This is a genomic window from Neobacillus cucumis (assembly GCF_016908975.1).
GTDB classification, from domain to species: Bacteria; Bacillota; Bacilli; order Bacillales; family Cytobacillaceae; genus Neobacillus; species Neobacillus cucumis.
In genome coordinates this window covers 1-57671 of record NZ_JAFBEX010000023.1, presented here as the reverse complement: position 1 = coordinate 57671, position 57671 = coordinate 1, and the positions used below count along the sequence as shown (strand labels likewise).

At 36.2% G+C, this 57671-nt stretch carries 61 protein-coding genes, 1 tRNA gene and 2 pseudogenes (1 of these 64 running past the window's edge); 45 read left to right on the top strand and 19 right to left on the bottom strand.

Going from position 1 to position 57671, the window contains the following annotated elements; translation table 11 throughout:
* Window positions 1-233: the 5' portion of a VOC family protein gene (locus JOC76_RS23830; protein WP_205181271.1), read on the bottom strand. 121 nt of this gene lie to the left of the window's left edge; the window shows 233 of its 354 coding nt (coding positions 1-233); it begins with the start codon at window positions 231-233; its stop codon lies off the left edge, out of view.
* Window positions 234-460: 227 nt separating this feature from the next.
* Here JOC76_RS23830 and JOC76_RS23825 point away from each other — a divergent pair, with 227 nt between their 5' ends.
* Entirely contained in the window at window positions 461-640 is a 180-nt protein-coding gene (locus JOC76_RS23825; protein ID WP_205181270.1) for a hypothetical protein, read from the top strand.
* A gap of 135 nt (window positions 641-775) precedes the next feature.
* Window positions 776-1480, top strand: a complete 705-nt coding sequence (locus JOC76_RS23820) for a hypothetical protein (RefSeq protein WP_205181269.1) — start codon at window positions 776-778, stop codon at window positions 1478-1480.
* A 10-nt stretch (window positions 1481-1490) separates the two neighbouring features.
* Here the strand turns inward: JOC76_RS23820 and JOC76_RS23815 are convergent, their stop codons facing one another.
* Complete coding sequence (locus tag JOC76_RS23815; RefSeq protein ID WP_205181268.1) at window positions 1491-1928, bottom strand: GNAT family N-acetyltransferase; 438 nt, start codon at window positions 1926-1928, stop codon at window positions 1491-1493.
* A 200-nt stretch (window positions 1929-2128) separates the two neighbouring features.
* On the opposite strand from JOC76_RS23815, the pseudogene JOC76_RS23810 reads away from it, so the two are divergent.
* From JOC76_RS23810 to JOC76_RS23800, 3 genes and pseudogenes are all read left to right on the top strand, one after another.
* Window positions 2129-2550: pseudogene (locus tag JOC76_RS23810) on the top strand (MerR family transcriptional regulator).
* Window positions 2547-3692, top strand: a complete 1146-nt coding sequence (locus tag JOC76_RS23805) for an RNA-guided endonuclease InsQ/TnpB family protein (RefSeq protein WP_372442000.1) — start codon at window positions 2547-2549, stop codon at window positions 3690-3692. The pseudogene JOC76_RS23810 and the gene JOC76_RS23805 overlap by 4 nt, the downstream one beginning before the upstream one ends.
* A gap of 168 nt (window positions 3693-3860) precedes the next feature.
* Window positions 3861-4442 carry a DUF4256 domain-containing protein gene (locus JOC76_RS23800; protein WP_205181267.1) on the top strand — a complete coding sequence of 194 codons (582 nt, stop codon included), beginning with the start codon at window positions 3861-3863 and terminating at the stop codon, window positions 4440-4442.
* A 254-nt stretch (window positions 4443-4696) separates the two neighbouring features.
* Here JOC76_RS23800 and JOC76_RS23795 read toward each other — a convergent pair whose 3' ends face one another.
* Complete coding sequence (locus JOC76_RS23795; protein ID WP_205181266.1) at window positions 4697-4906, bottom strand: hypothetical protein; 210 nt, start codon at window positions 4904-4906, stop codon at window positions 4697-4699.
* A 335-nt stretch (window positions 4907-5241) separates the two neighbouring features.
* Here JOC76_RS23795 and JOC76_RS23790 point away from each other — a divergent pair, with 335 nt between their 5' ends.
* Entirely contained in the window at window positions 5242-5772 is a 531-nt protein-coding gene (locus tag JOC76_RS23790) for a cupin domain-containing protein (RefSeq protein WP_205181297.1), read from the top strand.
* 67 nt (window positions 5773-5839) lie between these two features.
* Here JOC76_RS23790 and JOC76_RS23785 read toward each other — a convergent pair whose 3' ends face one another.
* The 4 genes from JOC76_RS23785 to JOC76_RS23770 all read right to left on the bottom strand — a co-directional run bounded on the left by JOC76_RS23785 (window position 5840) and on the right by JOC76_RS23770 (window position 8259).
* Window positions 5840-6376 (bottom strand): NAD(P)H-dependent oxidoreductase, encoded by a 537-nt coding sequence (locus JOC76_RS23785; RefSeq protein WP_205181265.1) that lies wholly within the window; start codon window positions 6374-6376, stop codon window positions 5840-5842.
* 100 nt (window positions 6377-6476) lie between these two features.
* Entirely contained in the window at window positions 6477-7124 is a 648-nt protein-coding gene (locus JOC76_RS23780) for an SDR family NAD(P)-dependent oxidoreductase (protein ID WP_205181264.1), read from the bottom strand.
* 50 nt (window positions 7125-7174) lie between these two features.
* The gene (locus JOC76_RS23775) at window positions 7175-7609 is read right to left on the bottom strand and encodes a MarR family winged helix-turn-helix transcriptional regulator (RefSeq protein WP_205181263.1); all 435 of its coding nucleotides are present in this window, start codon (window positions 7607-7609) and stop codon (window positions 7175-7177) included.
* A gap of 230 nt (window positions 7610-7839) precedes the next feature.
* Window positions 7840-8259 carry a MerR family transcriptional regulator gene (locus JOC76_RS23770; RefSeq protein ID WP_205181262.1) on the bottom strand — a complete coding sequence of 140 codons (420 nt, stop codon included), beginning with the start codon at window positions 8257-8259 and terminating at the stop codon, window positions 7840-7842.
* Window positions 8260-8556: 297 nt separating this feature from the next.
* Here JOC76_RS23770 and JOC76_RS23765 point away from each other — a divergent pair.
* The 4 genes and pseudogenes from JOC76_RS23765 to JOC76_RS23750 all read left to right on the top strand — a co-directional run.
* Window positions 8557-9102 (top strand): annotated as a pseudogene (locus JOC76_RS23765) (aldo/keto reductase); the annotation flags it as partial.
* Window positions 9099-10109 carry a quinone oxidoreductase family protein gene (locus JOC76_RS23760; protein ID WP_205181260.1) on the top strand — a complete coding sequence of 337 codons (1011 nt, stop codon included), beginning with the start codon at window positions 9099-9101 and terminating at the stop codon, window positions 10107-10109. The pseudogene JOC76_RS23765 and the gene JOC76_RS23760, both read left to right, overlap by 4 nt.
* Before the next feature lie 145 nt (window positions 10110-10254).
* Window positions 10255-11424: an MFS transporter gene (locus JOC76_RS23755; RefSeq protein WP_205181259.1), complete on the top strand. Its 1170-nt coding sequence runs from the start codon at window positions 10255-10257 to the stop codon at window positions 11422-11424.
* A gap of 198 nt (window positions 11425-11622) precedes the next feature.
* Entirely contained in the window at window positions 11623-11994 is a 372-nt protein-coding gene (locus JOC76_RS23750) for a DUF2255 family protein (RefSeq protein WP_205181258.1), read from the top strand.
* A 47-nt stretch (window positions 11995-12041) separates the two neighbouring features.
* Here the strand turns inward: JOC76_RS23750 and JOC76_RS23745 are convergent, their stop codons facing one another.
* Both JOC76_RS23745 and JOC76_RS23740 read right to left on the bottom strand, forming a co-directional pair.
* The gene (locus JOC76_RS23745; RefSeq protein WP_205181257.1) at window positions 12042-12968 is read right to left on the bottom strand and encodes an AraC family transcriptional regulator; all 927 of its coding nucleotides are present in this window, start codon (window positions 12966-12968) and stop codon (window positions 12042-12044) included.
* A gap of 400 nt (window positions 12969-13368) precedes the next feature.
* Complete coding sequence (locus JOC76_RS23740; RefSeq protein WP_372442001.1) at window positions 13369-14406, bottom strand: LLM class flavin-dependent oxidoreductase; 1038 nt, start codon at window positions 14404-14406, stop codon at window positions 13369-13371.
* Window positions 14407-14724: 318 nt separating this feature from the next.
* Here JOC76_RS23740 and ppsA point away from each other — a divergent pair, with 318 nt between their 5' ends.
* The 8 genes from ppsA to JOC76_RS23700 all read left to right on the top strand — a co-directional run bounded on the left by ppsA (window position 14725) and on the right by JOC76_RS23700 (window position 22319).
* Window positions 14725-17325 (top strand): phosphoenolpyruvate synthase, encoded by a 2601-nt coding sequence (ppsA, locus tag JOC76_RS23735; RefSeq protein ID WP_205181255.1) that lies wholly within the window; start codon window positions 14725-14727, stop codon window positions 17323-17325.
* A gap of 234 nt (window positions 17326-17559) precedes the next feature.
* Window positions 17560-17961 (top strand): avidin-fold protein, encoded by a 402-nt coding sequence (locus JOC76_RS23730; RefSeq protein WP_205181254.1) that lies wholly within the window; start codon window positions 17560-17562, stop codon window positions 17959-17961.
* A gap of 18 nt (window positions 17962-17979) precedes the next feature.
* A complete protein-coding gene (locus tag JOC76_RS23725) occupies window positions 17980-18939 on the top strand; it encodes a LacI family DNA-binding transcriptional regulator (protein WP_205181296.1) in 960 nt (319 codons plus the stop codon).
* A gap of 58 nt (window positions 18940-18997) precedes the next feature.
* Window positions 18998-19789, top strand: coding sequence for an endonuclease/exonuclease/phosphatase family protein (locus JOC76_RS23720; RefSeq protein WP_205181253.1), 792 nt, complete (start codon window positions 18998-19000; stop codon window positions 19787-19789).
* A 209-nt stretch (window positions 19790-19998) separates the two neighbouring features.
* Window positions 19999-20304 (top strand): putative quinol monooxygenase, encoded by a 306-nt coding sequence (locus tag JOC76_RS23715; protein ID WP_205181252.1) that lies wholly within the window; start codon window positions 19999-20001, stop codon window positions 20302-20304.
* 374 nt (window positions 20305-20678) lie between these two features.
* A complete protein-coding gene (locus tag JOC76_RS23710) occupies window positions 20679-20987 on the top strand; it encodes a hypothetical protein (protein ID WP_205181251.1) in 309 nt (102 codons plus the stop codon).
* 42 nt (window positions 20988-21029) lie between these two features.
* Complete coding sequence (locus JOC76_RS23705) at window positions 21030-21554, top strand: DinB family protein (protein ID WP_205181250.1); 525 nt, start codon at window positions 21030-21032, stop codon at window positions 21552-21554.
* Between the two features lie 165 nt (window positions 21555-21719).
* Entirely contained in the window at window positions 21720-22319 is a 600-nt protein-coding gene (locus tag JOC76_RS23700; protein WP_205181249.1) for a histidine phosphatase family protein, read from the top strand.
* A gap of 192 nt (window positions 22320-22511) precedes the next feature.
* On the opposite strand, the gene JOC76_RS23695 is transcribed toward JOC76_RS23700, so the two are convergent.
* Window positions 22512-23429 (bottom strand): AraC family transcriptional regulator, encoded by a 918-nt coding sequence (locus JOC76_RS23695; RefSeq protein WP_205181248.1) that lies wholly within the window; start codon window positions 23427-23429, stop codon window positions 22512-22514.
* Window positions 23430-23614: 185 nt separating this feature from the next.
* Between JOC76_RS23695 and JOC76_RS23690 the strand changes: the two genes are divergently transcribed.
* Together JOC76_RS23690 and JOC76_RS23685 are read left to right on the top strand one after the other, a co-directional pair.
* On the top strand, window positions 23615-24466 hold the full coding sequence (locus JOC76_RS23690; protein WP_205181247.1) for an aldo/keto reductase: 852 nt from the start codon (window positions 23615-23617) through the stop codon (window positions 24464-24466).
* A gap of 176 nt (window positions 24467-24642) precedes the next feature.
* Window positions 24643-24822, top strand: a complete 180-nt coding sequence (locus JOC76_RS23685) for an H-type small acid-soluble spore protein (RefSeq protein WP_205181246.1) — start codon at window positions 24643-24645, stop codon at window positions 24820-24822.
* 233 nt (window positions 24823-25055) lie between these two features.
* On the opposite strand, the gene JOC76_RS23680 is transcribed toward JOC76_RS23685, so the two are convergent.
* Both JOC76_RS23680 and JOC76_RS23675 read right to left on the bottom strand, forming a co-directional pair.
* Window positions 25056-25820: a DUF3891 family protein gene (locus tag JOC76_RS23680; protein WP_205181245.1), complete on the bottom strand. Its 765-nt coding sequence runs from the start codon at window positions 25818-25820 to the stop codon at window positions 25056-25058.
* Window positions 25821-25859: 39 nt separating this feature from the next.
* The gene (locus tag JOC76_RS23675) at window positions 25860-26216 is read right to left on the bottom strand and encodes a winged helix-turn-helix transcriptional regulator (RefSeq protein WP_205181244.1); all 357 of its coding nucleotides are present in this window, start codon (window positions 26214-26216) and stop codon (window positions 25860-25862) included.
* A 141-nt stretch (window positions 26217-26357) separates the two neighbouring features.
* Here JOC76_RS23675 and JOC76_RS23670 point away from each other — a divergent pair, with 141 nt between their 5' ends.
* The 10 genes from JOC76_RS23670 (at window position 26358) to prsW (ending at window position 36789) form a co-directional block, all read left to right on the top strand.
* Window positions 26358-26984, top strand: coding sequence for an HAD-IIB family hydrolase (locus tag JOC76_RS23670; protein WP_205181243.1), 627 nt, complete (start codon window positions 26358-26360; stop codon window positions 26982-26984).
* Between the two features lie 5 nt (window positions 26985-26989).
* On the top strand, window positions 26990-27130 hold the full coding sequence (locus JOC76_RS30600) for an HAD hydrolase family protein (protein WP_205181242.1): 141 nt from the start codon (window positions 26990-26992) through the stop codon (window positions 27128-27130).
* Window positions 27131-27243: 113 nt separating this feature from the next.
* Window positions 27244-28212 carry a zinc-binding alcohol dehydrogenase family protein gene (locus tag JOC76_RS23660; RefSeq protein WP_205181241.1) on the top strand — a complete coding sequence of 323 codons (969 nt, stop codon included), beginning with the start codon at window positions 27244-27246 and terminating at the stop codon, window positions 28210-28212.
* 21 nt (window positions 28213-28233) lie between these two features.
* Complete coding sequence (locus tag JOC76_RS23655) at window positions 28234-29193, top strand: ABC transporter ATP-binding protein (RefSeq protein ID WP_205181240.1); 960 nt, start codon at window positions 28234-28236, stop codon at window positions 29191-29193.
* A complete protein-coding gene (locus tag JOC76_RS23650) occupies window positions 29190-30707 on the top strand; it encodes an ABC transporter permease/substrate-binding protein (protein ID WP_205181239.1) in 1518 nt (505 codons plus the stop codon). The genes JOC76_RS23655 and JOC76_RS23650 overlap by 4 nt, the downstream gene beginning before the upstream one ends.
* An 80-nt stretch (window positions 30708-30787) precedes the next feature.
* Window positions 30788-31621, top strand: a complete 834-nt coding sequence (locus JOC76_RS23645) for an SPL family radical SAM protein (RefSeq protein ID WP_205181238.1) — start codon at window positions 30788-30790, stop codon at window positions 31619-31621.
* 230 nt (window positions 31622-31851) lie between these two features.
* On the top strand, window positions 31852-32220 hold the full coding sequence (locus tag JOC76_RS23640; protein ID WP_205181237.1) for an ArsR/SmtB family transcription factor: 369 nt from the start codon (window positions 31852-31854) through the stop codon (window positions 32218-32220).
* Window positions 32213-34348 carry a heavy metal translocating P-type ATPase gene (locus JOC76_RS23635; protein WP_205181236.1) on the top strand — a complete coding sequence of 712 codons (2136 nt, stop codon included), beginning with the start codon at window positions 32213-32215 and terminating at the stop codon, window positions 34346-34348. Before JOC76_RS23640 ends, JOC76_RS23635 begins: the two co-directional genes overlap by 8 nt.
* A 245-nt stretch (window positions 34349-34593) precedes the next feature.
* Window positions 34594-35946: an Nramp family divalent metal transporter gene (locus JOC76_RS23630; protein WP_205181235.1), complete on the top strand. Its 1353-nt coding sequence runs from the start codon at window positions 34594-34596 to the stop codon at window positions 35944-35946.
* Between the two features lie 183 nt (window positions 35947-36129).
* Window positions 36130-36789, top strand: coding sequence for a glutamic-type intramembrane protease PrsW (gene prsW / locus JOC76_RS23625; RefSeq protein WP_205181234.1), 660 nt, complete (start codon window positions 36130-36132; stop codon window positions 36787-36789).
* Between the two features lie 283 nt (window positions 36790-37072).
* Here prsW and JOC76_RS23620 read toward each other — a convergent pair whose 3' ends face one another.
* Complete coding sequence (locus tag JOC76_RS23620; RefSeq protein ID WP_205181233.1) at window positions 37073-37618, bottom strand: TetR/AcrR family transcriptional regulator; 546 nt, start codon at window positions 37616-37618, stop codon at window positions 37073-37075.
* A 213-nt stretch (window positions 37619-37831) separates the two neighbouring features.
* Here JOC76_RS23620 and JOC76_RS23615 point away from each other — a divergent pair, with 213 nt between their 5' ends.
* The 3 genes from JOC76_RS23615 (at window position 37832) to JOC76_RS23605 (ending at window position 40648) form a co-directional block, all read left to right on the top strand.
* Entirely contained in the window at window positions 37832-39196 is a 1365-nt protein-coding gene (locus tag JOC76_RS23615; protein WP_205181232.1) for an MATE family efflux transporter, read from the top strand.
* Between the two features lie 147 nt (window positions 39197-39343).
* Window positions 39344-40405 (top strand): NAD(P)-dependent alcohol dehydrogenase, encoded by a 1062-nt coding sequence (locus JOC76_RS23610; protein WP_205181231.1) that lies wholly within the window; start codon window positions 39344-39346, stop codon window positions 40403-40405.
* Between the two features lie 69 nt (window positions 40406-40474).
* Window positions 40475-40648, top strand: a complete 174-nt coding sequence (locus JOC76_RS23605) for a hypothetical protein (protein ID WP_205181230.1) — start codon at window positions 40475-40477, stop codon at window positions 40646-40648.
* Window positions 40649-40693: 45 nt separating this feature from the next.
* Here JOC76_RS23605 and JOC76_RS23600 read toward each other — a convergent pair whose 3' ends face one another.
* Window positions 40694-41575: a VanW family protein gene (locus JOC76_RS23600; RefSeq protein WP_205181229.1), complete on the bottom strand. Its 882-nt coding sequence runs from the start codon at window positions 41573-41575 to the stop codon at window positions 40694-40696.
* 238 nt (window positions 41576-41813) lie between these two features.
* On the opposite strand from JOC76_RS23600, the gene hpf reads away from it, so the two are divergent.
* Together hpf and JOC76_RS23590 are read left to right on the top strand one after the other, a co-directional pair.
* Entirely contained in the window at window positions 41814-42353 is a 540-nt protein-coding gene (gene hpf / locus JOC76_RS23595; RefSeq protein WP_205181228.1) for a ribosome hibernation-promoting factor, HPF/YfiA family, read from the top strand.
* A gap of 78 nt (window positions 42354-42431) precedes the next feature.
* Window positions 42432-42566 carry a BA3454 family stress response protein gene (locus tag JOC76_RS23590; protein WP_239557932.1) on the top strand — a complete coding sequence of 45 codons (135 nt, stop codon included), beginning with the start codon at window positions 42432-42434 and terminating at the stop codon, window positions 42564-42566.
* A 12-nt stretch (window positions 42567-42578) separates the two neighbouring features.
* Here JOC76_RS23590 and JOC76_RS23585 read toward each other — a convergent pair whose 3' ends face one another.
* Both JOC76_RS23585 and JOC76_RS23580 read right to left on the bottom strand, forming a co-directional pair.
* Window positions 42579-43022, bottom strand: coding sequence for a YfmQ family protein (locus tag JOC76_RS23585; RefSeq protein WP_205181227.1), 444 nt, complete (start codon window positions 43020-43022; stop codon window positions 42579-42581).
* 489 nt (window positions 43023-43511) lie between these two features.
* Window positions 43512-43823 carry a hypothetical protein gene (locus JOC76_RS23580; protein ID WP_205181226.1) on the bottom strand — a complete coding sequence of 104 codons (312 nt, stop codon included), beginning with the start codon at window positions 43821-43823 and terminating at the stop codon, window positions 43512-43514.
* Window positions 43824-44131: 308 nt separating this feature from the next.
* Here JOC76_RS23580 and JOC76_RS23575 point away from each other — a divergent pair, with 308 nt between their 5' ends.
* Window positions 44132-45127, top strand: coding sequence for a hypothetical protein (locus tag JOC76_RS23575; protein WP_205181225.1), 996 nt, complete (start codon window positions 44132-44134; stop codon window positions 45125-45127).
* A gap of 62 nt (window positions 45128-45189) precedes the next feature.
* On the opposite strand, the gene JOC76_RS23570 is transcribed toward JOC76_RS23575, so the two are convergent.
* A complete protein-coding gene (locus tag JOC76_RS23570) occupies window positions 45190-45660 on the bottom strand; it encodes a divergent PAP2 family protein (RefSeq protein WP_205181224.1) in 471 nt (156 codons plus the stop codon).
* A gap of 265 nt (window positions 45661-45925) precedes the next feature.
* On the opposite strand from JOC76_RS23570, the gene JOC76_RS23565 reads away from it, so the two are divergent.
* The 4 genes from JOC76_RS23565 (at window position 45926) to JOC76_RS23550 (ending at window position 49770) form a co-directional block, all read left to right on the top strand.
* Window positions 45926-47320 carry an MATE family efflux transporter gene (locus JOC76_RS23565; protein WP_205181223.1) on the top strand — a complete coding sequence of 465 codons (1395 nt, stop codon included), beginning with the start codon at window positions 45926-45928 and terminating at the stop codon, window positions 47318-47320.
* A gap of 176 nt (window positions 47321-47496) precedes the next feature.
* On the top strand, window positions 47497-48078 hold the full coding sequence (locus JOC76_RS23560; RefSeq protein WP_205181222.1) for a DUF2269 family protein: 582 nt from the start codon (window positions 47497-47499) through the stop codon (window positions 48076-48078).
* Between the two features lie 139 nt (window positions 48079-48217).
* Window positions 48218-49480 carry a flavin-dependent oxidoreductase gene (locus tag JOC76_RS23555; protein ID WP_205181221.1) on the top strand — a complete coding sequence of 421 codons (1263 nt, stop codon included), beginning with the start codon at window positions 48218-48220 and terminating at the stop codon, window positions 49478-49480.
* Entirely contained in the window at window positions 49477-49770 is a 294-nt protein-coding gene (locus JOC76_RS23550; RefSeq protein WP_205181220.1) for a Dabb family protein, read from the top strand. The genes JOC76_RS23555 and JOC76_RS23550 overlap by 4 nt, the downstream gene beginning before the upstream one ends.
* 165 nt (window positions 49771-49935) lie before the next feature.
* Here the strand turns inward: JOC76_RS23550 and JOC76_RS23545 are convergent, their stop codons facing one another.
* The gene (locus JOC76_RS23545; RefSeq protein WP_205181219.1) at window positions 49936-50652 is read right to left on the bottom strand and encodes a 3-ketoacyl-ACP reductase; all 717 of its coding nucleotides are present in this window, start codon (window positions 50650-50652) and stop codon (window positions 49936-49938) included.
* A gap of 339 nt (window positions 50653-50991) precedes the next feature.
* Between JOC76_RS23545 and JOC76_RS23540 the strand changes: the two genes are divergently transcribed.
* On the top strand, window positions 50992-52554 hold the full coding sequence (locus JOC76_RS23540) for an acetate--CoA ligase (protein WP_307784760.1): 1563 nt from the start codon (window positions 50992-50994) through the stop codon (window positions 52552-52554).
* A 227-nt stretch (window positions 52555-52781) separates the two neighbouring features.
* Window positions 52782-53864 carry a sulfate permease gene (gene cysP, locus JOC76_RS23535; protein WP_205181217.1) on the top strand — a complete coding sequence of 361 codons (1083 nt, stop codon included), beginning with the start codon at window positions 52782-52784 and terminating at the stop codon, window positions 53862-53864.
* A gap of 120 nt (window positions 53865-53984) precedes the next feature.
* On the opposite strand, the gene JOC76_RS23530 is transcribed toward cysP, so the two are convergent.
* Window positions 53985-54070, bottom strand: a tRNA-OTHER gene (locus tag JOC76_RS23530).
* A gap of 170 nt (window positions 54071-54240) precedes the next feature.
* Here JOC76_RS23530 and JOC76_RS23525 point away from each other — a divergent pair.
* From JOC76_RS23525 to JOC76_RS23515, 3 genes are all read left to right on the top strand, one after another.
* Entirely contained in the window at window positions 54241-56397 is a 2157-nt protein-coding gene (locus JOC76_RS23525; protein WP_205181216.1) for a sensor domain-containing protein, read from the top strand.
* Between the two features lie 180 nt (window positions 56398-56577).
* Window positions 56578-57078, top strand: coding sequence for a hypothetical protein (locus JOC76_RS23520; RefSeq protein ID WP_205181215.1), 501 nt, complete (start codon window positions 56578-56580; stop codon window positions 57076-57078).
* Window positions 57079-57178: 100 nt separating this feature from the next.
* Window positions 57179-57541 (top strand): group I truncated hemoglobin, encoded by a 363-nt coding sequence (locus tag JOC76_RS23515; protein WP_205181214.1) that lies wholly within the window; start codon window positions 57179-57181, stop codon window positions 57539-57541.
* The last annotated feature ends 130 nt before the right edge of the window (window positions 57542-57671 follow it).

Below are 57671 nucleotides of genomic sequence, written 5' to 3'. Positions count from 1 at the left end.
TCATCGCATTGGAAAACGATGGATGCCTTCATGTTTTCTGAATCTTTCATCATTGCTTTTGGATAAATCACTAAATGACTATCTGCGCCTGCTGGTGCCACTTCAAGCCAAAAGGCATTAGGCCCCATGGGGTAGTTGGCAACGACTTCAAATCCTACTTTTTCTGACCAAAAGGTTTTTGCTTTTTCCTGGTTCTCTACATATACGGCTACTGTTGCGATTTGTTTAATCAATTTGAACCCTCCCATCATTTTTCATCTTTTATTATACAAACAAATCCATATTTAGTTAATTCTAAATGCCTTCATATAGCTTCTCGCATACAATTTTATTAGAATAAGATAAGATTCTTAGTTTAGAATTTCTTAATGGAATTATTGTTAATGCAAGGAGAATTATACAAGAAATAATACTGTGTTAATGTTGATAAAAAAAGATTATGGGAGTAGCTAAGTAAATAATGAAGATGTACAAGCTAAAGAAAAATTTTAAAGGTATTAAAAAGGGAACACAATTCTATTTGATAGCCGAATCTGAATTTATTGGTGTTAAAGATTTTGTTTTACGAACTACAGATCTAGCAATCAGAATATCCATTAATGAGCGGGAGCTGAATAACCATTTTATCTTATTAAAATAGGTGAACTGTTAGGTTATAGAGAATTGCACTTAAACAATCTGTCAGGTTACTAGGGATTTTTATTTTTACTTTTATAGACATTTCCATATATTAACTGATAAAATAATCTGAAATATATTAGAGAGGAAATTAAAATTGAAAAAAAGATTAGGATGCCTGCACGCCCATTATTCAAATATTGAGTATATCGAAAACGCACTTTCCTTATATGACGTTGAATTAATACATTTTGTTGACCCCGCATTAATGTATCGAGTTACATCAGATGAGAAATTTAAAGTAGTAGATGCTCAAAACAAAGTTAAAGAGCAACTAGAGTGGATTGCCCAATGTAATGTTGATGTCATTCTCATTACTTGCACAAACTATATTGCAATTTTACAGGAAGAACAACTCTCAATATCAGTACCAATCATAAAAATTGATGAACCCTACTTTGAATTCATTTGTAATATACAGCAACCTCAGACAATCCTATTTACAAATCCTGCAACTGTTAATGGTACGATGGAGCGTCTCCATCAATATGCTTATAATCATCAAAAGTCATTAGATATAGAGGTAATGGTCATTAACAATACTTTTGAATTAATCATGCAAGGTCTAAAACACGAATATGATCAAGAAATCTCTAAATTTCTGAATACAATTATTTATGAAAATAAAATTATCTCCGTTGCTCAATTATCTATGGTCGATGCATCCCAGGAAGTTGAATATATGACATCCAAATCTATAATTAATCCTTTGGATACATTAATTTCTTACATAGTAAATCACTTAAAAATAGAAAAAATCATAAAAATAAAGACCGTCGATACCGAGGTCTTTTCTGAGTGATCATGTTTGGTTATATGGAATAGTTCAACCAATTTTCAAGAGAACCACCCATCTTTTCATAGAATTTTTGGGCACGGTAGTTATCAGTTGAAGTTACCCACGACATATATGCATACCTATTTTCTTTTGTATATGTCTCGCATCTTTTAAACAGTTCATGGGCTACTCCTGTTCCTCTTGCGTTTTCTACTACGAATAAATCATTCATTATGGTTATTTTATCTGCTTTCGTAGTACTAAAACTAAAATATAATGTGGCGAAGCCAATAAGTTTACCATCTTGTTCAGCAACAAATTGAATACCACTGTTCTTTTCTAGTAGAGTTTCAATTAAATTATGTATCTTTTCAATCGGTGGTTTAGGTCTTTTATAAAAATCTACGATATATTGATACATTAAATCGGTTAATTGGTTTAGATCATAGTGTTCTACACTTCTGATTTTCATATTGTTCCCTCTCCTCTTTATTTCTAATATTTATTGTATAAATTTATATCAAAATATAAAATTATACAATACTATAAGTCATAGCTATTATAAATCAAATATTTATATACTTAAATTATTAAAAATAAAACAAAATAAGGAGATATTTAACAGTGACTAAAACCACATACAAATGTCTTCAAAAGTAATAAAATTATTACATGGAAAAAATATACAAACAAAAAGAGTTTGCGTCTATGTTGGGCGTAAGCGTCATTACTCTTCAGCGATGGGATAATGAAGGTAAATTTGATTTCTTACTGAAACCCTAAAGGAAGAAGGTACTATACCGAAACGCAGTATCGAGAATACAGAGGAATTCCAAAGGAAAATAAAGTAGATAAGGCGATCATTTATGCGAGAGTTTCCAATCAAAATCAAAAAAAGGATTTAGAAAGCCAGATTGAGTTTTTGCGGAATTTTGCCAAAGTGTGGAGTAGAACTGGTCGTTGTGAACAATGATACCCTTTCACCACAAGAAGAACTCGTTCAAGATTTAATTTCAATTATTCACGTTTTTTCTTGTCGTATCTATGGTTTAAGAAAATACAAAAAGAAATTGAAAGAAGATAAAGAGTTATGAAAAGGGCCTATAAAACGGAAATTGAATTAACTTCCGATCAAGCAGAGAAAGTGAATCAAACAATAGGGGTTTGCCGCTATGTTTATAACTTATATCTGAAAACAAATCAGGAGCTTTACGAAAAAGAAAAGAAATTTATAAGTGGCTTTGATTTTTCTAAGTGGCTTAATAATGTCTATACCAAAGAAAACGACCCTTGGATCAAGAAAGTGTCTAGTAAAGCAGTTAAGCAAGCAATTATGAATGGCGATAAAGCATTTAGAAATTTTTTTGAAGGGAAAACCAAACGTCCTCGATTCAAAAAGAAGAAAAATCAGGATGTGAAAGCCTATTTCCCAAAGAACAATCAAACAGATTGGACAGTAGAACGCCATCGGATTAAGATTCCTACCTTAGGGTGGATTAAGCTGAAGGAATTCGGATATATTCCAACAAAGGTCGAAGTTAGAAGCGGAACGGTTTCGCAAAAAGCAGGACGATATTATGTATCGGTATTATGTGAAGTGCCGCCTAAAGAAAAGACGATCAACAACCATGATGGGGTAGGAATCGATTTAGGCATAAAGAATTTTGCGGTTTGCAGCAATACTGAGGTATTTAGGAATATAAACCTTTCGGAAAGAATAAGGAAGCTAGAAAAAAGCTTAAAACGTCAGCAGCGAAAGCTTAGTCGAAAATACGAATCCAAAAAGAAAGGTGGTGAATCCTGCTACAAAAACATCGAAAAACAAATAAAGATTATTCAAAAACTTCATGCTAGATTAACCCATATACGCAAAGAATATGTCCGTGATGTCGTAACCCGAGTGGTGAAAGCCAAACCATCTTTTATTACGATTGAAGATTTAAACATCAAGGGCTTGTTAAAAAACAAACACCTTGCCGACTGCGTTAGAAAACAAAATTTCTATTATTTTCGTATATGCTTGGAACAAAAATGCAAGCAGACAGGGATTGAATTGCGAATCGTAAGTCGATTCTACCCATCTTCTAAACTTTGTTCCTGCTGTGGTCACAAGAAAGTATGCCTATCGTTATCTGAGAGAATTTTCATATGTGACCAATGTGGAATCGAAATAGAAAGAGATTTTAATGCGAGTTTAAATCTTAAATATGCCATGGACTATACCATTATCACTTAACAGTAATGTATAGATATAGGGTGGGCTACATCCGAATTAACGCCTGTGGAGAGCCGAACAGACGATAGTAGCGAGCAAGTGGTGAGGTCGGGTTCAATGAAACAGGAAATTAATCTAGCATAAATGAATGATTATATTTGTTTATGTTTTTAGTAGCAGGAAACTGATATGACAGCGAGTAATAAAACTAGCAATAAAAAGGAGTTGTCATTAGAAATGCGTGAAGAATTACTTAAAGTATTGAAAGCACGGTTTGAGAAAAACATGAACCGCCATAAAGGTCTTGAATGGGCAAAAGTCCAAGCAAAGCTAGAAGCTAATACTGAAAAACTGTGGTCGCTCAATGAAATGGAAAGAACTGGTGGTGAACCGGATGTTGTAGGGTATGATAAAAGCATGGACGAATACATATTTTATGATTGCTCAGCGGAAAGTCCTAAAGGCCGAAGAAGTATTTGTTATGACCGTGAAGCGCTGGAGTCACGGAAAAATCATAAACCAGAGAATAACGTTATTGATATGGCAACTGACATGGGCATTGAACTATTAACGGAAGAACAATATCGAGCGTTGCAGAAACTTGAAAACATCGATATGAAAACGTCGAGCTGGGTTCAAACACCCGCTGATATTAGAGAACTCGGTGGGGCCATTTTTTGCGATCGTCGCTTCGGGCATGTCTTCGTGTATTGCAACGGTGCGGACTCTTACTATGCTGCCAGAGGGTTCCGTGGATCGCTAAGGGTATAAAAACGACAGGACTTTCTCCCAATTATTCATTTTCATATCGACGAAAAATTTGAAAATGAATCAGGTAACACATTTAGGGCAGATAAAGAATTTTCCATTGAATGGCTAGACGACCAGATCCTTAAAGTGATTTATGATAAATATTCTGAAACTTACAAAATGGATAAAAGTGTGAATGGAATTAAGATTGAATATAAGTCTTCATAAAATTTTAAAAAAAGCCGATCTTCCAACTAGGAATATCGGCTACTCCTTTATTTATAATTATTGACATCCATTAACATTTGACAAACAGTCGAAGTTGCACATCCGGATACACCACGATTCATATCTTTTGCACACATCGAAACACATTTACCTTTCTCCATATGTGCACAAGCTGCCACACCTGTACCAGCAGCAAACACGGAAGTCCCCACAGCCATTAGTGAGATAAAAGCGCATGTTGCAATCAATTTTTGCATTAGAATCCTCCTCGGGAATTTTCTTATAATATTGACATTTTTAGATTATAAGAGAAATGTGCAGAAAGTAAGGATTCTATAAATTATTCACTGAAAATACAAAAATAAAGTAAAAAATGTTTATTGGTTTTTATTGTAATAGTATCTAAATCCAAAAGATAATGTTTGGTTACCATAGGGTCCAAGAGTTTAATTGAAGATTATGTTTTAACCTTTGTTCAATAGTTCCATAAAATTGAACAACTGTTTTGGTTTAAGTTCACCCTGCACATAAGTACATTCTTATAAAAGGTGCATACGATAATTTGTATAAATCTGTGAAGGGATTGAATAAAATGTACTATAACCCTTGGATGTATCCATACCCATATCAACCTAATTTTTATAGTTCTAATTACCCGACGTATAATCAGTATTTAAGACAGACTGATTACTGGAATATTTATGATGACTCAAGAAATAAGGTAAAAGATTATGGGCGGAAACCATTTGCAGTCAATATTAATGAGGCTGCGAAGCATAACAATACCTATCGTACAGCTCTGTGGACAGGAAATCATTTGCAAGTTACATTGATGAGTATTAATGTTGGGGAAGACATCGGTTTAGAAATTCACCCTAACATTGACCAATTCTTACGGATTGAACAAGGTCAAGGGATTGTGCAAATGGGCAAGAGTAAAGATCATTTAAACTTTGTTCAGAATGTTCATGATGATTTTGCCATTATGATACCTGCTGGCACCTGGCATAATGTAACCAATACAGGTAATACCCCTTTAAAACTTTATTCTATATATGCTCCTCCACAACATCCATTTGGAACGGTTCATTTAACTAAGGCACAGGCTTTAGCGGCGGAATAAGACCATGTATATAAAAATTATTAAAAGGTATTTCAGTAGAAGAAATACCTTTATTTATATATCTTAATTAAGCTTTAACTAAGGATGGTTGCAGAACATGATTTACATATGCTTTTGCATTTTCTTCAAGTTGCTCATCTGTGACATGCATAACACCATTCAGCACAAATAACGGCATAAAACGGGTACCTATGAGGTTGCTTGTTTGTTGTAAAGGAGTTGTTAAAGTCTCCATGGAAAAATGATTATAGCCAGAAGTCTGGTAAGAATCTTCCGGTCCAAAGGTTGAAATCGCAAGACCTAGTTCTTTACCGTGAAGCTTGTCGCCGCCTTCGCCATATGCCCAGCCGTAGGAGAGCACTTCATCTTGCCATTGTTTTAACAAAGAGGGCGTGCTGTACCAGTAGAATGGAAATTGAAGAATAATACGGTCATGTGATTCTAATAAGCTTTGTTCTTGTGCTACGTTCATTTTCCCGTCTGGATACGCTTGATAAAGTGTATGAATTGTAATTTCCTCGTGTTTTTTTAATTCCTGCATCCAAGTGCGGTTAATTCGAGATTGTTCTAAATTAGGGTGGGTGATAATTACAAGAGTTTTCATTAGTAAGTCTCCTTTTGTCTTTTTCTAGTTTTGATTTCACTTTTAGTTTAATTCGATGAATTTTTTACATTTGTACATACAAATGTAATTTGAAAAAATTTTATTTTTCTTCAAATATTATTTCTGTATCAGTTTGATTTTCGTACATGCTATAAAATGTATTCGCAATATTATCAGGTGAGAAATAGGTTCCTTCTTGTACAAACCCTTTAATCGTTAATGTGCCAACATAAATTCCTTTAGGGCTTAATTCTTGGTGCAAGCTGTAGGCTAGATTGCGAATACCTGCTTTTCCAATCGCTAATGAAGCATAGTCAGCATAGGGGTGTAGAGCTAATCCTCCGCCCGTTAATAAAATGGTTCCATTCTCCATATGGGGAATCACTTCTTTTACACTTGTAAGAGCACCAGCTACACTGATTTTAAAATCATCCACTAATTGATCTTGGCTTAATGTTGTTGGTTTACCTGGTTTTCCTGCAGCCGCATTGTAGAAGAGTACATCAATTTTTCCATAAGTTTTAATTACCGCATCAATGGCTGTTTTTAAAGATTCTACTGAAGAGACATCCCCAGGAAATCCTTTAGCTGCAATCCCATCATCTTTAAGTTCATTTTCATATTTCTTTAATGACTCCATACTACGGGAAATCAAGGCAACATTAAATCCTTCTTTTCCGAATTTCCTTGCTGTATTTAAGCTAATCCCAGGTCCAGTACCGACAATTAGCAATATCTTTTCTGACATAACAACTGCCTCCTAACTTATTTGTATATGCAAATGAAAGGGTAAAAAAATTACAGTTCTCTTTCTAGCTTATTGCTTGCTTCGTGAAGCATTTTACTTAAATCTTTACTGAACTCGGGCCCTAAGACTTCGGAATAGCTAGTAAATAATTCTTTTAAAGACAGCCGAAATTGATGGTACACTTTTTCTCCTTCTTTAGTTAAAGAAATAAATGTTTGTTTCCCATCCATCTTTCTAGTAACGAGTTTAAATTTTTCAAGTTTATCAATAAATCTCGTACTGGTCGAAGGAGCAATAGATAACTTGTGGCATAGTTCCTTCTGTGTGATCTCCGGATGGAATTTCACAATCATAATCATATAAAGATATGAAGGAGCAAGGTCACCAAAATCAAATGTTTTTTCGGCTAATTTTGTAATGTTACGAGCAAACCGGCTGGCTGTAAAGTAAAGACAATGAATTAATACTTCTTCTTCTTCATTCATTAGATCAAATCCTTTTATTCATTTGCATATACAAATTAACACGAAATGCCGTTAAGGTCAACTAAATCATATTTCATGTTTCCATCAAACAGAAATTTTTATGAGTCATCAAGTCATCACAAAAATAAAGAAAAAACCGATTTTCCAATTAGGAATATCTGCTTTTTCTTCCTTAAGAGACAGAATAATTTGCTTAACAGCAAATTGTTCTAGAGTACTATAAGTAATAATTAATGAACAATCGGCATTTTATTTTTTTGCCATTTGGCAGGATTGGTATCATCCGGAATGACTTGATTCATAATGTCACGGTAGTGTTTTTCTTTATTTATCATAAATTCCGCTCTTATTTTAGCTTCTTCCAATTGAGCAAGAGCAGCCTCTTTCTGCTTCCGTATAATTTCATAACGTTCCTGAATCGTAGAATCGCCTTCCAAGCAAAGATCTACATAGTATTTAATGTCATCCACTGACATTCCACATTTTTTTAAATTTTTAGCACCTATAAGAAAGTTAATATTTTCTTCACTAAACAAACGATTATTATTTTTGTCTCGTTTTAAATTTGGAACTAATCCCTTATCGGTATAGTAGCGAACAGTGTGTTCGGTTAAACCAAGTAATTTAGCAACTTCTTTAACAGTGTACATGATAGCCTCCTCATATTACTTTATATAGGTTTAATAAAAACTACACTTCGTGTTACTCGAAGATAGTGTTCTAATAATACATTAAGCCCCCCCTGATTGTAAATCCGCAATACAGAACTTGAATAAAATTAATTTAATATTATTGACTTCGTGTTACACGAGGGTGATAACCTAATAATCAATCCAGCATACTAGAATGTATTCCCCAATATAGAGAATTTACAAGGGCAATACTGAAGTGATTCATCACAACAATAATCATACAGGAGGATTTCATATGCAAAATGTTATGTTAAATATGGTTCTTGGCGTGCTATGGAGGAATTGTACGCGGAAGGGAAAATCAGGGCCATCGGAGTGAGTAATTTCGAACCAGATCGTCTAGTAGATTTGATACTCCATAACGAAATAACTCCTGCTGTAAACCAAGTAGAAACACATCCTTTTTTCCAACAGGTAGAGTCTGCTGAAGTTATGAAGGAGTACAATGTTCAACATGAGTCATGGGGACCTTTAGCACAAGGAAAAAATAACATTTTTCAGAATCAGGTGTTAATTTCCCTTGCTGAAAAACATCATAAATCCGTTTCTCAGGTGGTTTTACGCTGGTTGACACAAAGAAGGGTCGTTACGATTCCGAAGTCTGTTCATAAAGAGAGAATCGTCGAAAACTTTAATATCTTTGACTTTGAAATAAGCCAAGAAGACATGGAGGCGATTGCTACGTTAGACACAAAGAAGAGTTTGGGACCTTCAAAAAGAGATCCTGAGAGAGTTAAGTCTTCGCTAACTGGAAAATGGATATTTAAGCCGATGGAGAAAGGAAAGGGTATTTTCATATGAAATCAATGATGTTAAGCGTAATAGGCGGACCAAATCAACTGAAGCTGGAAAATGTAGAAACGCCTAAACCTGGTTCGAAAGAGGTCGTCGTGCGATTACAAGCCGCAGCTCTTAACCGACGGGATTTGATGGTCGTACACGGGCAATATTCGGGTATCAAGCTGCCCGTTATTCCCGGCTCTGACGGCGCAGGGGAAATTGTTGCAATTGGAGCTGAAGTCAACGATGTCTTAATCGGTGACAAAGTGATCATCAATCCCGGTTTGAACTGGGGCAACGATATGAACAAAAAAATGGCTGACTTCACAGTTCTCGGCGTTCCTACTAACGGAACCTATGCCCAATATGTGAAAGTGCCAGCGGAAAACGTCTATTTAAAACCGTCCCATTTATCTTGGGAAGAGGCGGCAGCGCTCCCTCTTGCTGGTTTAACCGCCTTCCGTGCTCTTGTGACGAAGGGCAAAGTGCAGAAAGGTGAAACCGTTCTGATACCTGGCGTTGGCGGAGGCGTAGCCACCTATCTCGTACAATTTGCAGCCGCACTCGGTGCTAAAGTTTACGTGACATCCAGCAAAGAAGAAAAGATCGAAAAAGCAAAAAGATTTGGTGCAACCGAGGGTGTCAACTACACATCAGATGATTGGTCGGATGAATTGGAGAAATTAACTGGCGGCATTGATCTATCCGTCGACAGTATTGGCGGCGAAGTGTTTAAAACACTGGTGTCACTAGGCAAAATCGGAAGCCGAATCGTCAGCTTCGGAGCAACGAGAGGACCGGTTCCGAATCTCGTCCTGCCAAGTTTGACTGTAAAAGAAATGTCGATGATAGGGTCAACGATGGGAAGCCCGCAAGATTTTTCCGAAATGGTCAAATTCGTGGAGGAACACAAGATTTACCCTGTTTTGGATAAAACTTTTTCGCTGGAGGAAGCATCCGAGGCGCTTTTCAGAATGGAAAAGGGAGAAAACTTTGGGAAAATCGTTTTGTCCATACCACAAGATTAACGGAAAACATGATGCTCCTTTTTGGGGCACCTTAATGGTAAAGTAGGAGATTTCGAATGATTAATATTTTTGACTTCGAATTAAGTCAAGAGGATATGGATATGATTGCTACATTTTATGTTAATAAGATTAAGGAGTTGTATTTTTGAATAATCGTACTAATCTAGTTGTTTTAATTTTAGCTATAGGCGTATTTGGCCTCATGAATACTGAAATGGGTGTGGTCGGCATCCTTCCTTTAATGGCAGACCACTATGGAATTACAGTTTCACGAGCAGGACAGTTGGTAAGTTTATTTGCTCTTGTGGTGGCTATAACTGGTCCGGTCCTGCCCGTATTGTTTTCAGGCATCAATCGCAAGAAGGTCATGTTGCTATCATTGGGCATTTTCGTTTTGGGAAATGTGATTTCCATATTTGCAGCTGACTTCAACGTTGCACTGGTTGCCCGAGCTATTCCAGCATTTTTCCATCCGATTTATTGTTCATTGGCACTTACAATTGCGGCTACGTCAGGCAATCAAAAAGAAGCACGTAAGGCGATTACTACAATCGTAATGGGCGTTTCTGCAGGAATGGTGCTTGGTGTGCCAATCACTACTTTTATTGCTAGTATATCTTCGATTGAAATGGCAATGACATTTGCTGCGGTTCTTAATGCACTCGCTTTTCTCGCGACTTTGCTGTTTGTCCCTTCCATGCCTGTGCAAGGAAAAATGTCTTATGGCTTGCAGTTAAGTGTATTGAAAAAGCCTCTTACATGGTTATCCATTGCGACGATTATTTTTATGACGGCAGCTGTAGCCGGCACGAATAGTTATACAGCTGACTATCTAGGAAAGGTGACTCATATATCTGGGAAAACCTTAAGTATCGTTCTATTTTTATATGGTGTAGCCAGTATTCTTGGAAACGTATTGGCAGGCAAGCTACTGTTCAGAAATGCGATGAAAACGGCCATCTTTTTCCCCATTGTAATGGGACTCGTTTTTATTGTGTGGTTTTTCACAGGAGAGATTCTAGTTTCTATGGTCATCATTATGACGCTGTTCGGGATCCTGTTTTCCATACAAAATAATATTAACCAATATTGGATTACGTCTGCTGCTCCTGAAGCACCTGAATTTGCAAATGGGTTATTTGTGTCCTGCTCCAACTGGGGGATTAGCATCGGCACCGCTGTAGGAGGATTATTTCTCACAGACATGGGAATCGAATACATCTTATGGGGAGGATTATTGTTTCTGATTTTGAGTTGGGTGACTATTCTACTCCGAAGCTCCTTATATAACCCGGTTAAACAGCTTTCCCAGTAAGAAATCCCTAGAATTTGGTCGAACTAATCAAAGGTAGAAGAAGCAGAGTCAAAAAATAACTTACTAGATAATAAGAAATAGATAATCAACAATGTTGATTCATCTGTTCAATAATCAACAAATAGAAGTTATCTGACTATTGCAAGCATTTCGTTTCTGTTTAAAATTATCTACATATAAGTAAGGAGGTAATTCACAATGGCCACATGGTTGAAGGATGAACTGTTTAAAATTGCTGAGGCCGATGACTTGCACATCTCACCGTTCCGTGAGGACGGGGTAACCTACGGGACCCCGACCTGGATTTGGTCCGTCGTAGTTGACGATGCCCTTTATGTACGCGCCTACTTCGGGCAGAACTCGCGTTGGTACCAGGCCGCGGTAAAGCAGAAAGCAGGGCGGATCACGGTCGCCGGCATGACGAAGGAAGTCAATTTCGAGACCGTCGACGGCACAATCAACGACCTCATTGATAACGCCTACCGTAAGAAGTATAATAGCAGCCCATATCTTGACTCAATGATTAGCAATCGCGCACGGTCTGCGACAGTCAAGGTAATGCCATTATAAATTTGAAAAAAAGCCAATCTTTCAAAATAAAAGATTGGCTTTTTCTATTATTGGTTAAGCGTTAATTCTTTGCTCGGGTTTTTCTCCCTCATACGATTTATATCTTCTCTTGGTGGCAGGCCAAACATGCGAGAATATTCTCGACTGAATTGTGATTGACTTTCGTAACCTACGCGAAATGCGACATCAGCGATATCTGTCGAATCGGCTAATAACATGCGTTTAGCTTCCTGAAGTCTCAATTGTTTTTGAAACTGTATTGGGCTCATAGCCGTAACCTCTTTAAAGTGCCGATGAAGAGAAGCGACACTCATATTCGCTATGTCTGCAAGTTGCTCGATTTTAAAAGAGCGGTCATAATTATTGATGATATGTTCAATAACATCTCTAATTCGATCGCCGTTGCTACCCTCTATTGCCATTTGTTCAAGAGCGCCCCCATGAGGACCTTGCAGAATCCAATAGAGAATTTCCTTTGTGTATAAAGGAGCTAGGGATGGAATATGTTTCGGATTTTCTAGCAACCGGGCTAACCTAATGACAGCATCCAACAGTGATGGCTCTACTTTACTAACAAACATAGCACGTTTGGCATTTTTTTTCTTTCCTACGCGAATATCAGAATCACTTAAAACCGCCAAAATTTGATTGGGTGTAAATTCAAGCTTGAGAGCTAAATACGGGGTATCAGAAGAAGCTTTTATGACTTGCCCGGTCACCGGCAAGTCAACGGATGCAACAATATAATGACCTGGACCGTACCTAAAGCGCTCCTCCGCTAACAATACTTCCTTTTCCCCTTGGACGATAATACAAAAGGATGTTTCGTTCACTCTGGCAATGGGTTCGGTAACAACCGATTCACGGATTAAAAATAAAGATGGGATAGCAGTCTGGTGAACACCATCATCTCCTGAATAACGGTAAATGAGATTGGCAAGTTCATGCTGCTGTTTGTAGATTTCTTCAGACATTATCCAATTCTCCTCATGGATGAATCATTCATAGTCACATTCTATCGTATATTCGTCTATCGTGTAAATGCAAGTGAGAGGATTAGGCAAAAACTTGATATGAATGGGATAAGGGGATCCTATAGTTGGCTTTAACCTAATAAGAGTAAATACAGAGCCGAAAATATGCAATTTTTGATTCGAAATTTGTATATTTATTTTTTGATTAAAAAAATACACAGAAAAAACTTGTAATATTCTCTATCAAACCTTCTAACAATTTTTATTAAAAGATGTATTTTTTTAAAGACATATTTGGGAGTAAAGTAACTTTATAAATAAACAAAAAGAGTTGCTTCCAATAGCAACTCTTTTAAGTCATCACTTGTGAAAAATTGTTGACTTAAAGCAAAAGGAAATTCTAGGATTTAGTTTCCTTACGTATGACTGGTGCCACTTCTGTTGCCAATCGTTCTATGTTTTCGGCAACTTTTTTAAATGGCATACCACCTATGTCTATTTGCGCAATAAATCGCTGGTGACCAAACAGCTCGTATTGGCGCATGATTTTTTCAATGATCTGCTGTGAGCTTCCAACAAAAAGGGCGGTTTCTTTACTAGACGCCTGTTCGAAATCTGCTTTTGTTAATTGCAGAGGAATTCCACGATGTCGGTTGCTGTGATACCAATAATTAGAATGATATGGATAAAATTCATTTATTGCCTGCTGATTCGTTTTTGAAATATATGCGTGTCCGGTAACCGCGACTTTCAAGTTTTCCAGAGGATGACCGTTTTGAGAAGCGGATTCTCGGTAGCGCTCAACAAGCGGCTTAAAAAAGCTTGGATCACCGCCAAGTATGGCTAGTACTAAGCCAGTCCCTAAGCTGCCAGCTCGTTCTGCACTTTCCATTGTCCTTGAAACACCTAACCATACTGGAATTTTTTGTTGAACAGGACGGGGAGATATTTCTGCATCCTTCAATGATGGACGAAAACGACCATTCCAGGTAACCAATTCGTCGGTATTTAGTTTTAGAAAGAGTTCGATGTGTTCTTCAAACAATTCTTCATAATTCTTTATATCATATCCGAAAAGTGGAAATGAATCTATAAAAGCCCCACGCCCTGCAATGATTTCAGCCCGCCCATTTGAAATAAGATCAAGGGTTGCAAAATCCTCGAATAAGCGAACAGGGTCTACAGTGGATAAAACTGTTGTTGCACTTGTCAGCTTAATTTTTTTGGTGATTTGTGAAATGGCTGATAAGATGACCGGCGGTGAGGACACTGCGTAATCTAAACGGTGATGTTCACCTACTCCAAACACATCAAGCCCGCCCTCATCAGCCATTTTTGCAATCTTAATAATTTCTTCTATCCGCTGCTTTGCACTAATTGTTTTCCCTGTTAGTGGATCTGGGTATAAATCCGCTAATGTATAAATTCCAATTTCCATACTATTATGATTTTCAGCACTCAAGTTTTTCTCCCCCAGCAATGATGTAATAGCTTTTGTTTAATACTATTCAACCCTTTGAAAAAAGGAATTTATCCTTCAACTATTTATCATTTTTCGGGAATAAGTACATGAGGATAAAAGGTATATGAGGTACTTTCGAGGGGGATGAATCGGTTAACAGGTAATTGAACTTTAACTCTTCCTAATTTAATTATAACATACAATAAATGGTATATTAAGACTGTTTATTCTTATTTGCTACTGCTAAAATTCAATAGAAACATATTGAGATTTGATGGTTAGGAGAGATATAAAATGAGTTCATTGGTTCTCGGTTTTCATGAAATGGAAAAAATAGAGCTTTTGCTCGTTGGCGGAAAAGGGTTAAATTTAGGCGAATTATCAAAAATTCAAGGAATACAGGTACCCGATGGATTTTGTGTTACTACAGTAGGTTATCAAAAAGCTATCGAACAAAACAAAACGTTTCAAGCTTTGTTGGATCATCTAACCATGTTAAAAGTAGAGGATCGAGATCAAATAGGTGACATCAGCAAGAAGATACGACAAATCATTTTGGAAGTAGAAATTCCTTCCGATGTTGTAAAAGCAGTAACTGAATATCTCTCTCAGTTTGGTGATGAACATGCTTATGCCGTGCGATCTAGTGCGACTGCTGAAGATTTGCCACATGCCTCTTTTGCTGGTCAACAAGACACCTATTTAAATATCATCGGAAAAGAAGCGATTTTGCAGCATATCAGAAAATGTTGGGCTTCTCTATTTACGGATCGAGCTGTGATTTATCGAATTCAAAACGGATTTGATCACAGACAAGTTCATCTATCCGTTATCGTTCAAAGGATGGTTTTCCCACAGGCGTCAGGGATTTTATTTTCCGCAGATCCGATTACCAATAACCGTAAGATGTTATCAATTGATGCCAGTTATGGTCTTGGAGAAGCACTGGTCTCCGGCTTGGTCTCTGCCGATTGTTATAAAGTTCAGGAAGATAATATCGTCAATAAGATGATAGCTACAAAAAAATTAGCTATCTATGCACTAATGGATGGCGGAACAGAGACAAAGCAGATCGATCCTGATCAACAAAAGACTCAAACACTTACTGACCAACAAATACTACAACTAGCACGCATCGGAAGACAGATCGAAGCCTCTTTTGGATGCCCGCAAGATATCGAATGGTGTTTGGTTGATGATACATTTTATATTGTCCAGAGTCGTCCAATCACTACGCTTTTCCCCATTCCTGAAGCAAACGATCAGGAAAATCGCGTGTATATCTCTGTCGGTCATCAACAAATGATGACTGACCCTATAAAACCATTAGGATTGTCTTTTTTCCTATTAACAACTAATGCACCGATGCGTAAAGCAGGTGGGAGGTTGTTTGTTGATATCACACATCAGCTGGCTTCACCCATCAGTAGAAACATGTTATTAAAAGGCATGGGACAACACGATCCGCTCTTAAAAGACGCAATTATGACCATAATTGAGCGAGGAGATTTTATAAAACCATTATCAAATGGGCTTAAAGCACCCGGTCCTAGCAGAAACAATACAGATATGCTAGCACAAATCGAAAATAATCCAACAATCGTTTCTGATTTGATTAAGAAAAGTCAAACATCGATAGAAGAGTTAAAACAAAACATCCAAACGAAATCAGGAACCGATTTATTAGATTTTATTCTTGAAGATATTCAGGAGTTAAAGAGGATTTTATTTGCTCCACAAAGTACAGCTGTTTTTATGGCAGCTATAAATGCTTCAAATTGGGTCAATGAAAAAATGAACGAGTGGTTAGGTGAAAACAACGCAGCAGACACGCTTTCCCAATCTGTACCAAACAATGTTACTTCAGAAATGGGATTATCACTTTTGGATGTCGCAGATGTGATTCGTCCATATCCAGAAGTAATTGATTATTTACAACATGTAAAAGATGAAAACTTTTTGGATGAACTGGATAAGTTTGAAGGAGGAAGGGAAACCCGAGACGCTTTCATTGCTTTTCTCAACAAATATGGAATGAGATGTGCTGGTGAAATTGATATTACGAGAACACGTTGGAGCGAAAAACCAAATATACTTATCCCTATGCTCCTTAGTAATATCAAAAACTTTGAGCCAAATGCTGGCAAGCGGAAATTTGAGCAAGGGCTGCGTGTTGCTTTGGAAAAGGAAAAAGAGTTATTAGACCGATTGAAACAATTGCCGGATAGTGAACAAAAGGCCCAAGAAACAAAACGAATGATTGACCTAATCCGGAATTACATTGGGTATCGTGAATATCCAAAATACGGTATGATTAATCGCTACTTCGTTTATAAGCAGGCTTTACTGCAAGAAGCCGAACAACTTGTGAAAGCGGGCGTTATTCATGAAAAAGAAGATATATTCTATCTCACCTTTGAAGAATTTCACGAAGTCGTACGCACAAAAAAATTAGATTATGAGATCATCAGTAAACGAAAAGACGAGTACAAAATATATGACAAACTAACGCCTCCGCGTGCGATCACATCTGATGGTGAAATACTCTCAGGTGAGTACAAACGAGAAAATCTCCCAGCTGAAGCTCTTGTGGGTCTGCCTGTTTCTTCCGGAGTTATCGAGGGACGAGCGCGTGTCATCTTAAACATGGAGGATGCTAATTTAGAAGAGGGTGATATATTAGTAACCTCCTATACTGACCCTAGTTGGACACCATTATTTGTTTCCATAAAAGGTCTAGTTACCGAAGTTGGCGGACTAATGACCCATGGAGCCGTAATCGCACGTGAATATGGTTTACCAGCAGTCGTTGGGGTGGAAAATGCTACCAAACTGATAAAAGACGGGCAACGAATTCGTGTGCATGGAACAGAAGGGTATATTGAAATATTGTAATTGCTGAATACACCATAAGGATACAAAAGGATGTATTGAAATTCTGCATTTCTATGTTTTAACATTATAAGTTCAACGAATGGGATGGCTGCGGCGATCCCTTTTTTCATTTTGATAATCAAGGGATCTTTTTCTTTTCATTTATAAAAAGTTTTCATTGACTTGAAACGCGTTTCAACTATTACAATCAGCATATAGTGAAAAGTTGTTAAAAAGAAATGTATGAAATTAATATTGGCAATTAATCTAACAGGAATAAACCATAGAACAAAGAAAATTTCTAGGGGGATTCTCATGCAATATTTTAATAATCGGATTTTTGTTAGCAGTACTAATGATACCATTAGTGATATTGCAACTGGCACGAGGTTTCATTTCACAAAGAATGGTGGAATTATTCGTGCTAAGTTTTTCGGGGAAAATATAATAAATGGAGAATTAATTGGAATGGTAAATCAGCTAGGTGAACTGAAAGCAATTTTCAACTATTGTAATAAGGAATCACAATTTTATAGTGGTATTTGTTCATTCAAACCTAAAAAATTTGCTAATAAAAGTTATAAATTACAAGGCTTATGGACCCTATCAGGGAATGAAATGAAAGAAAATACACTCGTTCTTGATTACTACGATTGAATGATGAAGGAGCTAAAAATGACAAATATAAAAGATTTGGCAAAGATGGCTGGAGTATCTGTATCAACAGTATCTCGTGTATTAAATAATTATCCATTTGTTAAAGAAGAAAAAAGAATGGCTGTATTGAAGGCAATTAAAGATAGTAATTATCAAATAAATATAAATGCTGTTCATTTAAGTAAGGGAAAAACTCAGATGATTGGTGTAGTTTTGCCGTATTCCGATTATCCCTATTTTTCCTTGATATTAAAAGGAATAGCCATACAAGCAAATAAACACAACTATAAGTTGATTTTATTTCAAACGGATTATATTGTTAGCAGAGAAATGGAAGCGTTGCAAATGTTGAAACAAAAGCAAATCGACGCTTTAATTATTTGTTCAAGATCTTGTGACTGGTCCATCATCGAGGAGCATTTGCCATTTGGCCCCATCGTATTATGTGAAAATCTTAATGAAAAAGAAGTATCAACAACCTTTGTAAATCATTACAAAATTTTTTATAAGGCACTAAAATATTTATACGAAAAAGGTCATCGGAAAATTGGTTATTGTGTTGGTAGGAGGTCGGGGCCGAGCAGTATTGAACGAGATGCTGCATATAAGGATTTTATTAGTCAGAATCAATTACCCTATAACCCTTATTTTGTATTTGATAACTGTTCTCATATTGAAGACGGTGAAAAAGTAGTTCACCAAATAAAAGTGATGGATACACCTCCAACTGCACTGTTGGTAACAAATGATCAAGCGGCTGCAGGTATTGTTGCTACTTGTCAAAAAGAACATATATCAGTACCCGATCAACTTGCCATAATAGGGTTCAATAATCAGCCAATTGCGGAAATAATGAATATCACAACTATAGAAATTCCGCTGGTAGATATAGGTAACCAACTTTTCCTTCAAGCTGTACGTGATGAAATTTCTAAAAAGGAATTCGAAGTAAAATTTATTGAAAGAGGGACAATTTGAGTTGGACCAAGTATGAAAGATGGTAACATATCCATCAAGTATGGGGAGGAGAAACGAAATGAAATTGTTAACATTAAACTGTCATTCTTGGCAAGAGGAATCTCAATTAGAGAAAATTAATTATCTCGCACAAACGATTAAAGAAAAATCATATGATGTGATTGCCCTACAAGAAGTAAATCAATTAATTGAGGAAGACTGTGTATATAAGAATGTGAAATCTAGTAATTTCGCCTACATATTGTTACAAGAGTTTAAAAAGTTAGGAATCACTGAATATTCCTTGGTTTGGGGTTTATCAAATGAAATAGAGGAGATGTATGAGGAGGGTCTAGCTATTCTAACAAAATATCCAATCGTTGAAGAATTTTCCTTCTACGTTTCTAAACTTGTTGATATTAACAACTGGAAAACACGTAAAATTGTTGGAGCTAAAATTATCTATAATAATAGACCAATATCATTCTATTCCTGTCATATGGGTTGGTGGGGAGATGTTGAGGAACCTTTTAAGTATCAATTAGACTCACTGCTTCAGCATGTAAATCAGGATGAGCAGTTCTATCTTTTGGGTGATTTTAATAACAGCACTCATCTCAAAGGTGAAGGATACGATTATTTATTAAAACAAGGTCTTTATGATACCTATCAATTGGCTAGAAACAAAGATAACGGAATAACAGTAAAGGGAAAAATTAATGGATGGGAAAATAATAAGCAAGACTTACGCATCGACTTAATTTTGTCAAACCAGGGTGTAAAGGTTGAATATTCAAATGTAATCTTTAATGGGGAAAACAAATCAGTCATTTCCGACCATTTTGGAGTAGAAACTAAAGTAGTAATGTGAACATCTTACATATTTTAGCAAGGGGGGATTTGAACAGGGTCTCCTCTTTAATTTAGAATATAATTTTAGTGGTAATAATGAGTATTTTTATGGAGATAGCAGTTTGTGGCAGTTGAAATTAGCATTTATTAATTTTATTTATTGAAATTATAGGAAAAAATGTTTGGATGTAGAAATAACTAACAGACATCAAAATTAAGGAGGACCATATGAACAAATATAGTTTGTTTGTTAAGTTTAATATACAAGAAGGCGAACGTGACACGATGGTAGATATTTTGTTAGAAGCAGCAGAATCAATGAAGAATCTGGATGAATGCGAGATATACCTTGTAAATATTTCTGAAAACGAGCCAAATTGTGTTTATATTTATGAAGTGTGGAGTAATGAAAATGCCCATCAAGCCTCTCTAACTCTTGAAGCTACACAAACATTAATCAAGAAGGCAAAACCAATCATTACTGGAATGGAGAGAATCAGCACTTTACAAACAAAGGGTGGAAAGGGCCTTTAGCTAACAGAGGCAATAGTTAATGAGCCAGCCGCCATATTGAATGGTGTCAGGGAAATGAGGTATCCTTTATTGAATAGTAGACAGAAGGTGGTTGCCTAAAATTGCAATCACCTTTTTTCTTGAACGATCAGGGACTTTCTAATTAAATTAAAAAATGAGAAAAAACCAAAAATAAACCACAACCTTATAATATTTCTTTTAATTTGGTTGCTCAATTCTGTTACCCCTTATTAATCCCATAGTTAGTTTTATCCAAAAAAAGATTAAAAATTTAAATTGATTTTGATTATATTTATATTTTTAATATATGGGAAATTTGTTATAATTAGTGTAAAATTACACAACGATATTTTGATTCTAAGGAGGAGTGGGGATTGAAGAAAGTGCATTTTTTTATATGGCTGTTAATGATAATTGCAACTATATTTGGTATATACGGACAATCTTTAGCCTATTTTGTGGATGAACATATGGCTAATACAAATCCTCCGATATATTTTTTAACCATCTTTACGGTTATAAGTGTTTGCCTATACTTAGTTATCCTTTTATTTGCCTATTTGATGATAAAGGTAAAAAAATTTGATAATAAATTTAATATTATTTACATATATGGTTTTGGAATGATAGGTTTTTGCGTATCCCTATGGTCAGTATTTGTTTGTGCGATGTGGTGGGGCTAATGGCAGGAAAAATACACTTGGATATTAAGAGGAGAGAATTGTATGAATTTTAACATGAAAGAAGCAATAGAGGTGTTGGAGCGTACGCCACAAACACTGGAGAATTTATTATCCGGTTTATCAGAAGGATGGTTGAACTGTAATGAGGGTAAAGGAACCTGGAATGTCTTTGAAGTGATCGAGCACCTCATTGAGGCGGAGAAAAGTAATTGGATACCAAGATTAGAATTTATACTTCAGCAAGCAGGCACTCAACCATTTCCTCCATTTGATCGCTATTCGCACTTAAACGAAAGTTCTGAAAGGTCGATTGACGATAGGTTGCTTGAATTTAATGCAATTAGAACACAAAATATTAGTAAACTTAAGGTTCTTATTGATCCTGAATTGCATCTTGAACTGACTGGTGCGCACCCTGAATTTGGTGCAGTTAAAATAAGAGAGTTGCTTGCAACTTGGGTTGTCCATGATCTAACGCACATTGCCCAGATTGTCAGGGTAATGTCTAAGAGATACGGGGCGGACGTGGGACCTTGGAAAGAATATTTAGGTATTTTGCAAAAGTAGGAAAATAAAAGATAGGTGTTAAATAAGAGGAATAGGCAATTATTTGAGAGGAATATGATAACGCTTATCATTAAATTATTTTATAATATAAGAAAGTAAGTTTGGTATAAAAGTTTGTAAACTTAAATTTAAATGTTCATTTAAGAACCAACAAGGGGGATACAAATGAAAAAGACGTTATATTTAATGAGACATGGACAAACAGTTTTTAATAAAAGAAGGAAAATACAAGGTTGGTGTGATTCCCCACTTACAGAATTAGGAATTAAACAAGCAGAGACTGCTGCAAAGTATTTTATAGAACACCATATTGTTTTTGATCAGGCCTATTGTTCCACATCTGAAAGAGCAAGTGACACGTTAGAGATTGTGACTGATATGCCTTATACTAGATTAAAAGGAATAAAGGAATGGAATTTTGGAACGTTTGAAGGTGAAAGTGAAGACTTAAATCCCTCACTTCCTTACGGTGATTTCTTCGCTAATTATGGTGGAGAAAAAGAAAAAGAATTTCAAAAAAGAGTTGCTGACACATGTCAAAAAATAATGGAAGATGATAATGAAGTGGTTTTAGCAGTATCTCACGGAGCAGCTTGTAGAAAAATGATGCAATATTGGGAACATACAAGTACTATTACTCAAAGAGAAAAAATTGGCAATTGTTGTATTTTGAAATTTGAATATGAAAACAATGAATTTAAATTAATTGAAATTATTAATCATGATTTTAGTCATTTAAGTAATGCATTACCAGTATTAACTTAATAGTATTGTTAAAGTAATATATTTAAATAAACAGAGGCGATTGTTCTATTTGAACAGTCGCTTTTCTGTTATTAGCGCAGTTTACGTTTATAATCATACTCTCAATTTAATTGTTAGTTACAACAATTTCTAAGGTTAATACAAATTATCCTTTTCCTCCACACAAAAGAACCCCTCCAATTATTAAGGGGTTCACGCGTTTATCGATTCGTCATAGGTCTCCCTCAAACGCTTTATATCCTCTTTAGGTGGAAAACCAAACATACGGGAATATTCACGGCTGAATTGTGATGGACTTTCATAACCGACCTGGAATGCGACATCAGCGGCATCTGTTGACTCAGACAATAACAATTGCCGTGCTTTTTGTAATCTCAGTTGTTTTTGGAATTGAATTGGGCTCATCGCAGTTACTTCTTTAAAGTGCCGATGAAGTGAAGAAACACTCATATTGGCTATTTCCGCAAGTTCCTCAGTCCGAAAAGTGCGATCATAGTTAATCATAATCTGCTCGATAACGTCTTTGATAAGATAGGTAGAGCTTCCTTCTATGGCTATTTGTTCCAGTGTTCCCCCATGCGGTCCTTGCAGAACTCGATAGAGAATTTCCTTCGTAAATAAAGGAGCAAGTACCGGAATATCGTTCGGATTGTCTAGTAAACGAGCTAACCTGATGATGGCATCCAACATCGATTTCTCCATCGGGCTGACAAACATGGCTCGCTTAGCATTCTCTTTCTTTCTACCTTGCATGTTAAAATCACGTAATACATCTAAGATTTGACTCGGTGTAAATTCAAGAGTGAGAGCCAAATATGGATCGGTGGAAGAAGCTTCTACAACTTGAGCCGAAACAGGTAGATCAACCGATGAAACAAGATAATCGGAAGGACTGTATCTAAAGCGCTGCTGAGCGAGCAATACTTCCTTCGCTCCCTGTACGATTATACATAAAGAAGGCTTGTAAACACTGTGATTTAGATCGGTAACATGAGAGCGGCGAATAAAATATAAAGACGGAATCTCAGTCGTGTTAACACCATCCTGTCCTGAATAACGCTCTATGAGTTTAGCCAGCTCAACTTGCTGTTTATAGATTTGATCAGACATAAGAGCCTCCTTGTTCATCATTCTTGCTAGTTCCATTCTAATGCATATGCGACTATTGCGAAAGTGGGATGATAGGATTAGGCAATCATTTGATAGTAATGTGATACCATTCGGTTTTATAGATGTTACATAATTAGATAGAACCAATGAACAAAATGTTTTATAAAACAGGAGGAATTTGCCTTATGCAAAAAGTTATTTTAAACAATGGTGTTGAAATGCCTATACTCGGTTTTGGTGTATTTCAAATTCAAGATGAAAAAGAATGTGAACAAGCTGTTTATGACGCTATTATGGCAGGCTATCGTCTAATTGATACCGCAGCTTCCTACTTAAATGAAGAGGCAGTCGGCAGAGCTATTAAGCGGAGTGGTGTGCCAAGAGAGGAATTGTTTATTACTACGAAATTATGGGTTCAGGATACTGGCTATGAGAGAACAAAGAAAGCATTTGAAAAATCGCTAGAAAGACTGCAACTGGATTATTTGGATTTATATTTAATTCACCAGCCATTTGGTGATGTTTACGGTTCATGGCGTGCGATGGAGGAATTGTACCTTGATGGAAAAATTAGAGCAATTGGCGTTAGTAACTTCTATCCGGATCGTTTGACTGATTTCATTATTCATAATGAAGTGGTTCCGGCTGTAAACCAGGTTGAAACACATCCTTTCAACCAACAAATAGAAAGTCATAACCTTATGAAAGAAAACAATGTTCAAATCGAGTCTTGGGGACCGTTTGCTGAAGGAAAAAATAACATGTTCCAAAACGAAATTTTAGTATCAATAGCCGAAAAGCATAATAAATCTGTTGCCCAGGTGGTGTTACGTTGGTTAACACAAAGAGGCATCGTTGCCATTCCAAAGTCTGTTCGGAAGGATAGAATCATCGAAAACTTCAATATATTTGACTTTGAATTAAGTCTAGAAGATATGGAGAAAATTGCTGCTTTAGATAAGAAAGAAAGCCTGTTCTTTTCACATCAAAACCCTGAAATGGTGAAATGGATCGGGACCCGTAAACTTGATATTTAATGATTGTTTTTCTTATCAACACCTAAAGATGGGACCGCTGTGGCGGTCCTTTTATTATTTTAATACGTTCTTTCCAATTCAGTTTTATGATATGCCTTCGCAATCCCTAACAAATGAATAGTATATATATTTTCGTTAAATACTTATCCTATTGGAATTAGAATGGAGGTGTTTAAATGAAAGTTCAAAGAGCACAAGAAATTTTAAGTGCTTCTGCCGTAATTAACGTAACCTATAAAGATACACCTGTGTACATTGAAGCCATTGACAGAGATCAAAACATGGCCGTAGTCCACGAGATTGGAAGCCCAGAAATTAAACACAATATCCCTGTTTCAGAACTAGCTGAACAATAGTCCTTTTTTATCCAGTGTTGAAAAGGATTAAAGCACTCTTGTGCTGTCAGCCTATACTCCTATCATGTGAGGTTGAAAAGATCTATTACTGTACATACAGGCATTGATGAATATGTCTTTATGAAGATAAAACGAAAGAGAGCTGGACTCCCATGCTCTCTTTTTGTTATTTTTCAACAAGAGTATATCCTATATAGAACACTTTCTAGTTTAGTGATTGTACTTTGAACAACCTATATCAATGTAAACGTTCGTTCTTTCCATTCAGCATTATGATAGGCCTCTGCAATCCCTAGCATATGAATACTAGATTTCGTTACTTCTTTTAGTTTAATGGTTACAACGGCTGGAGAGGCTAGAGGAGAGGGGGAAAGTGCTACTTGTTTTGAGTCAAGCCACTCTGCAATAATCTTCTGTCCGTTTGTAAATGAAAAAATCTCTGGAAATCCTTCTTTAAACCAAGGGAACTCATCTGCCTTAGGGGTACCAGGTTCTTGCATGCACAAATATAAAGAGAGATTATCACAAAATTGGACTATCTGAAAATGAAGTTTAATTAAGTCTTCTTCATGGTCCGTCAAGAGGTTTAATTGTTTCATCAAGCGGTGTTGCCTGGCTTTTTCTTGCTTAGTGAAGGTAACAGCAGCAGGTTCCTTGTTCCCAATCATAAAAGAATGGTAGTGGAGACTGCAAAGAAGTCCAGCATAAGGAGATTGATTTTCTAGTTCATCAATTCCTTTCTTATAAAAGGTAAGCCTTGGGATTAAAGGAAAATCGATAAAGGTATAAGGCATTTTTGCCCTATCATTCCATAAAGGTGTTTCATCTAAATCTATCCAGCAACAATCATGTTGGGTGATGGCAAAGATTACTTCACTCCATCGCTCTATATCACTGATATAAGCAGAATTCCAAAGGCGGACAATATCACCCGAAAGAAGACCGTGATGATGTTGTGGTGTCATTACCCAATCATGTTCTCTCTCATAAATAACCAAGTTATCCCCCCTTTTTTTACTTCCTTCTAAGAATGATTCCTATGCTTCTTTTTCAGTTAGAAATGAATTATTCTTAACCAATTCTTGATAAGCTAATCCCCATTCTGCCATTACGTCTATAATTGGTCTAAGACTTTTACCTAATTCACTAAGAAAATATTCTACTCTTGGTGGAACTTCCGCGTAAACTTGACGTTGTATGATTCCATCTTCCTCCATTGACCGTAAATTCTGAGTCAATACTTTCTGACTAATACCCGGAATTCCGATTCGTAATTCACCAAATCTTTTTGTCCCACTCAATAATTCCCGAAGAATTAAAAGCTTCCACTTATTTCCTATTAAACCCACGGTAGTTGCTACGGGACAAAGAGGTAATTCTTTATTGTTCACCATGTTAAGACCTCCAATAGTTACCTAAAGGTTACTAAACAACCTTAAGGTGCCTACTTTTCAAAAGCTACTAATGCTCTTATCATGATTTTATGATTCCAATTAGGCCATGTCAATCAGTTACATTATAGGGGAGAGAGTTTTATGAATAAAAAAATGGTCTTTTTCGACCTTGATGGAACCTTATTAGATGAAGAGAAAAAAATACTTAATTCTACAAAAATAGCGATTAAAAAACTTCAGGAAAAACATATAATACCTGCTATTGCAACAGGGAGACCCCCAGCAAAAATTCAGTGGATATTGAATGAATTAAACATTCATTCTTATATAACAATCAATGGACAACACGCTGTTTATGAGGGAAATGAAGTCTATAAAATACCTTTCAATCAAGATTTTTTACAGGACATTACAAGCTTTGCTTCAAGTCGAAAACACCCATTGGTATATGGAAGTCTTTTGGATATGAAGTCTTCGATTGAAAGTCATCCTTATATCAAGGATGTCTATAAGCCAGTGAATATGGGATATCCACCTGTTAATCAGGGATATTTTCGTGGCCATCTTATCTATAAATTAATTTTGTTTTGCGAAAAGCCACATGAAGATTTTTATAAAGAAACATTTCAGGATATGCAATTTACTAGATGGCATAAATATGCTTTAGATGTAATACCAAACGGTATCTCAAAAGCGAAAGGGATTGCTAAATTTCTTGAATTAACGGGTATTCCAAAAGAAAACACTTATGCATTTGGTGGGAATTAAATGATATGGAAATGTTTTCTGTAGTCGGAACTTCCGTGTCAATGGGTAATGCCATTCCAGAGTTGAAGGAAATCAGCGATTTTGTTACCTCTTCTAACACAGAAGATGGGATATTAAATGGATTAATGAAATTAGGACTGATTTAATATCCATTCAAGCTCTTCTTTAATGTATGTAGTGACAAAGATTCAATAAAAATCTAAAAGTCTTCAAAACAAAAAGATTCGTATGATATGAAACTAAAAGGAGTGTGCCCATATTGAAAGCAATTCTATTAGATAAAGCTTGTTCAGCTCAGGAATTAGTTGTAAGAGAAGTACCAATTCCGAGGGTCAAATCAGGTTGGGTATTGGTCAAAATCAAAGCCTTTGGCATCAATCGTTCCGAAATCTTCACTAGACAAGGTGATTCTCCATCAGTTAAGTTACCCCGAATTATAGGAATCGAATGTGTTGGAGAAATCGCAGACCCTTCCGATAGTTCATTTCAAAAAGGCCAGAGGGTGGTCTCATTGATGGGAGGTCTTGGACGAGAATTTGATGGAAGTTATGCCGAGTATGCCCTTATTCCTTCGACTCAGGTTTATCCAATTAACCATGAGATGGACTGGGTGAAATTGGCGGCAATTCCTGAAATGTATTATACCGCCTATGCATCGTTATTAGATTCCCTGATGTTGAAAAAAGAGGACATCCTCCTAATTCGCGGCGGAACTAGTTCGGTAGGTATAGCAGCATTGCAGCTTGCGAAAAGTATTGGGGTAACGGTTGTTTCAACAACTCGGGATAAAAACAAAGTTGATTTATTAAAGCAACATGGTGCTGATTTTGTGTTAGTGGATAACGAGAATATTCAATCACAGCTATATTCTATTTTTCCCCATGGGGTAAATAAAATTTTAGAGCTGGTAGGGACGGTCACTTTGAAAAACTCACTGGGCATGCTTGCAGAAAGAGGGATCCTCTGCATGACGGGAATTTTAGGCGGAAAATGGGTGTTGGAGAATTTTGAGCCAATGGTAGATACTCCCTCTGGTACCTATTTCACCCAGTTTGACAGCGGAGAAAATTTCAAAGACCAATTGCTAACCGATTTACTTCATCATATTAGCCAATTTCAGATGGAAATACCTATTGCAAGGGTGTTTACATTAGATGAAATAAGTCAAGCACACCTTCTTATGGAAAGCAATACAGCAAACGGGAAAATTGTGGTTGTGAATCCTTAATCAAATGAAAGGAGTAGGAAAATGATTCAGTTTGAAAATGTATCAAAACGGTTTCATGATGGAACCATGGCAGTTAAATCATTAAATCTAACCATCAATGAAGGTGAATTTTTTGTCCTAATTGGACCAAGCGGGAGCGGGAAAACCACAACCTTAAAAATGATTAATCGTTTAATAGATTTATCTGATGGAACCATCTTTATTAATGGGAAAAAAATAAGTGATTATGATATTCATGAATTGCGCTGGAATATCGGATATGTACTTCAGCAAATTGCTCTTTTTCCTCATATGTCCATTGAAGAAAATATCGCGGTTGTTCCCGATATGAAAAAGTGGGATAAAGAGAAAATCGCTAGTAGAGTGGACGAGTTGTTAGAAATGGTTGGATTAGAACCCCAAACATATAAACACAGGAAGCCCAGTGAGTTATCGGGCGGACAGCAGCAAAGAATTGGTGTTGTAAGAGCCTTAGCCGCGGATCCAGAAATCATTCTTATGGACGAACCTTTTAGTGCTCTTGATCCCATTAGCAGAGAAAAGTTACAAGATGATATTGTTAAAATGCAAAAAGAGATAAAGAAAACCATCGTTTTCGTTACTCATGATATGCAAGAAGCTCTGAAGATAGGTGATCGTATTTGTATTATGAAAGATGGAGAAATCGTCCAGGTCGGCACTCCAAATGAATTAATCTATCATCCTATCAATGATTTTGTTAAAGAATTTATTGGAAAGATTAACTATAACGAGATTCATTTTGACCTGGAGAATGTCTTGTCTCAAACCCATGATAAGAATCTGGAATTAGAAAAAATGTCACTTATCCCGATTACCAGTTCACTGCAGCAAACTTTAAAAGCTTTATCTAAACAAGACCAAATAGGTGTAGAAAAAGAAGGGGAAATTATCGGTTACTTAAATCGGCAGTCGATCATTCAACATCTATTAAACAACTTGAAAGAAGGTGAAGAAGAGTGAATAATTTATTCCATACCTTCATATCAAGAAAAGGCGAATTGCTAAATGATTTAATCCAGCATATTGAAATATCGTTTATTGCCCTCTTTTTTGCTTTATTAATCGCCATTCCGCTTGGAATATTTATAACTAGAAATAAAAAAGCAGCAGAAATGATCATTGGAATCACAGCTGTATTTCAAACCATTCCGTCACTAGCATTGTTAGGACTCCTGATACCATTGGTAGGAATTGGCACCATACCTTCCATTATTGCTTTAGTTATTTATGCTTTACTTCCTATCTTAAGAAACATTTATACTGGAATAAAAGAGGTCGATCCGAATTTAATCGAAGCTGCTAAAGGACTAGGCATGAATAACCGGAGGCTGCTATTTAAGGTAGAGCTTCCTTTAGCCATGCCGGTGATAATGGCCGGGATAAGAACGGCGATGGTTCTGATTATCGGTACAGCTACGATCGCTTCCCTCATCGGAGCTGGTGGATTAGGTGATTTGATAACGGTTGGGATTAGTCGAAATGATTCAAGTCTCATCTTATTAGGGGCCATTCCTGCTGCCATCTTAGCTTTGTTTTTTGATTTTTTATTGAGGCAATTTGAAAGGTTGTCATTTAAGAAATCGTTGGTATCGATTATTTCCGTAATAGTAGCAGCTATCTTAGTCATAACGGTGTCATCATTCAGTCAGCCTAAAAAAGCGGATATTATCATTGGTGGAAAAATGGGTTCAGAACCAGAAATCCTAATGAATATGTATAAGCTGTTAATTGAACAGCATTCTTCCCTCACTGTTGAGCTTAAACCTAATATGGGGGGAACGACATTCGTCTATAATGCTTTATCGACTGGAAGTATTGATATTTACCCCGAATTTACAGGGACGGTCATTGTTGACCTGTTAAAAGAACAACCAAAAAGCACGGATCGGAAAGAAGTTTACGAACAAGCAAAGAAAGGATTGTTTAATAAATTAAATTTAGTGTTGCTTAAGCCAATGGAATTTAATGATACCTATGCAGTAGCTATTCCAACTGCACTTGCAAAACAGTATAACTTAAAGACCATTTCTGATTTAAAATCAGTAGAAGGAATGATAAAGGCTGGCTTTACACCAGAATTTCCAGAGCGTGAAGATGGGTACCTCGGGATACAAAAGCTTTATGGAATTCAATTTTCTAAAGTAAATATCTTGCAACCCGAGTTAAGGTACGCAGCTGTAAAAAGAGGGGATATAAATATAGTAGATGCCTATTCAACTGATAGTGAGATTCAAAGAAATAATTTGACAGTATTAGAGGATGACAAGCATCTATTTCCTCCGTATCAAGGAGCACCACTATTAAAGAAAGAGACCTTAGATAAATATCCAGAGTTGAGTGGCATTTTGAATAAACTTTCCGGTCTAATAACGGATGGTGAAATGAGAAAGATGAATTACGAAGTAACAGTAGACAAGAAAAAGGCAAACAGTGTTGCAAAAGCATTTTTAGAAAAAAAGGGTTTACTTAAGTAATTCACATAGGTTTATAATGTATAGTAGTTTTTCTCTCATTTTCTTGATATTAGGAAGACAATTCGAGAGGTGCGATGTTTATGAGGATGGAAATAAAAGAAACATTTGCTAAAAAAATCCTAACCGAAGCAAAGGGTTATCTGGATGTTGGTTTTACACATTCATTAAATCCCTATAGTGGCTGTGGCTTTTCTTGCAAATACTGTTACGTAAGAGAAATGCCCATTCAAAGGTTTAAAGATATTCCTTGGGGTGAATGGTTGGATATAAAGACAAATGCAGCAGAAAATTATCGAAAAGAAATTAGAAAGCTACGAGAAAAAAACAAACCTGTGAATATCTTTATGTCCTCTGCAACAGATCCCTACCAACCCATTGAACGGAAAGCAAACATTACACGGGGAATCTTAGAAGAAATGATTGAAAATCCGCCTGATTTTCTGCAACTCCAAACACGAGGTCCACTCATTACAAGAGATATTGATTTGTTGGTAAGGTTAAAAGAAAAATGTGATGTTCTTGTCTCCATAACGATTGAAACTGACATGGAGGATATTAAACAAATATTTGCTCCATTTGCATCTGGAATTAAATTGCGGTTAAAAGCCTTAAAAGAAGTACATGATGCGGGAATATCGACCCAAGCGTCCATTTCTCCTGTTTTACCTTTTACGCCTGACTTTCCCTTATTGCTAGAAGGGATTGTGGACCATATTTGGATTGATACGCTAAGCATAGGGGATGGAGCAATGGGAAAGCGTTCAGAGAGATTGGGAATGTCTGCGTTATTTCAGGAGCATGATTTATCGAGGTGGTATCGAAAAGACTTGCATCTAATGGTGGCAAGGCATTTTCAAAAATATCTTCCTAATGACATCATACGAATTTCAAAAAATGAGGCTTTTCTAAGATAAATAGATTGATCTTAAAGCACTTAATAGTTTGGATATTATATAGTAAAAAAACGCTGAGAAATTCAGCGTTTTTTCTTTTGCCTCCTTTCTATTAAATTTATTTTGTTTGATAAAATTAAAACGATTTTGTTTCAGAAAATTGATAAACATTCAAATGATCATTTGACCATTCTTGTAAACTTTCATATACTAATACTCAAATAGACGTTTGAATAAGGTCGGTGAAAAAAATGAAACACGATGATGTATGTGAAGTGACCTGCGTTGATGGGGAAAAAGTACAACGGGTGAAGGCAATTGTTACCCAACAAAATACAATGGCTGTTTCACAAATATTCAAAGTGCTATCTGATGACACTAGAATTAAAATCGCTTACGCCTTAACCATTGAGGATGAATTGTGTGTTTGTGATGTAGCGAACATTGTAGGGAGTACAACAGCTACAGCATCCCATCATTTACGTCTTCTCCGTAATTTAGGATTAGCTAAATATCGAAAAGAAGGCAAGTTGGTTTATTATTCATTAGATGATGATCATGTAAGACAATTGATTCAAATTGCTTTAGAGCATCATAAGGAGGTGAAGGACCATGACTAATAGCTTAGAAAAAGCAAATGAAAAAACAGTTTATCGTGTGCAGGGCTTTTCCTGAGCTGGCTGTGCGACAAAGTTCGAAAAGAACGTCCAACACCTGGATGGTGTTGTTAATGCGAGTGTAAATTTCGGTGCCGCTAAACTTACGGTTTATGGCGAAACATCGATTGAGGAATTAGAGAAAGCTGGGGCTTTTGAAAATATCAAAGTCATTCCTGAAAAACAACGGTTTGACGAGAAAAAAGAGCCATTTTTGCAAAAGCATGCGACTGTTATTGCTTCATTAGTGTTCCTAATCATCGGGTGGTTGTCGGCACAAATGAATGGTGAGGACAGTATCTTATCGATATTAGCGTATGCTGTTTCTATTTTAATAGGTGGTTATCGTCTTTTTACCACAGGATTCAAAAACTTATTTCATTTAGAATTTGATATGAGAACCCTTATGACAATTGCGGTTATAGGAGCAGCTTTTATCGGGGAATGGGGAGAAGGAGCGACGGTTGTTATCCTGTTTGCGATAAGTGAAGTTTTGGAGTCTTATTCGATGGACAAGGCAAGACAATCCATTCGGTCTTTAATGGATATTGCACCTAAAGAGGCCTTAATTCGCAGGGGAGATAAAGAGTTTACCGTAGAAGTAGATGATATACGGATAGATGATATTTTAATTGTTAAACCAGGGCAGAAAATAGCGATGGATGGAACGGTTGTAAAAGGATTATCAACCGTTAATCAAGCTGCGATTACAGGTGAATCTGTTCCAGTTTCTAAAACCATTGATGATGAAGTATTCGCTGGCACTCTAAACGAAGAAGGACTTCTGGAAATAAAGGTTACCAAACATGTGGACGATACTACGATTGCAAAAATCATTCATCTTGTAGAGGAAGCTCAAGCAGAACGGGCACCGTCTCAAGCATTTGTTGATCGCTTTGCAAAGTACTATACGCCAGTTATTATGTTGATATCGTTATTAGTTGCTATAATCCCACCACTATTGTTAGCTGCTGATTGGAGTAAATGGATTTACCAAGGTTTAGCTGTTCTTGTGGTTGGTTGTCCTTGTGCACTTGTTATTTCCACTCCTGTGTCCATTGTGACCGCCATTGGTAATGCTGCAAGAAACGGAGTTCTGATTAAAGGTGGAATCCATTTAGAGGAAATGGGAGCAATTAAAGCGATTGCCTTTGATAAAACAGGAACTTTAACTCACGGTATTCCCGTTGTTACAGATTATCTGCCACAGCCTAATGCTAGACCTAATGAATTGCTAACTATTATTGCTGCACTGGAAAATGGGTCACAACATCCTCTTGCTTCAGCGATAATGAAAAAAGCTGTACAAGAAGAATTACCTTATCAATTTTTCACGATTGAAGATTTTACTTCGATGACAGGTAAAGGTATCAAGGGAAAATACCAAGGAGAAATGTATTATGTGGGCAGTCCTAATTTATTTGATGAGATTTTATCACATGGTATTCCATCAAATTTAAAAGAGACAATTTCCGAACTGCAAAATAAAGGGAAAACGGTTATGGTGGCTGGTACGGAAGCCGAAATACTAGCTCTTCTTGCCGTAGCAGACGAAGTAAGAGGGAACAGCAAATCAGTTATTCAAAAGCTTCACTCGTTGGGCATTGAAAAAACCATCATGTTAACGGGTGATAATAGAGGAACTGCCAATGCAATAGGCCAGCAAGTAGGGGTTTCGGAAATTCAAGCAGATCTAATGCCTCAAGATAAACTTGCTTTTATTAAAGGATTAAGAAACAAACATGATCGAGTCGCTATGGTCGGAGACGGAGTGAATGACGCACCAGCTCTTGCTGCATCGACTGTCGGAATTGCCATGGGAGGAGCCGGTACGGATACGGCTCTCGAAACAGCAGATATTGCTTTGATGGCAGATGATTTAGGGAAACTGCCATTTACCTTAAAATTAAGCAGAAAAGCTTTATTTATAATCAAACAAAATATCACATTCTCTTTAGGAATTAAACTATTTGCCTTGCTGCTTGTCATTCCAGGTTGGTTAACCTTATGGATAGCAATTTTTGCAGATATGGGGGCTACGTTGATAGTAACTTTAAATGGTTTAAGACTTCTCCGAGTAAAAGACAAATAATTTTGGGCTTCCCATAATGGGGAGCCATTTTTATTGGCCGGAGACCCAAATCGCGCTTTCCAATAGGGGATTAATTACCCAAAATGTTTCCCTTTGTAAAAAAAATTTATCAAACGCAATTTTATTAAACAACATTTATATTTCTCCAACATATAATGAACTCCAAAGGAAAAAGAGATTTTTTTGACAAAAAAGTTTACCTAATGCAAAATATTTAGTATGTACCAAAAATGGGAGGGATCATTATGAGTGAAGATGTAGAGAAACTACAATTAGGTGCCGAGGAAGGTTGGAGAAATAATCGAACCCAGCCATCATTACCAGAAGTATATAGAAGCCTGCATATTCCAAAGAAGGGTTCTTGGATTAAAAAATTCCTTGCTTTTGCAGGTCCAGGATATTTAGTTGCTGTTGGATATATGGACCCGGGCAACTGGGCAACGGATATTGCTGGTGGATCATTATTCGGATATACATTACTATCCGTAATTTTATTGTCTAATTTAATGGCAATACTTCTTCAAGCACTGTCAGGAAAGCTGGGAATTGTTACGGGAAGGGATTTAGCTCAAGCATGTCGTGATCATTATAGTAAGCCAGTAGCAATGGGCTTGTGGATACTATGTGAATTAGCCATAGCAGCATGTGACTTAGCAGAAGTCATAGGTTCGGCAATCGCATTAAATCTTCTCTTCGGAATTCCATTAGTCTATGGTGTAATCATTACTGCTTTAGACGTCCTAGTGGTTTTGCTACTTCAAAATAAAGGTTTTAGATTTATAGAATCGTTGGTGATCGTGTTAATTATCACAATAGGCGGATGTTTTGCAACAGAAATCTTTCTATCTAAGCCTGATGTAGGTGGCATCCTAAAAGGTTTTGTTCCGAGTGCCGAAATAATTAGTAATCCAACTATGCTATACATTGCTATCGGAATTTTAGGTGCAACGGTTATGCCACATAATTTATATCTTCACTCGTCCATTGTTCAAACTCGAAAGTATTCTCAAACAAGTAAGGGTAAAAGACAGGCCATTAAATATGCAACATGGGATTCAACCATTGCCCTTTTCTTTGCATTATTCATCAATGCTGCTATCTTGATTGTTTCCTCAGCCACTTTTCACCAAGCAGGCATGACAGATGTAGCAGAGATTAATGATGCTTATCGATTGCTCACTCCAATTTTAGGAACCACTCTAGGAAGTATCTTATTTGGAGTAGCATTGCTTGCTTCTGGTCAAAACTCCACATTAACTGGAACCTTGGCTGGTCAAATTGTGATGGAAGGCTTTTTAAATATTCGCTTACCCGCTTGGCTAAGAAGACTAATAACACGATTAATAGCCATTGTCCCTGCTGTGGTTGTGACTGTACTGTATGGAGAAAGTGGTACCGCTCAACTTCTCATTTTAAGTCAGGTCATATTATCTTTACAGCTATCCTTTGCGGTAGTACCTCTTATTAAATTTACCAGTGATAAGAAGAAAATGGGGGAATTCGTTAACCCACTTTGGCTTAAAATTCTGGCTTGGTTTGTGGCATTTGTAATCATTAGCTTGAATGTATATTTACTTTTTCAGACATTTTTTGGATAATTATTAAAAGGCATTGGCGTTTTAGTCGATGCCTTTTTGTAATTCATGATTGAATATGAGATAATGGAGTAAGTGTGATTATTGGAACTTCGTTTCAAATAAGATCTATTTAATAAGAGTTTTAGTTTTCGTTATTAAATAAATATATAGAAAAGAAACATTTTATAAAGGAAGGGGTAAGAAATGATAGCAATAATACTAGCTGGAGTTGCTCCTGGTTTAGCTTTATTAAGTTATTTTTATTTAAGAGATAAGTATGAACCAGAACCTTTATCAATGGTGATTCGCACATTTATTTTTGGTGCCTTGCTAATCTTTCCAATTTCATTTGTTGAATATATATTTGAAACAGAAAACCTAATAAGACAAGAAATGGTTCATTTCTTATTTTCTTCCGGAATATTAGAGGAAATTTCTAAATGGTTAGTGTTATTTTTTATTGCCTATCGGAATGCTGAATTTGATGAACCATTTGATGGGATTGTTTATGGGACATCCGTTGCGTTGGGTTTTGCAACTGCTGAGAATGTTATATATTTAATTACCAATGGCGTCGAAGTTGCTTTCAACCGAGCATTGTTACCTGTATCTGGTCATGCATTGTTTGGAGTTATTATGGGTTATTACATGAGTAGATTGAAATTTACCGAAGGGAATAAGTTAGTATTGCTTGTAGCATCATTAGCTGTTCCTGCAATACTACATGGTGCTTTTAATTATTTAATGCTTAAAGAAGAATCATGGATATATACAATGATTCCATTTATGATTTTCTTATGGCTGTTAGGGATGGAAAAAGTACGGAGGGCAGCATCTTTAAGTAAAAATCATTTTAATGCATAAAATACTTAAAAATTAGGCTTATAAAAAGATTCAGCCCCTAGCTGAATCTTTTTTTTATGAATAATCTTTTGCCATGTAAAAGATACAAAGTTTGGATTTAGCAATAAAGATTTTCAACAACAATTAAGAAATTAGTAAAATAGCGACATATTCACTAATACTCTACTAATTTTCCAAAATTAGTACTAAGAGGGTAAATTTTACAGAAATGAAATAAAAGTTTCAATTTTTCATTATCTATGTGTTAAGCTATATTCATTTTTGGAATTACAGTTGAAAAAAATTATAAATTCCTCTCTAACAACATTCCAACTTGTGCTGCCATGACTTGAGGTGGATAAGGCATTCCATTCGCGATCCACCATTCCACAATCCCAACATAAGAAGTAACAATAAATTGAAGAAGAACATCTTCATTTAACTCATGGTTTTTTCCTTGTGATGTATCAACTTCATCCTTAAACTCTTCCACGAGAAACTCATGGAACTGACTACGAAAAGAAGGAGCTCCCTTACTGGCTAACATCGTTGAAAAGAATAAATAATGACTTTCAAGGTATTCAAACCAAGGCAGATTCGCCTCTGAATATTCTTCTGAGGAGGTTGCTTCGCAGATTTCCCCCATTTCATTAATATGTTCTTCAATGAGCTTATCCAGCAGATCAAACTTATCCATGTAATGAAGATAAATGGTTCCACGGCTAACATTTGCCCTATCGGAAATATCTTGAATCGTAATATCATCAAAACTTTTTTCAGACATCAGCTCAATCAAGGCTTTTTTTATGGCCTCTTGGCTTTTAGCTATTCTTCTATCTACTCTTGGCATTTTAAGGTTCACCAAACTTTCTTAAAAGATAATGAACAATTTTAAATGATTTGTTCATTACTAGTCATATTGCGTTGAATTAACAATTGTAAGCATACTAAATCTGTTTATAATTATATACAGTTGTTCATTAATGAATCAATATTTAATTTAATAACAACTAGAGTTATGGAAATTCGCAATAAAATGAAGCAGCAAAATGGGGGGATTTAGTTGCAACAGAAGTTATTAGCGTTGCCATCAACAAAGTTATTTACGAATAGGGATTTATTCCTATTATTTGTGCCAATTGTAATAGAACAGGGTTTGGAATATCTAGTGGGATTGGCGGACTCCATTATGGTAGCGCATGTGGGTGAATCTGCTGTATCTGGAGTTTCCCTCGTAGATTTTGTTATGGCACTACTCATTAGTTTATTTGCTGCTCTGGCAACAGGTGGGACCGTTATTGCGGGACAATACATGGGTAGGAAGCAGCTGGAAAAATCAAGAGAAGCAACAAATCAACTGGTATGGTTTGCTGGTGCTGTTTCTATTATTATCATGGTCATTATTTATCTCATCAAACCACTAATATTAAATGGACTATTTGGGCAGATAACCGATGAAGTACGTGCAAATGCCAATACTTATCTGATGTTCACTGCCATATCTATTCCATTCCTTGCTTTATATAATGCTGGAGCTGCCATATTTCGAACGATGGGTAATGCAAAACTGCCCATGTATATCATGCTCGCCATGAATATTGTTCACGCAATAGGGAATGCCGTCCTTATCTATGGCTTTCATTTTGGTGTTGAAGGTGTTGCCATTCCGACCCTTCTTTCACGTATTGCGGCTGCCGCGATTATTATTACATGGGCTTTTAACAAGAAGCTCCCATTATATATAAAGAAAAGTTTTAACCACAAATTTAACTGGTCAATGATCAATAAAATCTTAGGCATAGGTGTTCCGTATGGATTGGAAAACGGTTTATTCAATCTAGGGAGAATTGTTGTACTCAGTCTTGTTTCATCTTTTGGTACGGCAGCTATTGCAGCTAATGCGGTTGGAGGCACTATTGTGATGTTTGAAGTTCTTCCTGGTATGGCCATTGGGTTTGGAATGACTGTTGTTATATCAAGATGTATCGGTGCAGGAGATTATGAACAGGCGAAATATTTTACCAAAAAGATTATCGGAATTGTGTATGCTGCACAAGTAGTATGCTGTGCTTTGATACTTGCTTTGCTCCCATCCATATTAAATGTCTATGATTTATCCGAGACTGCGACATCATTGACGACACAAATCGTTTGGTGGCATGCAGTATTCCAGGTCATCATTTGGCCGCTTGCTTACACGTTACCCGTAACGTTCCGAGCATCAGGAGATGCAAAATTCCCGATGTGGGTTGGGATTTTATCTATGTTTTGCTGTCGTATTGCTTTCGCATATCTATTCAGCATCTATTTCCATATGGGAATGTTTGGTACTTGGGTAGCAATGTTTATTGATTGGATTGTGAAAGCATTGATTTTTGTACGTCGATATTTACATGGAAAATGGACTAAGTTTCATGCAATTAACTGAGCGCGTTTTACTATGGGTCAACCAATTGGTTGATCCATCTTTATTTTTTTCTAAAAGTATTTTGTGTATATGGAACAGGATAGGGGTAAATCTATTATTGTTAAACGAGTTATTCAGTGTTAGCTGGAAAGGATTGAGTGAACTTTTATGTCTAATAATCAAAAAAACACAACTACGACGGGTGTTCTTAGTGCCCGTAGTGCAAAGGCACCTTTTGAACGTACTACTATTGAGCGGAGAGCATTAAGAGCAGATGACATTTTAATTGATATTAAATTTAGTGGTGTTTGCCACTCCGATATTCATAGTGCCTACGATGAATGGGGGGGCGGAATCTTCCCTATGGTACCTGGTCACGAAATTGCAGGGGTCGTGGAAGCAGTGGGTGACAATGTTACAAAATTTGCAGTTGGGGACCATGTTGGTGTTGGTTGTTTTGTTGATTCATGCGGTGAATGCGAATACTGCCAGAGCGGTGAAGAGCAATATTGTACGAAAGGTGTGATCAACACATATAATTCAATAGACTACGATGGTAAACCAACATACGGCGGTTATAGTCAAAAAATCGTTGTAAAAGAAAGCTTCGTTGTACGTATTCCAGATTCTCTAGGTTTGGATGTGGCTGCCCCATTATTATGTGCAGGCATCACTACATACTCCCCTTTAAAGAAATGGAACGCAGGTTCAGGTAAGAAAGTCGCTATTGTTGGGGTAGGAGGACTTGGACACGTAGCGGTTCAATTTGCACATGGGATGGGTGCTGAAGTAACTGCCTTGAGCCAAGGCATGAGCAAGAAAGATGAAGCCATAAAGTTGGGTGCAGATCATTACTATGCAACTAGTGATCCCAATACATTCAAAGAGTTGGCTGGCCGTTTTGACCTCATCTTAAACACAGTTTCCGCAAATCTAGATGTTGATGCGTATTTATCTATGCTTCGGGTAGATGGAACACTTGTAAATGTTGGTGCTCCAGCTGAGGCAGATAAGTATCATGTATTTTCTTTAATCATGGGTCGTCGTAGCATTGCAGGATCTCTGGTAGGTGGAATTCGTGAAACGCAAGAGATGCTGGATTTTGCTGCTGAACATGGCGTTAAACCGATGATTGAAACCATCCGTGCAGATCAAATAAATGAAGCATATGAGCGTGTTCTACGTAGTGATGTTCGCTATCGATTCGTTATAGATATATCCACTATGTAATTCTGAAAGCTAATTTTCTCTATTTCCTAAGTTAATACAATCTAATTCTAATACCAAGGAGGGCTTTTCATGAGCCAAGAGAAAAACCTTAACAATGGTAGTTTCGCAAAATTTGTCCTCAATCACACCGACAAAAGTAACAACCATGAACAAAATCTAGGCAATGTAAATCATGAATTTGCTACTGAAAATGATGCTCAATCCATAAAAAACAATCTTAAAAATGAAGAACAACAAAATTAAATCAGTAATAAAATCACCCCAAGTTCAGCACTTGGGGTGATTTTGTTAATAACGCAGGTATGGTACTCTTTTGGGCTTATAAGTTATGACATCCGAGGAATAAATCTCAACTTTTAATTTATTCCGTAACATTTTTGCTTGAATGAGAATCGGTTGATTATATTCATTTTTAAAAATTAAATCAGGGCCATTCCAACTTACAGTGGCATCTCTTCGTGGAGGGACATATGAAACTTCTCTACTGTGTGAATATCGATGAATGACGGTTAACCCAGCATTATCAATTGCGTTGAAAAGGGTAGAGGATACCTGACAAATTCCACCACCGAAATCCTCCGATAATTCTCCCTTAATAATGACAGTAGCTGGCAAATATCCTTTCCCAGCGGTTCGTTCTCCTACTACTTGATTAAATGAAAAGGTTTCACCCGGAAAAAGAACAAAATTATTAATCGCTTTTGCTGCAAGATAGATATTATGGTTTCTTTCTCTATTTTTGGAATTAAAGGTTGTTATATATTCTCCAATTTTTTCACTTCGAATCGTTCCAAGTATTTCGCTATCCACACTAGGATAAACCGCTTGCAGGGGCACTTCTAAATTTGTTGATTCATTATTAAAAAAATAAGAAAACACTTTTTCTGTGAAAAATTCACGGTTTAGGCGGTAACCGACCTGTTCGGGGATGATATTTCCGTTCTTGTCAATAATGGCATTTTTAGGTGTTTTCGAAACTTTCTGGTCTATTTGATTCATTAATTGATTTAACTTTTCCGTATTCATAATCGGTAATCCTGACGAATTGATTGAAAAGTTAGCACGGTCAATGCTCGAGATAGGGTGTCCATTGTTTGTGATTAATAATTGGTTATGCGTGTTCACTGGCTGAGATAAAATAAGTAGTCCAAGTATCCAGGTAAAATTCATATTCTTCGCAACCTCCCTTCTTATTATTAGTGAAAAACTCCATATCATGTAATTCACCAAATAGAAAGTAGTAAGGAAAATTTACACTTTGGATGCTTTTTAAGGAAACATTCAGCTTACCTTCAAGCTTAATTCAGTTTGTGGGAGCATAATTCAGGCATAGGGTTAAGAAACACCCATTACTGCTTCCGAAAAGAAGGTTTGTACCTAAATAAAAAATTTGTAAGGAGAGTTTAATATGAATTTTAATATCCGTGGTGAAAACATAGAGGTAACTTCAGCTATTCTAGAGTATGTTGAAAAGAAAGTATCCAAGCTAGATCGTCATTTAATCAAGAAACATGACACAAGTGCACACGTAAATTTAAGGATTAATCCTGATAAAACATCGAAGATAGAAGTAACGATTGTACAGCCGCAGCTTGTTTTACGGGCCGAAGAAACAAATCTTGATTTGTACGCAGCAATTGATTTAATCCTAGATAAGCTAGAACGTCAAATTCGTAAAAATAAAACAAAAGTAAATCGCAAATTTCGTGATAGGGTTGGATATTGTGCCACTTTCACTACCGACATGGAAGAGAATGAAAAAGAGGATCAGTTAGAAATAGTCAGAGTGAAACAATTTGACCTTAAACCAATGGACAGTGAGGAGGCTATTCTGCAAATGGACCTAATTGGTCACAGTTTCTATGTCTTTACCGATGCTTACTCAAACCAAACCAATGTGGTATACAAACGTAAAGATGGGCGATATGGGTTGATTGAGGCAAAATAATTAATGACCGATTTCACGGATGGGTACTAACAATAGATTAAATTAAAAAAATACTTAATGACGAGGAGAATAAACAAAATGTGTATGTATACAATTTATGTAACAGTTAAAGGAAAAAAATATCAAACCAATGTGATTGCAAACAAAAATCAATCGAAGGAAGAAATTTATAAAATAGGAGAAGAGCAAGTGATAAAACAATGGGGAGTTTAAACAGAGAAAGGGCTATACGGATAGCCCTTTTTTTTCTTGTGATAATTGAAGACGATCCGAAAGCAAACTATAGGCCACAACTTTCTTCTTGTCTTGTTTCACTACATCAATGCGATCCTTATACCGATACAAAAATAATCGAATATCTTTTTTACCTTTCTTTGTATCAATGACGACCGGAGGTTCACTGTGCTCTGGCTTTAAAAATAATTCCTCAGTCCCTGGATAGATATAGTGTTTCTCTAAAAAGATTGCTTCATTAAAATCATGAATAAGCGTCGTTTTGTCTTTACCTTTTACTTGTTTTCCTTCAAAAGTTATGGTGATATGGTCATCACTCAGTTTTGAATGAGTTTCAAATTTTTTAATTAGCCATTCCACAGGACCTGTTGGAAGACAAGTTACTAATACCTTTAATAAACCAAGGAGTATTAATGAAATTATCGTCCATACCATTTAACATCATCTCCAAAACTAATAATAAAATTTACTAGGTCAACCAAATGTATATCCCTAGAGAAATTAATGCTAAGAAAATAATCACTACATATATTAAAGTCAAATTGAACGTATTTCTTTTGGTTGAACTTCTATAGTTTTCGTCTGGCTTCTTTGTTAATAGCAAAGTTGAGACGACAGAAAAAATCAAAATCAATGTAACCAAAAGGAAGGCAATCTCCATAATTCACCTCAAATATAACTCGTTATTTTAATTTAATATTAGCGCAACTGGATCATTAATTAACCATCCAATTCACCTAAAAATAAACCATCCACTTTGAATGGGATTACAATAAGGAACGAATTAAAGAGGGAAGATAGGATTAATGGAGGAGGAATGAAGGAATTTGAACAATGAAACTGCTGAATGACCTTTGATCATTTAAAGATTAAATGAACAGAGGTCAATCATTCATTTTCAAGAAAAGGAAAGGGGACATTATTTTATTTTTTCTCTACTTTTACTAATCCTTCACCTAAGTCATTTTTATCAAAATAACAGATGACTTGATCATTCACTTGAATCTTTTCGCCTGAAGTGATGTTATTAGCAGAAAAAATGATTTCATTTCCATTTTTTCTTTTACCATAATATTTATCACCTTTAATTTTGCTTATCGTATAAACGATCGTCGTATATTTAGAAGAATCATCACTTTTTGTGCTTGTATTGTTAACAGGAGTAGATGTCTGATATTTAACTAATACTAATAAAATGGATGAAAGTACGACAAGAATGATTATTCTTTTTATCATGTTCTCAACCTCCTTATATGTATTTTAAAAAACTAAAAGGTAAAGTAAATCCATCATTAATCCTTTAGACTTCAATGAAGGCTTAATCACAATATATTGAACCATAATAAACAAAATAAATACAGTTATTGAACTTGAGTAACTTATATTTTTGATAAAAACATGACTTAGTAATTCTGAATATGATTGTTATTATTTAAATGTGAATCATTTCACAAAAAGTTCAAAAATAGGCCGAACCTAGGACTAATCTATCATGTATATTAACACTATAAACATGTTGTTAATGTTACTAGGGGGATTTAATGATGAAAAAGCTATTTCAGATACTATTAATGTTAGGACTAATTATGACACCCTTTTTTACTGAGGCTCATGTGAAGTGGTTCACAAATGTGAAGCCTCACAAGGAATCGATTGAACATATACTTTCACCAATGTTTCTATTTTTTGCTCTTTTGGCTGCCGTTGTGTTAGCTTCATTGACCTTAATCATTCCTAAAATGGTTGAATGGGGACCAATGAAGAAATGGGAGGACCGCCTATCTAGCTTAAGAAAGTATTCTCGTTATATTTTAAAATATGGAACAGCCGCTGCACTTATCATTCAAATGGTTAATGGTACATTATTTGCACCGGAATTCCATATTCATAATACAATTGCTGTTATATTAACATGGGTTACAATTGGATTTTTATTAATTCCACATCATATCTCAACCAAAATTGGTGCAAGCATACTATTGGGATTATTTATTTATGTTACAGTCCATCATGGCATTTTCCATATGTTAGATTACGGCTTTTATGTAGCCATTATTGGTGTGTTATTGGTTGGAAATACTAAGTTAGAAAAGGCAGGTTTCCCGTTTTTATATTTAGGAACTGGATTATCACTTAGCTGGGTAGCAGTGGAAAAATGGGTTTACCCTGATATGGCCTTGGATATCGTTGCACACCATCATGTTCCTACGTTTGGATTTGCCCCAGATCTATTTGTTATGATGGCTGCGTTCATCGAATTTGTTGTTGGGTATTTATTAGTAGTTGGTATTTTAAATAGAGTATTAGGTTTTGTGGTAACAGGTATATTTATTTCAACAACTATGTTGTTTGGCATGACAGAAGTGATCGGGCATTTTATGATTCATATTGTGTTACTGATCTTCATTATTGAAGGCGTATCTTTTTATAACCCGCCAATTAAAATGCACAAAACAAAAATAGATCAATTTATCTTTGTCTTCTTGAACTTTATTTTCGTACTGGCAACCTTCTTATTAATATATTATCGTTTTGCTTAAATCATGATATCAAAAAACGATCCACCCGTGACTCTCGGGTGGATTATGTCTGTTAACAAAATTTAAAACGGATATAGAAAATATGTAACGACTCCAATAATGATTCCTGTGATCGCTCCGCCAAAGACTTCAATTGGCTGGTGTCCCAATAATTCTTTCAGTTTTTCTCGAGACTCAGGCTTTTTTATTTTCGGATTCTTTAATGTTTCAATTAATGAATTAAAGTCGACTAATAACGTATTTAATATTTCCGCATGATATCCAGCATGACGGCGGACGCCCGTTGCATCATGCATGACAATGGCTGAAACGACAACACAAATAGCAAACTCATTCGATTTAAAACCCGAGATTAACCCAATCGCTGTTGTTAAGGAGATAATGGTTGATGTATGAGAACTAGGCATCCCGCCAGTACTAAACATCAAATTCCATTTTAGTTCTCTTGTTGAAATAAAATGTATGGGTATCTTAACAAATTGTGCAATCAGCATTCCTAGAAGTGCAGCCAAAATCGGACAGGATAAAAACATGATTGACCTCCGTATCGTTTTATTAATGATATTTAGGTTCTTAACTTTATAAAGAAAAGCGCCTGCCTTGCGCCTTTTTTTTAATTACCCTACATATCATTAATATAGACTATTTGAAACAAAAAATGGTAATAATTTTTTGGAAAACAATGCTAAAGCATGATATTTATTCTTTAACAACTAGCTGTAAAAGCCCTTTCATCTTCCGAAAATCATGCTATAATAAACCATATTAAATTGACAAATTGAAAAGAAGTGTCGTGTAATGAATAAACTCGCAGTGAAGTTAAGACCCAAAACCGTTTTTTTGTTGGAAAAGTTTTTTACTGGCGAATCCTTTGATTACAAAAAATTATTTGCCATTATTACGCCTATTTTTGTAGACCAATCTTTCTTGATCATTATGAGTCTACTAAACACTGCGATGATCAGCTCCGCTGGGGTTGATGCTGTTAGTGCGGTAAGTATGGTTGATTCACTGAATATCTTTTTAGTGAATGTCTTTATTGCCGTAGCTACAGGTGGGACGGTTATGGTGGCTCAATATAAAGGCAGCGGGAATCCGGAAATGGTGTCCAAAACTGCTACACAGGCCATTTCAGCTGTAACCATCTTTTCTGTACTTCTAAGTGCATTGGTTATTATCTTCCATACGCCAACATTGTCCCTTTTATTTGGCAAAGCAGAAGCACATGTTTTTCAAGAAGCCCGAATTTATTTAATCGGCAGCTGTCTCTCATATCCGCTTATCGCCATTTTTCAAGCCGTAACCGGGGCATTAAGAGGTGTTGGAGAGACGAAACCATGTTTAAATCTATCTTTAATCATGAATGTCACCAATACTTTACTAAATCTCTTATTTATAACTCTTTTCAACATAGGTGTGGAAGGACTTGTCATTTCCACTATTATTGCAAGATTAATAGGTGTAGTAGCTTCATTAATCTATATTTTAAAATACAATGAATCCATTCAATTCAAACTAAGAAATGCTTTACATATTGATGTTGCTATCTTAAAAAAAGTCATGTTTATCGGACTTCCTTTTGCAGCAGAACAGTTATTTTTCAATGGTGGAAAGTTGTTGACGCAAACCTTTATTGTTCAGTTAGGAACACTTGCATTGACGTCATATGCGATTGCGAATTCGATTGCATTGCTATTTCAGATCGGACCCAATTCATTGAGTATTGCAATTGTAACGGTAGTGGGGCAATGTATAGGAAAAAGAAATGTACAGGATGCGAGGAAGTTTATTATATCCATGATTGGACTTGGAACAGTCCTGTTTGTGATAGCGGATGCAGTATTAATGCCATTGTTTCCATTTTTAGTCAAGCTCTTCAGCCCGCCAGAGGAAATTATTTCGACTATTTTTACACTAATCTTAATCTCTTCTGTAGGGCATCCACTTTTATGGCCAACAAGTTTTATTATGCCGTCCGCATTAAGGGCAGCCGGCGATTCAAACTTTACATCGATTGCGTCATTGCTTTCTATGTGGCTGCTTAGAGTTATTCTGGGGTATCTCTTGGGAATCACTTTCGGTTTTGGGATTGTCGGTGTTTGGGCAGCGATGAATATCGAATGGGGGATGCGGACATTAATTTTTGCTTTGCGGTTCAAAGGGAAGAAATGGTATGCACATAAACTTGTGTGATGACTTAGAAGGCTGCTATCGAATGGCAGCCTTTTATCATGGAACGCCATTTGCGAATGAACCTATAGAGTTAGGGATAAATACTCATATTTTAACAAAATATTTTTAATAAAGGACTTTCGCCCTACGAAAAAATTTTATATAATGGGAAAGGAAAAATAAGGGGGTATTGGAAGTTGCTTTATAGTATTGTTTTATTTATACACATCATTGGGGTTGTGGTTATGTTTGTCGCGGTGGGAATCACTTTATTATCGATGGTTTCCATGCTTCATTCAAAAACAACAGAAAATTTACGAAATTGGGCAGCATTAGCTGTAAAACTGGATGGGTTATTGCCTTTTAGTGTAATCCTAATCATTGTGCCTGGCTTATACCTAGTATTCTCCAGTTGGGGATGGAAAAATGCTTGGATTGATTTTTCACTGGCACTCTTGATTTTAATGACATTTATGGGTCCTATCATTAACCTGAGACGATTAAAAACTATCTTACATGCAGCAAAGGCAGAAAAAAGTAGCGTGCCTACGAATAGCTTATTAGAGAAGGTAAGGGATCGTGTACTTTGGAATTCAGTCTTAGTTATGACCATGCTAGCTTTTGCTATTGTTTTTCTAATGACAGTGAAAGTGGCAATGACAGGTTCAATCATCACCATTGTCGTGGCAGTCATTCTTGGGTTTGTTGCAGCAAATATTATTTTAAGCAAAGGTTCGGCAAGCATGACTTCAAACAAAAAGAATACTCGTTCAATTTAATCGTTTTTCATAAGCTGGAGAGGATCTATGTGATAGATTCTCTCCTATTTATTATTAACTAGTTTTTTATATTGATATATTTTTTATTTATGTAATAATTAGAATAATCAGAAGTTATGTAGAACAAGGAGAGATAGGTATGACGAATATCAAAAGTGCTCTTATTGTTGGCGGCGGCATTGGCGGGCTTGTGACTGCTCTCAAACTTCACCGCGTTGGCGTGTCAGTGCGTGTCTTTGAGAGTGTGGAAACGATTAAAGCCCTAGGTGTGGGGATTAATCTTTTACCACATGCAGTGAGGGTATTAACAGAATTAGGTTTAGTTGATGATCTGGAAAAAATTGGATTACAGACTGCGGAACTAATGTATGTAAATAAATTCGGGCAGAAAATCTGGCGAGAAGCCAGAGGGGTAGAAGCAGGATACCATTGGCCACAATATTCGATCCATCGTGGGAAGCTGCAAATGCTTTTATTAGAAGCAGTTAAGAAGGAGATTGGGGAGGAAGCTGTGTATACGGGACACCATTTGAAATCCTTCCAAAACATTGCTGACATGGTAGTAGCCCAATTTGAAAATCGAAAAACCGGCGAGAGTCTGGGGTCCTATCATGCAGATATCATGATTGCAGCAGACGGTATTCATTCTGTTGTAAGGAAATTTTATTATCCAGATGAAGGTCTCCCAAAATACAGCGGTCGGATTTTATGGCGTGGCATTACGGAATCAACACCTTTTTTAACAGGAAGATCCATGATTATGGCGGGTTATCAAGATCAAAAATTTGTCGCATATCCAGTGTGTCCTGAAAAGAGAGCGGAAGGAAGTTCACTCGTTAATTGGATTGCCGAACTTACGGTCGAGGAAATGCCTTCTCGTGCAGATTGGAATCGGAAAATTGATAAAGAGAAATTTGCTCCGGCCTTTGCTTCCTGGAACTTTGGCTGGCTAAATGTGCCAAAATTGATAGAAGAGACCGAAGCGGTTTATGAATTTCCGATGGTGGACCGTGATCCAATACCGAAATGGACATTTGGACGAGTCACCTTACTAGGTGACGCTGCACATCCGATGTATCCAATTGGTTCAAATGGTGCTTCTCAAGCGATTCTTGATGCAGATGCCTTGGGTGAAGCCATTTTAGAACATCATGAAGCCGAAAGGGCATTGGAGGTTTATGAAGAGACTAGATTAGGAGCCACAGCCAATATCGTCATGTCTAATCGACAAAATGGACCAGAGGTTGTCATGCAAATTGTTGAAGAACGTGCCCCTAACGGCTTTACCAATTTAGAAGATGTGGTTTCTTATGAGGAATTGGTAGAAATCTCAAATAAATATAAACAAATTGCCGGTTTTGACCGTGAAAAATTGAATCGTAAACTTGGAGTTAAATCATGATTGAACATATTGTATTATTGAAATTTTCAACAAACACCACGGAAGAGCAGAAGCAAGAGTTAATTCGGAGAACTCTCCTGTTAAAATACGTAATTCCTGGTATTGTAGACATACAGCAAGGATATAATTTTTCAAACCGGAGTCAGGGCTTTGAAATCGGTTTGACGGTCCGTTTTGAAGATAAAGCATCATTAGAAAATTATGGGCCACATCCGGAACATCAAGCTGTATTTAGTTACTTAAAGGAGATTGGTTTGGTAGATAGTATTATTGTTGATTTTGAAATCTAGTGATATTTTTTGTGATTTCACTTTAATGCTGTAACGCGGGTTTGCTTTTATGTATTATGGAGAATTGCTAACACTAAGCTTTGAATTTTTTCAAAAGCTTAGTGTTTTTTTTGTATACATAAATAAGGCCAGCTAATTTTTCTTTCTAGCTGACCTTTTTTTAAATCAAGGATTAGTCGACCATAATCCAGCAGATTTGAGGAAGACTCTTGGATGAAGTTTTAAACCGGCAACAATCAAGTCGGCCAAATCTTCCGGCTGCATTACATTTTCTGGATTTCCAGAAATAAGATTTGTTTCTGTGGCCAAATCTGTAACAACGGTACTTGGAGTCATGGCAGTGACACGGATATTATGCTTCCTAACTTCAAGGGCAAGTGATTCTGTCAGTCCCAATACGGCGAATTTGGAAGCACTATATGCACTGGTTACCGGCGCACCTTTTTGACCTGCTGTAGAAGAGATGTTTACAATATCTCCGGATTTATGTTCAATCATATCTGGTAAAACGGCTCTTGTTACATTATATACTCCCATCAAGTTTATTCGGATAATATTTTCCCATTCCTCTGGAGATAAATCGAGGAAGCCGCCAAATTTGGCTACCCCTGCATTGTTAATGAGAATGTCTATGGTTCCTAAATCTGATTTGATATGTTCAACAGCATGAGTGACGGTTTCAAGGTCAGAAACATCAGCTGTGGCTGCTGAAATTTGTATATCATATGGTTCGAGTTCTGAGGTTACTTTTTCAAGATTTGACATGTTCAGTCCAATGAATCCTAAATTTACACCTTCCTTTGCTAAGGCGATCGCGGTAGCACGTCCAATTCCTCTTCCTGCACCAGTTACGATCGCAGTTTTTCCCTTGAGTGAAATCATTGTAATCCATCCTAACCATTTAAATTTAAGATCACTTTTAAAATAAGCAATAACGTAGGCCAATATTCTTTTATTCGGAAAGTAATTGAAAATCATATATATCAAAAGAAGTGACGATAGTCATGATAATCATTTGAGGAATAGCAATTGTGTAGATAATAAATCCTACTAATAAGTGAACACTGGTATTAAATAATTTACAAACTATTTCAAAGTGGTATTATTGTATGTATATAATTTTTAAAGGCTTGTACTATTACTTGGTACTAATTTTTAGGAATTTCAAAATGCACATTTAATCGTGTGCTTTTGAAATGAACAGATTGGAGAATGTCAAAAGTGGATTTTAAATCATTAATTGCACCAGAACACTTTAACTTAGCTAGTGAAATCTCAAAGCATGTTTCAGATAAAATTGCCTTGAGATGGCAAAATGAATCAGGAGAAACGAAATCAATTACATATGATGAGCTTAATAAAAAAGCAAATAAATTAGCTAACGGTTTAACAAAATTAGGGATCAATAAAGGTGACAGGGTGGTAGTAATGACCACAAGGATAATTGAGTCTTATGTCATATACTTAGCCTGTTTAAAAGCGGGCATTGTGATTAGCCCCACTTCTGAATTGCTGCGAGCAAAGGATATCGTTTATCGGTTAAATCACTCAGAAGCCAAAGCGGTTATTTCTTATTACGACTTAATTCATGAGTTTGAAAATATAACAGAGGAGACACCATCTCTAAAATTTAAAATTGTCTTTGGGCAAGAAGTACCAAACTGGCTATCAATGGAAGCCTTGATAGAGGGTGAATCAGAAACTTTCACGGATATTGATACTTTAAGAAATGATTTAGCTTTCTTAGCTTATACTTCTGGAACAACAGGGCAGCCAAAAGGTGTCGTACATAGTCATGGATGGGGCTATGCACATCTCCGAATCGCAGCTTCTAAATGGCTGAATATAAGTGAAGATGATCTTGTTTGGGCAACAGCGGCACCGGGTTGGCAAAAATGGGTATGGAGTCCATTCTTATCCATTTTAGGTTCAGGTGCTACAGGATTTGTTTATAATGGCAGATTTCAGCCGCATAAATATTTAGAGTTGCTTCAAGACAACAAGGTGAATGTTTTATGCTGTACACCAACCGAGTACCGGATGATGGCAAAATTAGATGACCTTTCAAATTTTGATTTAACACCATTACACACAGCTGTTTCCGCAGGTGAAGCACTTAACCGTGAGGTAATTGATGTATTTAAAAGTCAATTCAACATATTGATTCGCGACGGATATGGTCAAACGGAAAGTACTTTATTGATTGCCAATCTAAACACGAATGTAAATAAATTGGGTTCAATGGGTCAGCCATTAATGCCTGAATATCTTGATGTCGTGGACGATTATGGTCAGCCTGTTCCTGCTAACGAGGTTGGGACGATTGCCATAAAAAAAGAGTTTCCTGCGCTTTTTCAACATTATTATAAAAACCCTGAATCTACTGCCGCCTCTTATCTAGGTGATTATTTCTTATCAGGAGACCGAGCATATAGAGATGAGGACAACTATTATTGGTTTCAGGGAAGAAAAGATGATGTCATTATTAGTTCAGGCTATACCATTGGACCATTCGAAGTAGAAGATGCCTTAATGAAACACAAGTCTGTGAAAGAATGTGCAGTGGTTGCATCACCGGATCCTGAAAGAGGAAATGTGGTTAAAGCCTGTATTGTTTTAAAAGATGGTGTCGAAGGAACACCTGAGTTGACAAAGGAACTACAAACCTTTGTTAAAAACTTAACGGCACCTTATAAGTATCCCCGTTTGATTGAATACCTAGAGGCGTTACCGAAGACCGACTCTGGAAAAATTCGGCGGGTAGCCTTGAGAGAGAAACGATAATGGAAATAAAAAAACTATAGCCCTCCCGGGGGTTATAGTTTTTTTATTTATTGCTACAATAAAAATTTTTTAAAAATTCAGTGACATATGCCTTTTGTAGGTTGCTTATTTTGGGAAGGAAATGTATAATATAAAATTATTCCTACCTGAATAGTATGAATTTGAATTTCGAAACATTGCGAGATTAATATTACTAGATAGATAGACATACATAAGGAGAGATTGATATGTTTTGGACGTATTTGGCTTTTATCATAGCTTTCTTCTTCGCCATGAACATTGGGGCAAGTGGAACAGCTGCATCAATGGGCTCCGCCTATGGTGCTGATGCGATTAGAAATAAATGGCTAGCGATGGTCTTAGTAGCAATTGCTGCTTTTTTAGGTGCAGTTCTAGGAGGCGGAGAAGTCGTAAAGACGATCGGTAACGGCATTATTCCTTCAAAAATTCTTACCATTGAGCTGGTGGTCCTTATTCTTGCAGGGGCGACCCTAACATTGTTTATTGCCAACCTAATGGGAATTCCTTTATCAACCAGTGAAGTAACCGTAGGTGCCATAGTTGGTGCTGGAATAGCTTATAGAAGCTTGTTTATTAATAGTCTCATTGTCATTGTGGCATTTTGGGTCATTGTTCCAATCATTTCATTTTTCATTACCTTTTTTCTAGGAAAGCTAATTGCTAAATCTGAAAAGCGCTGGCCTAGTTTGACCAAACAAGGAAAATGGAAAAAGTGGATAGGGAGAGTTCTCGTCTTGGGTGGATGCTTTGAAGCCTTTTCTGCTGGGATGAATAATGTAGCGAATGCAGTAGGACCATTAGTTGGTGCAGGTATGCTTTCAACAACTAAAGGCATTTGGATTGGCGGCTTATTTGTAGCTATAGGTGCTGTTTTATTAGGTGGCCGGGTAATTGAAACGAATGGAAAAAAGATTACAAAATTGTCCTTATTAGAAGGTAGTGCCGTTTCCTTTACTGGAGGAACATTAGTTACAATTGCCTCTATTTTTGGTCTCCCTATTCCATTAACCCAAGTAACTACATGTGGAATCCTAGGGATTGGAGCTTCCCAAAATGGGATTGGTTTTTGGCAAAAGGGCGTTATTAAAAAGATTTTAAAGGTTTGGCTTATTTCGCCATTAGCGTCACTTGTTATCTCTTATACGTTAATTAATTTGTTGATTAAGACTAATTTTTACAATATTATCATTATTTTAAGTACTTTAATTGCGGCCTTAGGAACCTTAAGCTTATATGCAAATATTCGAAAAGAAAACAGCACGATTCATGACGAGGGTGGCGGAATATAAATTGATTCCGGATTTACCATTAAAACAGCTCCTGACATCGACCAATTAAGGGTGGTATCAGGAGCTGTTTTATTAGTGTCCAGCTCCAGCGCCTAATCAAGGCGCTGGAGCTTTTATTATTGGACTTGGTGGGATTCAAACCCACAAGAAACATAACAGTCTTCATTGGATGACTGCAAGTTGCTCTATCATTGAGCTACAAGTCCATACGTATAAAATGCCCATCATCCAAACTTTTATGCAGAAAATCTTTTTCGTAAATCTTTCGTAATTCCCATTAGTAAGGAATTAACATTATTATATAATGATACAATAGAGTCCTTTGTTTTCGGATACATATTAATTTTTAGTAATTGATGTATGGAGGAGGGTGTAGATGAGTGTTCGGTCTAATCAACATACGGTAGAATTAGAAAAGCTGCGTTTGCAAATAGCTCAACTGGAACGGCAAAACCAGGAGCTCTCAAAACAAATTCGCGTAAATGAATCACTATATTTAAATATTCTGGATGCCTTACCTATCAATATTTTCCTGGAAGATAGGGAAGGACACACCATCTATGCCAACAAACAAGCATGCGTATCGAATGGGAAAAGTTTAAAAGAACTGATTGGAGTGACCATCTTTGATGTTTTTCCTCGTGAAATCGCAGAGCTTAATCGCGCGTATGATCTCGAAGTATGGGAGAAAAGACAATTGATCACCAAAGAATTTCCGAGTGGATATAAAGGTGAGGAACATCATATGTTTACCGGAAAAACCATCATCCATATTGATGAGTCAGGTGAGGATTTTTTACTCGGGTTTGGATTAGAAATTACAGACCGAGTTAGAGCCGAGAATCGATTAAAAGAAAGTGAAGAAAAGTTCAGAAGTTTAATCGAAGAAGCTGCTGATAGTTTCTTTCTAATCGGAACGGACGGGAAGTTTACAGAAGTTAATCCATCAGCATGTGAGGTTTTAAATTATTCAAAAAGTGAACTTCTCGAATTGAGTACTGAACATGTATTTTCTAAACTACCGAAAAAAATGAAACATCTAAAAATGGGTTCTAAACAGCTGGCGTCAATGAATTTTGAGGATTTAATGATTGGAAAAGATCATTTAGCAATCCCTGTTGATATTAATATTCGTCTTATTAATATTGGAAACAAACAAATGTATTTTGCTTTATGCCGGGATATTCGTGATAAAAAGAGGGCAGAAGCCCAAATTAAACATATGGCGTTTCATGATGCCTTAACCAATCTCCCAAATCGTTGGGCCATTCACTCCATCCTGGATGAGTATACTTCAGGGATAAATCATATCCCAACTTTGTTAGGTTTTATATTACTAGATTTGGATTATTTTAAGGTGGTAAATGATAGCTTAGGACATGAAGCTGGAGATTTACTACTAAAAGAAGTATCCAAAAGGTTGCAAACTGCTACCGATTATAGAGAGGTTAAACTTGCTAGATTTGGGGGAGATGAATTTATTATTCTTGTACCCTATTTAAAAAGTAAAGAAGAAATGATCTTCATCTGTGATAAGATCATGGAAGAAATGTCGAACCCTATAAATATTCAAGGACAAAAACTGAATATTTCAAGCAGTATGGGGATTAGTTTTTTCCCTCAAGATGGGACAGACCTTAATTCGTTGATAAAGAATGCAGACCTGGCAATGTATGGTTCTAAGAACCAAGGAAGAAATTGCTATAGTTTTTACCATCCAAACATGAGAAATCGTGCTAATCAACGGATGGATTTAGAAATTTTATTAAGAAAAGCTTTGGATGAAAATGAATTTATCCTCCATTATCAGCCCAAAGTAGATTTGAAAACAGGGAAAATCTATGGAATGGAAGCATTAATCAGATGGAAAAATAAACTAAATCAAATTATTTTACCAGATTCCTTTATCCCTATTGCTGAAGAAACGGGTCTAATTATCCCGATTGGAGAGTGGGTAATGTGGGAGGCCTGCAAACAGTGTAAAGAATGGAAGGATGCTGGATTTGGGGATTTATCTATAAGTGTAAATTTGTCACCTAAACAATTTCAAAGACAGAATCTTGTAGAGATGATCGTTTCTGTACTGGAAGAAACAGGATTGCCACCTCATTCTCTTGAATTGGAGTTAACAGAGGGAATGGTGATGAGAAATCCAGAAGAAGCCGTTATCATTTTACAAAAACTAAAAAAATTGGGTATCAAGATTTCAATTGACGATTTTGGAACAGGTTTCTCTTCTTTGAGTTATTTAAAATTATTCCCAATTGATACACTGAAGATTGACCGGTCTTTTATCACTACTATTGAAAGAGATGAGACGGATGCAATGATTGCTATAGCAATCATTTCTTTGGCTCATAGTTTAAACATTAATGTTGTCGCCGAGGGTGTCGAAAATGGGGAACAATACAATTTTCTCATGAAAAACTTCTGTGATTTTGCCCAAGGCTACTATATTAGTCAAGCGGTTGATCAACAGGAATTAAACAGGTTGCTAGTGAATAATGGAGAATCATTCCATCCAGTAGTGTGAACATTCATATAGACATTCATGAAGAGTGGTTATTCTTGACCACTCACTTTTCTTGGATTTTAATGGGTATTTTTGTTTTTGCTACACTCTAAATAATCCTCAAAAAGCTAAATTGGTGTTATGATGATAGGTATATCCAATACATATTATGTAATGAAACAACTTTTTGGGGGAACCTTTATGGCAGTAGTAAAATCAGTAAAAATTGATGGTGAGGATATACATATTTTTAACAGTGCAATCTATGTTTTTGAGACAAATTCAAATTTTACATTGGAATTGGACCTTATTGTGAGTGAACTTGTCGTAAAAAAGTATAAGAAAGAAGATAACCTCATTATTGAAATAGAATTAGAAGATGGCAGAGTCCTAAATTCAATTATGCATGTAAAATTCTTAGCAGGGGGATTACCTCAGCTTAATTTATATTGTGATCTTGATGATCCGGATGATTATTATTATTTAGACCGTGTAAGTGAGAGTGATGCATGGTTTCCCAACCTGGAAGAAGGAATTACAATTGAAGAAATACGAAAAGTAGAAATGCCCGATGAGGATATGAGTTTAAAACTAAAGTTGCCGATTGATCAAGTGGAATGGTTGAAAAAACAAAAAAAGTCAATGTTAAATGAATTATTCAAAGAATTCATATATAAATATTGGAAAAAGTTGGACCAGTGACGGAGGACGAAGTAAATAACTATGTCATGAAAAATTTGAATATTTACGTACTTTCTGAGGAAAATAGCTTTGTACCTGACAGAATAGGAGTGAATATTCGATGGAAGACAATCTGTATGAAAAATTAGGTGGTCAAGAAGCGATTAATAAGGTCGTAGATTATTTCTACAATGAGTTAGTTTTAAAAGATGAAACAGTTAATCAATTTTTTGAACACACTGATATGGAAAAACAAAAAAGCCACCAAACCAAATTTATTAGTTTTGCTCTTGGTGGTCCTAATCAATATTCGGGTCAATCAATGGCGAAAGCACATCAAGGTATGAATTTACAGCCTGAACATTTTAACGCGATTGTCAATCATTTGCATAAGGCTCTTGCCCATTATGGTGTAAGTGAGAGAGACATTGATGATGCTTTAACAAGGGTTGCTTCATTAAAAGATGATATCTTGTATCAGTAATCAAATAAAAAAGGGGCCATAGGTCCCTTTTATTCTGTGCGACGGGCAGTCGCACTTTTGCTTTTACACAAGCATGATTTACTGTTAAAGGTTGGGTCATGTTACTTCGGTAATAACAGACCCCGAATCC

Coding starts and splice junctions, on each gene's coding strand:
- JOC76_RS23825 (WP_205181270.1), top strand. CDS start 461: ATGAAGATGTACAAGCTAAAGAAAAATTTTAAAGGTATTAAAAAGGGA.
- JOC76_RS23815 (WP_205181268.1), bottom strand. CDS start 1,928: ATGAAAATCAGAAGTGTAGAACACTATGATCTAAACCAATTAACCGAT.
- JOC76_RS23805 (WP_372442000.1), top strand. CDS start 2,547: ATGAAAAGGGCCTATAAAACGGAAATTGAATTAACTTCCGATCAAGCA.
- JOC76_RS23800 (WP_205181267.1), top strand. CDS start 3,861: ATGACAGCGAGTAATAAAACTAGCAATAAAAAGGAGTTGTCATTAGAA.
- JOC76_RS23795 (WP_205181266.1), bottom strand. CDS start 4,906: ATGCAAAAATTGATTGCAACATGCGCTTTTATCTCACTAATGGCTGTG.
- JOC76_RS23790 (WP_205181297.1), top strand. CDS start 5,242: ATGTACTATAACCCTTGGATGTATCCATACCCATATCAACCTAATTTT.
- JOC76_RS23785 (WP_205181265.1), bottom strand. CDS start 6,376: ATGAAAACTCTTGTAATTATCACCCACCCTAATTTAGAACAATCTCGA.
- JOC76_RS23780 (WP_205181264.1), bottom strand. CDS start 7,124: ATGTCAGAAAAGATATTGCTAATTGTCGGTACTGGACCTGGGATTAGC.
- JOC76_RS23775 (WP_205181263.1), bottom strand. CDS start 7,609: ATGAATGAAGAAGAAGAAGTATTAATTCATTGTCTTTACTTTACAGCC.
- JOC76_RS23770 (WP_205181262.1), bottom strand. CDS start 8,259: ATGTACACTGTTAAAGAAGTTGCTAAATTACTTGGTTTAACCGAACAC.
- JOC76_RS23760 (WP_205181260.1), top strand. CDS start 9,099: ATGAAATCAATGATGTTAAGCGTAATAGGCGGACCAAATCAACTGAAG.
- JOC76_RS23750 (WP_205181258.1), top strand. CDS start 11,623: ATGGCCACATGGTTGAAGGATGAACTGTTTAAAATTGCTGAGGCCGAT.
- JOC76_RS23745 (WP_205181257.1), bottom strand. CDS start 12,968: ATGTCTGAAGAAATCTACAAACAGCAGCATGAACTTGCCAATCTCATT.
- JOC76_RS23740 (WP_372442001.1), bottom strand. CDS start 14,406: ATGGAAATTGGAATTTATACATTAGCGGATTTATACCCAGATCCACTA.
- ppsA (WP_205181255.1), top strand. CDS start 14,725: ATGAGTTCATTGGTTCTCGGTTTTCATGAAATGGAAAAAATAGAGCTT.
- JOC76_RS23725 (WP_205181296.1), top strand. CDS start 17,980: ATGACAAATATAAAAGATTTGGCAAAGATGGCTGGAGTATCTGTATCA.
- JOC76_RS23720 (WP_205181253.1), top strand. CDS start 18,998: ATGAAATTGTTAACATTAAACTGTCATTCTTGGCAAGAGGAATCTCAA.
- JOC76_RS23715 (WP_205181252.1), top strand. CDS start 19,999: ATGAACAAATATAGTTTGTTTGTTAAGTTTAATATACAAGAAGGCGAA.
- JOC76_RS23705 (WP_205181250.1), top strand. CDS start 21,030: ATGAATTTTAACATGAAAGAAGCAATAGAGGTGTTGGAGCGTACGCCA.
- JOC76_RS23700 (WP_205181249.1), top strand. CDS start 21,720: ATGAAAAAGACGTTATATTTAATGAGACATGGACAAACAGTTTTTAAT.
- JOC76_RS23695 (WP_205181248.1), bottom strand. CDS start 23,429: ATGTCTGATCAAATCTATAAACAGCAAGTTGAGCTGGCTAAACTCATA.
- JOC76_RS23690 (WP_205181247.1), top strand. CDS start 23,615: ATGCAAAAAGTTATTTTAAACAATGGTGTTGAAATGCCTATACTCGGT.
- JOC76_RS23685 (WP_205181246.1), top strand. CDS start 24,643: ATGAAAGTTCAAAGAGCACAAGAAATTTTAAGTGCTTCTGCCGTAATT.
- JOC76_RS23675 (WP_205181244.1), bottom strand. CDS start 26,216: ATGGTGAACAATAAAGAATTACCTCTTTGTCCCGTAGCAACTACCGTG.
- JOC76_RS23670 (WP_205181243.1), top strand. CDS start 26,358: ATGAATAAAAAAATGGTCTTTTTCGACCTTGATGGAACCTTATTAGAT.
- JOC76_RS30600 (WP_205181242.1), top strand. CDS start 26,990: ATGGAAATGTTTTCTGTAGTCGGAACTTCCGTGTCAATGGGTAATGCC.
- JOC76_RS23655 (WP_205181240.1), top strand. CDS start 28,234: ATGATTCAGTTTGAAAATGTATCAAAACGGTTTCATGATGGAACCATG.
- JOC76_RS23645 (WP_205181238.1), top strand. CDS start 30,788: ATGAGGATGGAAATAAAAGAAACATTTGCTAAAAAAATCCTAACCGAA.
- JOC76_RS23640 (WP_205181237.1), top strand. CDS start 31,852: ATGAAACACGATGATGTATGTGAAGTGACCTGCGTTGATGGGGAAAAA.
- JOC76_RS23630 (WP_205181235.1), top strand. CDS start 34,594: ATGAGTGAAGATGTAGAGAAACTACAATTAGGTGCCGAGGAAGGTTGG.
- prsW (WP_205181234.1), top strand. CDS start 36,130: ATGATAGCAATAATACTAGCTGGAGTTGCTCCTGGTTTAGCTTTATTA.
- JOC76_RS23620 (WP_205181233.1), bottom strand. CDS start 37,618: ATGCCAAGAGTAGATAGAAGAATAGCTAAAAGCCAAGAGGCCATAAAA.
- JOC76_RS23610 (WP_205181231.1), top strand. CDS start 39,344: ATGTCTAATAATCAAAAAAACACAACTACGACGGGTGTTCTTAGTGCC.
- JOC76_RS23605 (WP_205181230.1), top strand. CDS start 40,475: ATGAGCCAAGAGAAAAACCTTAACAATGGTAGTTTCGCAAAATTTGTC.
- JOC76_RS23600 (WP_205181229.1), bottom strand. CDS start 41,575: ATGAATTTTACCTGGATACTTGGACTACTTATTTTATCTCAGCCAGTG.
- hpf (WP_205181228.1), top strand. CDS start 41,814: ATGAATTTTAATATCCGTGGTGAAAACATAGAGGTAACTTCAGCTATT.
- JOC76_RS23590 (WP_239557932.1), top strand. CDS start 42,432: ATGTGTATGTATACAATTTATGTAACAGTTAAAGGAAAAAAATATCAA.
- JOC76_RS23585 (WP_205181227.1), bottom strand. CDS start 43,022: ATGGTATGGACGATAATTTCATTAATACTCCTTGGTTTATTAAAGGTA.
- JOC76_RS23580 (WP_205181226.1), bottom strand. CDS start 43,823: ATGATAAAAAGAATAATCATTCTTGTCGTACTTTCATCCATTTTATTA.
- JOC76_RS23575 (WP_205181225.1), top strand. CDS start 44,132: ATGAAAAAGCTATTTCAGATACTATTAATGTTAGGACTAATTATGACA.
- JOC76_RS23570 (WP_205181224.1), bottom strand. CDS start 45,660: ATGTTTTTATCCTGTCCGATTTTGGCTGCACTTCTAGGAATGCTGATT.
- JOC76_RS23565 (WP_205181223.1), top strand. CDS start 45,926: ATGAATAAACTCGCAGTGAAGTTAAGACCCAAAACCGTTTTTTTGTTG.
- JOC76_RS23555 (WP_205181221.1), top strand. CDS start 48,218: ATGACGAATATCAAAAGTGCTCTTATTGTTGGCGGCGGCATTGGCGGG.
- JOC76_RS23550 (WP_205181220.1), top strand. CDS start 49,477: ATGATTGAACATATTGTATTATTGAAATTTTCAACAAACACCACGGAA.
- JOC76_RS23545 (WP_205181219.1), bottom strand. CDS start 50,652: ATGATTTCACTCAAGGGAAAAACTGCGATCGTAACTGGTGCAGGAAGA.
- cysP (WP_205181217.1), top strand. CDS start 52,782: ATGTTTTGGACGTATTTGGCTTTTATCATAGCTTTCTTCTTCGCCATG.
- JOC76_RS23525 (WP_205181216.1), top strand. CDS start 54,241: ATGAGTGTTCGGTCTAATCAACATACGGTAGAATTAGAAAAGCTGCGT.
- JOC76_RS23520 (WP_205181215.1), top strand. CDS start 56,578: ATGGCAGTAGTAAAATCAGTAAAAATTGATGGTGAGGATATACATATT.
- JOC76_RS23515 (WP_205181214.1), top strand. CDS start 57,179: ATGGAAGACAATCTGTATGAAAAATTAGGTGGTCAAGAAGCGATTAAT.